Raw genomic sequence first — 55185 nt, 5'->3', positions numbered from 1 at the left:
TTATAGAAGGTATTCCCGCCGACGATACCATCGCTCGAATTATCTCCACTATTGAACCTGAACAGTTTCATGAATGTTTCGTCAATTGGATGTCATCGGTACACACGCTGACAGAAGGTCAAGTGGTAGCTATTGACGGAAAAACGCTTCGTGGATCATACAACCGCGAAGATAGAGCCAGCACCATCCATATGATTAGTGCGTATGCTTCCTCAAATAAATTGGTGCTTGGACAGCTCAAAACCGATCAAAAAAGCAATGAGATAACAGCGATCCCAGAGCTGATAGAAATGCTTGATATCAAAGGAGCTTTAGTCACGATTGATGCAATGGCATGCCAGACCAAAATAGCCAAAGCCATTGTAGACAAAGGTGGAGATTACTTACTTGCAGTAAAAAGTAATCAAGGGAAACTCCGAAAAGCAGTGGAAAATGCCTTTTCAGCTCAGCGGGCTAATATGCCAGAGACAATCTCCTTAGAAAATGGACACGGACGTATTGAATCTCGTCAATGTTATGTCTTTGACAGCAAAGATCTTGGAGGTAATTTCTCACGCTGGAAAGGCCTGAAAAGTATCGTAATGGTTGAGAACTTCCGCCTTGAAAAAGGAAAAGCGGTTGACCTTGAATATCGTTACTACATCAGTTCCAAGGCTCTTAGCGCAGAGCAAGCCTTAGCAGCGGTAAGAGAGCATTGGGGCATAGAGTCCATGCATTGGGTTCTTGATGTCAGTATGGGTGAAGACGCCTGCCAGATATATAAAGATCATGGTGCAGAAAACTTATCTTGTCTGCGTCATATGAGCCTGAATATGCTTCGTGCTGAACCGACAAAGGTGAGCATTGTTGGAAAACAAAAGCGATGCATGATGAATACATCAATGCTGGAAACCGTTTTAAATGCAGGTTTTAGTCAGGTGGCGAAAAGCTGAGCACTCATGCGGTTGCCCTGCTGCATCACGTATCTCTGCATACTTATGATTACTTCATGGCTTGAATATGGGCGAAGCCGCTATATCCAAGTATCTACCGGGCAGAAGCTTTCGTTGGAAAAAGAGCGAGGTTATCTTAAACGTGAAATCAGAAAGCGGTTGGAATTGCAAAAAGAGCTTCAAAAGCAAGCAAATGTAGATGACCTCACTCAACTATACAATCATCGACACTTTTGGTTCACAGCCAATGGAGAAATAGATCGTATTCGCAGCTTTAATTCTACAGCTACGATGGCCATTTTGGATATCGACAGATTCAAAAGCATTAATGATACCTATGGCCACCCATCAGGAGATGAAGTTCTCAAATACTTTGGACAATATTTCAAACAGCACCTGCGAAAATCCGACACTGTGGGACGGATTGGTGGTGAGGAGTTTGCCATATTGCTCCCTTACACGAGTATTGAAGAGGCCAAAAGCATCATGGAAAAACTTCGTCAGCAGATTAGCGATCATCGTTTTACCTTCCAAGAAGATTCGGTTCAGGTCACCGTTAGTGTAGGAATATGCGAGTTTGGACAGGAAACAAACAACATTGAGTGCTTATACGCTCTTGCCGACAAAGCACTATTTGATGCTAAAGAAAACGGGCGAAATCAGGTTCAATGTAGATAGGAAAAATGCATGGCAGATAATTAATGATTCTTCTATGGCAGTGACTAAAGAGTCTGCCCAGACTGCAGAAATGGTATAGGAGTTGCTATGAGTAATTGCTTTTTTATTTGACCAAAGCAGCCTGGTGCCCCATTATTAACTTATTACGCAATTGATATAAAATAACACTCATATGAGACTGCACCATCTTCTCTCCGTAACTGTATTTCTATCCCTGTTCGCTGGAAACTTGCACGCTAGTGAAGAGCTCCAATTCGCCCGCATTAATAACTGCCCCATACAAAACGTAGGAGAGAAAGTGGTAGAAGAAATCTATCGCAAGGCTGGTGTAGGAATAAGCGTTAAGGCTCTCCCTGCAAGACGGGCAACATTTGAAGCGAAAGAAGGTGTGCGTGATGGTGAAATTATGCGGATACTTACTAACCATGGGGCGGAGTCGCAACTCTACCGAATACCATACTCCCTTGGTGATGTTAAAACACAGGTTTATGTACAGGAGTTAAACTCCCAGCTACCAATTAAAAATCTTAGCCTCTATTCGGTCGCTGTTGTCCGGGGGATCCGGCATGCCAACACCTATGTAAAAGACTTCCCTCATGTTATTCAGGTTGATGATGTCGCTATGGCAATTAGGCTACTGTCCATGGGCAGAGTTGATGCTGTTGTAATCAGCCAGCTAAATGGTGAGTATGAGATCAGGGCGCAGAAAGTAAAAGACATTGTGCCACTTTCGGATCCCGTCATTGTTCAGGGACTCTATCACTACATAAACAGGCAGCACCCGGATGTGATTGAGAAAATTGAAAGTACCCTGAAATCAATGCATGAATCCGGTGAGCTTAAGGCCCTGTGGAAAAGATACGCAGAAAAAGAACTTAATGAGGCAGCAGCTAAGTAATACCAATCCCAGTAATTAGCTATTAGCGACTTTGACAAGCAAGGATGAACAGATAATTACTGGGATTGGTATAATATATTAAAATGAAAAGAAGCCCGGCCCACTTTAAATAGTTGGCCGGGCTTTATAATTTAACCCTGATTACAGCTTATTTCTTGTTGTTTTTAGGACATATTCCATCAACAACCATTTGTCCGGCAAGCTTAACAAAGTGCCCCCAGCTCTGATGCACAGAGAACTTGGAAGCGTTGACCAACAGGTGCTCAAATTGCACTTTGTTAGTCAGAGCAAATGTCATCGCAGTAAAGTCATCGATAATGACTGACTTAATAATATTGTTGAAGTTTAAGCCATTACCAAAGTTACCGACACCAGAGACAAAGTTTTCGGCAGTCTCACCACAGCCGCCCCAGGTCAGGTAAGGGTTCAGCCAAATATTTGGCGGAATATTGTTTACTGCAATACCACCGTAATTTAGCTCTTGAACAGCCTGGTGAACACGCTCTTCTTTTTCCTTAAGCGTGTCATTGTCGACTAAGACCATACAGCCCAGAGAGCCAAGCAGCTTAGTATTACAAAACTCTGTGGCTTTAGTCAGGTAGTCGTCAGCATCGTTTTCCGTATCTAACGGTAGTTCACTAAACAATTGGCAGAAAGCTTCGTTTGTAACAGCAAAATCATCCTCACCGATATCCGGAATAAAGATGACGTCTCCAAACGGATTGCTGCCATCTTCAGGTTTTAATATTTCTGCCGTTGGCTGATTTTCCATAAATGCGGCTTTAGTTTTCTCAATGCCCGGATAATAAGTCGTTGCTGCAAAAGTGACTTTTGTAATTGCATTGCGCAGGGCTGCAATAAATTGCTCACGCTGAGGCCAGGATTTAGATGTAATGATGGTCTGCGGACGACCACAAACTGCGCCGCCATTAAGCTTACCGGCTGACACAATTTGCATCGCCCATCTGTCAATTTCCTTTTCAGTCCAAGGCCGAATACCTGGAACGATCAGACACGGATTGTTTCCGCCACACTCGGAAACAAGAGGTGCACTGGCAGCATCCTGAATAGCGTGTGCGACACCGGTAGAACCAGTAAAGTAAATGGAGTGCAGTCCCTCCAGAGCGGACATTGCATGTCCCTGGTCGGAGCCGATAAATACCAGAGCCTTGCGTTCAATTAGCGGAGCAAATATTTTCTCCCAGACTTTATCTGTTGCTTCGTTTAATTGGTGAGGCTTGTGAATAACAGCCTTATTTTCAAGGAAAAGAGCCATAACCATTTCGATTGATGAACTGTAGTTACCAGCGCCAGAGACAGCGATAATACCTGCTGGTTTATCAAGAGGGTGTACCTGCTCAGGTGTTCCTTTGATATGCAGATAGCCTTTCATTTTGGCAGCCATTAGCTTATCTTTTTTATGGACCGGATAAACTTCAACTTCAAAATTATCATCCCCAAGAGGAGTAATGTTGATAGGCTTAGGAAGTTCACCATGAACCAGGCTCTCATAAAGTCGGCGAATACCTAACAGGGTATTTCCCATTGAATTTACAGTTGTCCCGACTCCCTCACCAAATGTAACAGCTCCTTCCGCCGTTAGTTGGCATTTCATATTGGAGTCTACACTGCCAAGCTCGTCCATAAACTTTAAGAGGTTATCCTAAATCTCTTCAATAAGTGATAAACGTTCAACAACCGGGGTCTCTGCCCATTGAGTTGGCTCTAATTGGTTATATGCGTCTTTGGCTAGCATTTGTTATTTCCTTGCTTAGTGGGTACAGGGTAAAAATAGACCTGCTTGAGTGCGATGTCTAAGCAAAGCGCGCCAGCGCACTCGCTATCGGCGCCAAAGTCCAATAGTGAGAAGTAAACACTGGATGAACTGTTTCAGACTGGTTTTGTGACGCGTGTTATAAATTTAACTTTAGACAAAATCAAACCGGAAAATCGATAAGTTTATTATCAAAATATATAAGTTTATGTTGGAGCGCTGTAATAATGTGTACGTTACATGGTCAAAAATGTAATAAAAGGAATAAATATGAAAAAGGCATTACTTGCACTGGCGGCAACGGCGGTATTTTCCGGCTCTGCCCTTTCCGCAGAATATACCTTAACAGTCCCTCACGTTGCTAACCTTGATAACTATAACCACCAGTCGCTGCTGGTGTTTAAAAATTTGGTAGAAAACCGTTCTAATGGCAGAGTGGAAGTTAAAATTTACCCGTCAGCACAGCTTTGCTCAACAACCAAAGAGTGCATGGCTGGTGTACAAGCTGGTATGTTTGATTACTTCCAGAGCACCAGTTATCTCAGAAAATCACCAGGATTATCGTCAATACGCCTATGTCAAAAGAGGCGGCAATTGAACTGCAAACCCGGTACCCCAAAGTAGATTTCTTATTTATCGATGTCCCTAAAGGCACCCCGGTTAACTGCGTCTGCTGTGATAACCATCAGGGGGCGAATCTGGCGATAAAACACCTGACTGAACAAAACAGAAAAAAAGTCTTTATTGTTGCCGGACCGAAAAACTTTAATGTATCTCAACTGAGGCTTGAACCCTGGCTGGAGGCTGCAAAGGAGTCAGGTGTTGATATTGTTGGTATATACGAAGGTAACTGGCTGCCTGAAAGTGGCTTTTTAGCCGTTCAGTCTGTTATCGCTAAGGGCGATTACTTTGATGCCGTTTTGTGTGCAAATGACCAGATGGCTCTGGGGGCAATCCGCGCTTTAAGTGAAGTGAATATTTCAATACCAGGAGAAGTCTCAGTTGTCGGGTTTGATGGAATAGAAGACGCAGCTTACTATTTCCCTCCTTTAACAACAAGTAAGCAAGATTTTATTCTAATGGGGAAAACTGCGGTCGATACTCTTGTTCAAAACGGAGCAACCTCTTCACCTGAAAGGATTGAAACAGCGGTAGAGCTTCTTGTCAGAAAAAGCTCTGTGGCCGCTCACGCAGCCCATGACAGAGCAAAGGTAAGCATGCTGATCAAAAAACTAAACAGCCTGATATAGTGTTCATCGCTCTGCCGATTCTTTAACTAAAAGCCCGGTCTTACGGTTTTTATCTACCACGATAATGTGCATTATCGGGTTGCCGCAATAGGGAATGAGCACGTCTTTATGGGCGTCAGACTGCTCAATGTCCTGGCTGAGCAATGTTCCGAACTGGTTATCATCCGAGGTTATCAGGATGTCAGACCTGATAACCTGCTGCGCATGCTTGAGCTGGAAAGTGGTGCGCTCTAAGGTTAAAAAGTTACCGTCAAGCAGCCGCAGTTCATAATCATCTGCCTGGCACTTTCGGCCCGAAAGTACACAATCAATAACCCGGTAATCCGGAGGAAGCTGTACAAACTCCATCTTTTTCTTCCATTGCAGCAGGTCCGGGGCAAAAAAGCCTGCTGTAAATACCAGTAGAATCAATCCAAACTGAATAAGCTTCATCGTAAAACGAACCTGCTGCTCAGGGTGAGCAGTTTTTCTATAGAGGCAGAAAGCTCAGATATTGACAATTTCTGGTTCTCTGACTTTTCGCTGATTATCCGCGAAGAAGTATTCACACTGGACATATTTTCGTTGATCTGCTCAAGGGCAGTATTCTGCTCTGTCACAGAGGATGCAACGTGATACATTTCATCACTCACTTTGTTGATATTGCCAGATATCTCTTCTGTCACTTCTATAATGGCATCAACTGAGTCGGAAACCTCTCCGGAAAAAGCGATCATGTTGCTGATATTATTTGTTGAGAGTTTGATGTTTTTGTCTAATACGGAAAGCGACTGGCTAATCTCATCCACACTGGCGCTGGTGCGGGTTGCCAGTTGACGTACTTCATCGGCTACTACAGCGAAACCTCGCCCGGCTTCACCGGCTCTTGCCGCTTCGATGGAAGCATTGAGTGCTAACAGATTTGTTTGCTCAGAAATGCCTGTAATTGTCTGTAAAATCTGGTGAATACTTTCAGTATCTTTGACAACATCCGCAACGTTGGTTTGTGTATCGGTAACGATATTTCGCAGCTCTGCCAATGTGCTTTGACACGCAGCAGATCGGGCCAGAGCGTCGTTACTAAGCTGATTCGCGTGTTGAGTGCTATCACTGCATGTCTGACTGGTGTGCGAGATGCTATTAAATGAACTGCCCAGTTCTTCAATTGCGGTTGCAACCATTTCGGTGTTTAGTGAATTTTGTGAGATTTCATTGTCCACCGCTTCCAGGTTAGAGATAAAGTCTGATGATACGGTTTCCAATTCACTGATGGATTGCCGCTGGACGGTTGCCATATTTTGCAGTTGGATAATAATCTGATTGAACCTGTCATAAAACTCATCACCTGACTGAAGCTTGATGTCCAGATTTAGTTTTTCTTCCTGAACCACTTCGCTAACAAGCTCATTAACATAATTCATGCGTTTCAGCCCTTTGTTAAGGGCTAAACATCCGTAAATTGAAGCACTTGCCTGAAAGGCTGCATAGAGGCAGTGCTCAATAACAAGGGTATAACTACTATTCGGGGGGAAAATAAAAACAGGTACACCAGAGACCTGCATCCAGTGGAAAAAGATATGGTGAAGAGCTGCGGCGATCAGGCAATGCAGGACCATTAACCAGTCGTTATATAGTGTCATTAGCCCAAGCAGGATGAACACTTCAAAGTGAAGCATTGTATCACCATAGGCCTGGTGGATATGGAGTGCCACAAAACCGTATAAAAGGTAAGGCAACAAAACACGAAATACCTTTTGATTTAACGCAAACGTCACAGAGGCCAGTATAACGGTAACGATCAAGTCCACCGTTGCGTAGCCATATCGCGCAAAGTAGACAAATGAAAGAATCGTCATCGGAATAGCGATAACATAGGTTTTTTCCTGAAAGGTTAGCTCTCGATCCAGTTTCATAGTAATCGCTCTCTTTGGGTATTTACTAGATTTAGGTATGAATGTTTCTATGGTTATTTTTGTTAGTAATTATTAGCATAGCAGTACACAAAAAAGTTGCTTTCTTTGCTCTAGGTCTCCAATTTCAGTTTTCTGAGTGAATAAAGCCCCGCTCCGATTAGCATCAGCTCTCCGGACAGATAAAAAAGTAAAAAATATCCGGGTAAACCATCAATAAAAATGCTGGTTATGCGCGCAGTAGCCAGGCCGGTTAAAAAGAAAAGTGCAACGACAATAGCTTGCCGGTGCATTTCCGTTTTAAACGAAACATAAAACCAATAGAGTGACATCCCGACATAAAGGCCCATCACTGCCCGGAATATATGGGTCATATCTAATGAGATATTTTCGATATTAAAAAGGGCAGGGATAAGCACATCCGGCTTTATCCCATATATAATCCCAACACAGGCAATGATTGTTGCACAGGCCAGAAGATAATAACGGCTTATCGGCATTTGTGACTCCTGTTTGGTGACTATTTTAGTTCCCTTAGTTTGACGCCAATTTGCTCTTCCAGAACCGGCTGTACTACTGAACGGACATCATACTGAACATCGCCCTGGTAACGCGGCGCATACTTAGCGTAGGCTTTTTCCAGCAGAGCGTGCCGCTCATCAATGCGCTGCATATTGTGGGCGTGTGAAACAACATAAAACTCGCCTGCTTTTAACTGTGGCATCGCGGTCGCGATAAACTCATTCGTTGGCATACCGTGTTTCATATTTTCTTCCGGACCAAGCTCAGAAAAAACGAAACCAGGGCAAATCAGGCTTACGTCAATATAGTCCGGAAGTTCTTCATAAAGGGAGTGAGTCATTGCATAGACGCCATGCTTGGTCGCTACGTAAGCGCCGTTAAGTGGCGTACCATGGAACAGTGAGTTCTCTGAGCCTACATTGTAAATGGCAGCGGGAATGCCCTGTTCAATAAAGCGCTGACCAAATACTTTTGAGCCGTTGATAACACCAAACAGGTTTACATTGAATATATGTTGTATATGCTCCATAGGCATGGTGAGAACCGGAGCGTGGGGTACCATTACACCCGCATTGTTGATGATAACTTCAACACGGCCTTTCCACTGCCAAGCGAAATCAGCCAGGGCAGTAACTTCGTTATAATTAGTAACATCACAGACAAAAGATTTTGCACTACCCCCTGAAGCTTCGATAATTTCTACAGCTTCACGCAGTCGGTCTTGCTGAATACCGGCAATAACAACATACGCGCCTTCAGCTGCGAAGGATTTGGCGAAACCTAATCCAATACCTGTTTCGCCACCAGTAATAACGACGACTTTTTCTTTGAAGTTTTCCATGAGATGCCCCGACAATATCTTTTTAATTAAGGTTGTCTGACATTTTAGGCAGTGATGGAAATAGCTAAAAATCAATCGGCGCCAAGCTATGCGCTAACGACGCCAAACTGAATGATTACTGAAGTGTCTTTATGAGCTTTTGTCTAATGAGCAACCTGTCTTTCATCCAGAATCTGATTTCTTGCCTCAAGCGGCGTCATACCTGCCCAGTTATGAAATGCCCGGCAAAACGAGTTTGGCTCCTGGAATGCCAGAAGAAACGATATCTCATAAACGCTGATATCCGGTTTGGATAAGTAATAAAATGCCAGTTCTCTCCGGGTGCTTTCCAGAATCTGTTTGTAGTTTTTCTCTTCTGCCTGAAGTTTTCTTTGCAAACTGCGTCGGCTCATATGAAGCTGCTCACTCACGGCCTCAACACTTGATACACCCGCTGGTAAAAGATCCATCAAAGCACTTCTCACATGTACGGAAACAGGTTGCTCGCTATCATTCTGAATCAGTTCTTTTTGTAGCTCTCTTTCAAATGATGTCCATAAGCGGGCGTTTTCAGAGATAAGAGGCAACATGGAATCTTGTTTTGATATTTCGATTCGAAGTGCTGAGCTTTGAGTGATAGTACAACCCAGGTACTCTTCATAGGCGGCCCGGTTTGGAGGCAGCTCTTTCATCTCTACCTTCAGTGGCACAATGTGGCTAGTGGTTAAAGAACGACAGCTTTCCATAGTGTAAAGCAGTTCGAACCAGTACATAGAGTCAGGGAAATGGGCATCGGCAGTTGGAGAATCGATGATAAGCGCAACGCTTTCCTGTGTTTCTTCGACCGTAAATCTTATCGGACCCAGCAGTGGCTTAAATACAGAGAAACGCTTTAAGCCTTCCAGTATATTAGGGCTGCAGGAAAAAGCATAAGCGGGAGAGGCAAACGGGGCATGAGCCATCGCCATCGCCAGTTGAAATACACTGCATCGCTCTTTTTCTGTGTATAGCGTGGACTCCCACAGCTCGAAATACTGTTTAGCGCTTATCTTTTTATTTTTCTGATTCAGATAGTCACGGGGAAGGTTTGAGCGCTCCAATGCTTCTGCCGGATCAACCTTCAGAATGCTCGAAACAAGTTTCAGTGAATCCACAAACGAGTACTGTTGCATGTTATAGAGCTCCTTTTTTTTATTCCGGCTCATTATAACTTGGACAGGAAAAGTCATCATTGATTGGCTTAACAAAAAAATTGCCAACTGGTGGGGAACCGGTTGGCTAAGGTAAATTTACCGCATTTAAACGTCATTTGACTTGATGACCTTTGTTTCTACTAAAGGGTCGGAAGTACTATAATACTGACTCGTTACTATGACCCTATCAGGTTGCGCCAAAATCCTATCCTAATGTGTCATTTTTTGAATGAACCTGTATTTAGTTCACATAGTTGAGCGATATTGTCACTATGACATAAAAAGAGAGGACGCTTAGCCATGACGCTAACAAACTTTACTGACGACAATTACGATTTACTTATCCGCTGGATAAACTCAGAAGAGTTGAATTATCTATGGGGAGGGCCGACATTTGAATTTCCGTTAACGAGAGAACAGCTCTCTGAACACTTTGGTAAACCCGAAGTTACCCCCTACATATTTGTTGTTGATGATAAACAGGCAGGCTTTGTAGAGCGGTATAAAGTATCAGAAGATCACTATAGAATATGCCGGGTTTTCATCGCTGATGAGTTCCGGGGACAGAGCTTATCAAGCATAATGCTCCGTGCTCTGATTTCGAATGTAAAAGAGATACCGGGCTGCACCAGGTTAAGCTTGGCGGTCTACGCTCACAATACTGCTGCCATAGCTTGTTACAAGTCATTAGGATTTGAGATAATTGCGACAGAGAGCGGGAGTATTTCCTGTAATGGTGAAACCTGGGACTTGCTTAGAATGGCAATGAAAATACCTTAACTCCTTTTTCGGTAAAGCTCTTTCCTGTATTGATACTAACAAGGAAGCCTAAAATGCTGACTGACGATCAGTTGTATAAATTAAATCTCGAAAACCAAACATTAAAAAGAAAGCTTGCTGATTATCAGCGATTGTTCAACACTTCGGAGGCCGCATCAATCATTATTGACAGCAACGGTACTCCGCTTGATTGTAATAACGCCTATTTTAAGCTTCTTGGTTTTTCTGATCTTTCTCAAGTCACAGAAAGACAGATTATTTGAAGCTATTGAGCAGGTGGACAGCTCAACAACCCGAAAATACGGAGGGACCGGACTTGGTCTTAACATCAGTAAAACTCTGGTTGAGATGATGGGCGGAACACTGTCTGTAACCAGCGTTCCGGGACAGGGTAGCTGCTTTAGTTTTACAGTTTGTTTCGTTAAGAATGTGATCAGAGATACAGAAAAAGGTCACTTTCCGGATTTAAAGCAGTTGCAGGAACAAAGGAATGCCGCACTTAAGGGCGCCCGGGTTCTGTTAGTTGAAGATAATCGAGTCAATCAAATAGTGGCTCAAGCATTGCTTGATAGTCAGGGCATTGAAACCGTTCTGGCTGAAAACGGCAGGGCCGGTCGATATGGTACTCTCGGACAATCGATTTGATGCTGTGTTGATGGATATACAGCTGCCGGAGATGGATGGTTACGCTGTAACTGAATTAATCCGAAAACACATTTACCGCTCTGACTAAGTGGATTTGTGTGCCGGGGACAAATTAAGTGTACAAAATAACGTGTACTAACACTGACTGAGCTTCATCTAAGCCAAGCTGTCTCAGTTTCACATCTTGATACACGAGTAGATATACAAGTGTTTCATGAATGAATTCTCTGACGTTCCTGGAGTCTCTTCGTTTGGTTTGCTTTCAGTTGAAAGCCCTGTATTCCAAACGTCAAAAGCATCAGATTTGGGGTCATAGCCTAAAGCTTTCTTAGTTTCAGATATATCCAATCTCTTAAATCGATTGTTTGAGATACCATGAGCAATAACAAAAGGCTCATCAGCCAGGTCAGATTCGATACTATTGATAAGCAAAGAGCATAGGTCCTGGGGCTCGCTCCATGCGCTTAAGTCTCGGGAGCTTAACTGGCTCCACTCGTGTTGATACTCAAATGCTCCAATTCGAATTGCAATAACTTCAGTGTTTCTTTGATATGCGTAGTATGCACCCAAAGCTTCGCCAAACACTTTACTAACCCCATACAAGTTTTTGGGACGCACAGGCATATGTTCTTTTACTTGAATATCAAGAGGGTAGCCTTCTATCGTTTGGGCGCTACTTGCGTAAATGACTCGCTTTACCCTTGCCTCAGAAGCGGCCTGGAAGATGTTATAGGTTCCAACTATGTTTGCAGGAAGCAGGTGTTCAAAAGGCGTATCGGGAGAAGCGAGCCCAGCCAAATGAACAACAACATCTATATCATTATTTTCAAAAACCGTGCGAGTCGCTGCTAAGTCACTCACGTCTAATTCAATGCCTCTTTTTTCGGTAATGCTTAGATCACCTAAGATCAGATTGTAACCTGAGTAGTTAGCATCAATATATTTGACGAGTGCAGAGCCGATCCTGCCGTTTGCACCTGTAATTAAGATTGTTTTTGACATATCTCATCTCCAATGAACAACACACTTGATTTCTGCATAGCGGACTTCATGCTTCAAAGCTATGTGTTCACATTCTAAGTTTATGCTTTCTAGTTGTGGGAAGAATAACTACAATGGTGATATGAATAAAATGATATAAATTTATACCCATATGAAGAGTGCTAATATCAATGTGATGATGTTAAAGACATTAGATTCCTTGAGAGAAACGGGCAGTATCAGTCGCACAGCACAGCAGCTCCATGTAACACAATCAGCGGTAAGTCATGCTGTTAAAGCTATAGAAAGGACTCTGGAGACTCCTGTTGTAATACGAGAGTCAAGAGGGATATCGCTTACGGCTGCGGGGCTAGCTGCAAGCGAATCGGCAACCATCGCTCTTGAGGCTATAGATAATATCCTACAACTCGCGAGTTCTTCTGTTTCAGGAGCAGTGAGTATTGCAGCGATAAACTGTGTTTCGAGAGTCATTCTTTCCGAGGTCTTGGCAAATATCCGAAAGAGTCACCCTAAAATAGAAATCAATCTGTTTACGGGAACTGATCAAGAAGTTGAGCACTGGGTAAAAAGTGGGATTGCAGATATCGGCATCGCATATAACATGGATGTTTCGTGCAGTGAGCTGCTCTTTGATGATGAATTTTATCTAATCACACCGTATGGACAGTTAAAAACGTCGACCGTCGACTTAAAGAGTTTAGATAGCAAGCCGATTATTGTCTCATCATCTGGATGTGAAATATTTATCCAGGCGCTATTTGACCAACATAAGCACGAGCTATCTATTAAGACAACAGTATCCGATACGGCTGCACTGTTTTCGATAGTGTCATCTGGTTATGGTACTTCATTGATACCAGGCCTGGCTTTTCCAGATGACTGGAAGAAATTAGTCACTCGTCAAACTGTCTCACCAACCTTAACGTGCTCTTTGAGATTAATGTGTGCAAAAGAGCAAGCGTCGAACGATGCGGTTCAGGCTATAATCAACGAAATTCAAGAGGTTGCACAGCTCAAACAAAAACTGATCGGATAGGGCGGAATCCTCCTATTATCTGGAGAACTAAACCCGACAGTTTGTTTTTAGAAAACCTGATTAGAGGTAACGACTTTTTAAGTGAGCTTTAAAGTGTTCAGGGTTTAAAGTCTCACCAGTAGCGGACATGACCAGTTCATTGGTTGTGAGCAAGCGGTCTTTACTTCAGGTATTCTCAGACAACCAGTTAAAGATAGGTGAAAGATCAGCACTGCGAATTGCAGTATCCACATCGACAGTTTTATTCATCGCGGCCATAAACTGAGCGGCATACATTGCGCCTAGTGTGTAGCTTGGGAAGTATCCCAATGCGCCATCTATCCAGCGTAAAATGTCAAATGCATATTAAGGCGTTGATTACTTTGGAGTAAGTGCCTTTAATCGAAGATCAAGATTTGGTAAAACATGTCTGGCAGGGCAGTAGGGGACATTCAATTGACAAAATAATGCGACTGCATTACTGTTATATGAAGCAAACAACAGAGGTGAATTTTATGGAATTGCTGGCAGTAGAATCATCAGTGACAAGTCGTTATCAAACTACTATCCCACAAGAGATTAGAACGGCTCTGGGTCTTGAGAAGAACGATAAGATACACTACGGCTTAAATGAGCGTGGTGAGGTTGTTCTTAGTCGTGTAGCACAGCATGTAGATCCTACTGTTGGTGCGTTTCTATCACTAATTGACCAAGATATTAAAAATGGTAAATCAGTTAGCTCATTGTCTGCACTCAACCCAATGGGTTTAGAGTTGACAGCTGGAATGGATGTGGATTTAGATTCAGAGCTGTTTGACGATGAAGATTAATAGCTGGAATTGCTTTACGCATTCCTGTTTTTCCGAGCAGTACAATGAGCTGGTAGAAAAAGTTAAGTTACTAAAAGAGAAGCACCCAACCACATTTCAGAAAAAATCAGCCACTAAATTACTATTTGCCATTCAGAAGTTAATTTTCGAAGTTATACCAACGAACCCTGCATTACCTTCATACAGGCATGGTGGCACTGCAGGTATTAATCGACATTGGTTTAGAGCAAAATTCTTTAAAGGGCGATTTCGGTTGTTTTTTAGATATGATCACAAAAGCAAAACAATCATCTATGGATGGGTTAATGACGAAAGCACACTGAGAACTTACGGCTCAAAAAGTGATGCGTACTCAGTGTTTAAGAAAATGCTAGTGGATGGAACCCCGCCTGATGCGTGGGATGATTTAAAACGACAATCAGTTGATGTATCCGAACTAATTGAAGACAGAGACTAAATGTATACTAACCTTGTAGGCCGTTAATCCACTGCTTCCCTTAACCAAGATTTGCCCCATTGTAGCTTTTATCCTGCGATAAGGAGTCCCTGTGTATAGTGATGAAAAACTAGCCGAACTGATCTGCCATGAAGAGATGATAGTGAGGTCACTATGAACAAGACACATACAATGTCACAACGTGCAGCAAAAGACTGCCTTGGTAATCCTGATGCATTTAAAGGTGGTTGTGTTGTGACAAAAAATGGTACGGCTGAATTATATATTCAAACAGCGGAAGAAAGAGAACAAGAAGAAAAAATTCTCCATGCAGAGCGACAAGCAAATGCGTTATTAAAACTGGCAATGATGGCTAAAGAAGATGTTGCTATTGGTCGTGTTCATTCAAAAGAGCAGGTGCTAGACCGCCTTCGTGCTGCGAGGAGTTGATTCTTGGAAGTTGTTTTTACTGAAATGGCCGTTAACTGTTGATTGGAAATAGAATCTCTTGCAGTTGAAAATCACTCCGAAGAGCAAGTGGCAACATTTACTGATGGTTTAGTAAATCGCAATTATGATGCGATCTCTGAAAATCCTGAACGTTATCGATATAACGCTACATTGTTAGATTTTGGCATTAAGTTTCAGGAAAGATTAGATAGTTCATATCGATGCTTATATGAAGTAATTGATAGTAAAGCCTATGTCATGCTTATTTTACATACTAAGCAAGATCTAATTAGTGCTTTGTATCGGCATCAGATCATCAAGGACTTTAATTAGATACGAGAACAGTCTATCAGACTGTTCTCGCTGTAGGCTATAAATAACGATTTCTTAAATGATCCTGGAAGAAAGCAGCATTCAACGTCTCACCAGTAGCCGCCTTAACCAATTCATCAGTAGTCAGCAAGCTACCTTTGCTCCAGATGTTTTCAGACAGCCAGTTGAAGATAGGTGAAAGATCACCACTGCGAATTGCAGCATCCACATCAACGGTTTTCTTCATTGCCGCCATAAACTGAGCTGCATACATAGCGCCTAGTGTATAGCTTGGGAAATATCCGAATGCGCCATCCCTCTAGCGAACACTGATCACTGGCTCTTTTCATATTATTCTGCGTATCTCACGGAATCTCAGTCACAAATCAGAAAATACGTTTTCTTTAAAAATGCAGTATTTGCACGGACTTTCAATTGATTGGAGTATGCAAATGGACAGCAAACTACTTGGAGCAGTTCTAACCGTTATATTTCTTGGAGGGTGCTATGATCAGCTACCTCCAGATCCTGGTAAAGAAGGTATGCTTACGCTCGAAGGCATAGATTCTGATGAGGATGGGGTGAGAGATGATGTGCAACGTTACATAGGAGAAAACTATTATCTAGATAAAGAGCTTCATACCGCTTTAACGGGATTAGCAATAGCCTATCAAGACACAATTCTTCAGCATACAAGCAAAGAAGAAACTTTCAAACAATGGAGTGAAACCACTCGTGCTTTACATTGTCTCTATCTCGCAGATCCAGAAGGTGCTTATTCAAAACAACAAGAGCTTAAGAGTGTCACTTTAAATACTCGGGCAAGAATAGAAGCACATTTTGAAGCTCAAAAGCATCTATCGGGAAGAACATTAACCGTTCCTAGCTCTAAGTATGATGAAGAGATTTGCAACGGAACAATGCAGGCTTCTGTTGTGAAGGAGTTACCGTAATGAAGATTATTATCTATATATTTTTGCTATTCCTTCCTCATGTGAGTCTTGCGTCAGATTGTTCAATCGATAAGGTCGGGACTAAGATATTTTATGCAAATGGGATGTTTAATGACGCTAATGACCATTATTTGAGCATCAGAACATTGGAGCAAAAATTGAGAAAAGCTATTCCTGTAAATAACGGTCTAAAACCGCCACTATTTGCCGCAGATCTTTAAAGTCTAAATTTCCCAGAGCCTAAATATCCCCGCAGAGAATGATCTCTGCTCAGGTAAATTTTCAGACTAAAACAGGCAAGATTTTCAGAGTAGAGCTATAACAAGAAGTGCCGTGAGAACGGCATGACGCCATATTTGATTTGGCGATCACCGACGTCATGCCTTACCAGCCCGCGCATGGTGCGCGACCCTCTTAAGTGTTGCTGTAGAAGAGGAATAAATCCAGCCCTCATCGGCCTTTTTTTGCCGATGCCTGATTCCAGCCGACTGTTCAATTGCCAACGCTGCCATAAGCAAGTGATCATCTGTACCCGGTGTGATCGCGGTAACCGCTATTGTTCTGACGGGTGTGCTGAAAAAGCCCGTGCAGACTCCCTCAAAAGAGCGGCGATGAAATACCAGCAAAGTCGTCAGGGAAAGCACAATAACGCCCTGCGTCAAAAGCGCTATCGTGCCCGCCAAAAAGAAAAAGTAACGCATCAGGGTTCCGCCCCTGCTCATAGCCATGTTGTACTGCGTGCAAAGCCGGTTTCTCCGTCAATAAGTCAGTACAAGGGACCGTCAACGGCGATGCTCTGCTGCCACTTCTGTGGATGTGCCTGTCAGCCGTATTTACGCTCCCATTTTCTGACTACGGGACGGTTTCACCGCTCGCGCAGCAGACATGAGTCCGCTGCTGTCAGGGTTTATCACCTCACAGGAGGCCACTCATGACGATAGACCAAGCCCTTGAAGCAAAAATATTGCGTTATTATCACGTCGAGAAATGGCGTGTCGGCACCATTGCCAGTGAACTGAACGTGCATCACAGTGTGGTTGACCGGGTGTTGTCGCAAGCAGGGATACCTAAAGCCCGGCGCACCAGTCGTCCACTGCTGATTGACCCCTATTTACCCTTTATCCTTAAAACTCTCAACGACTTCCCTAAGCTCACCGCTGCACGGTTGTATGAGATGGTTCGTCAGCGTGGTTACCCCGGTAAACCCAGCCAGTTCCGTCATCATATTGCTCAGCTTCGCCCTAAACCGGCCCCCGAAGCCTACCTGCGATTAAGGACCCTGCCAGCTGAGCAGGGTCAGGTTGACTGGGGGCATTTCGGTTACATTGAGGTGGGCAAAGCCAAACGTCCCCTGATGGCGTTCGTGATGGTGCTGAGCTTCTCGCGTGCAATCTTCCTGCGCTTTTACTTAAACCAGCAAATGGAGAGCTTCCTGCGTGGGCATGTCGCAGCCTTCAACACCTGGGGCGGCCTTCCCAGAGTTCTTTTGTATGACAATTTACGCTCAGCGGTATTAGAGCGCCAGGGTAATGCCATTCGATATCACCCTACCTTACTGGCTCTGGCTGCACATTATCACTTCGAACCTCGCCCCGTCGCAGTCGCCAGAGGAAATGAAAAAGGTCGGGTAGAGCGGGCGATCCGCTATATCCGGGATAACTTCTTCGCCGGTCGCCAGTGGCGTGATCTGGAAGACCTAAACGCTCAGGCGGCGCACTGGTGTCAGCACCAAAGCATGGAACGTACATGTCCGGAAAACCGGGACATGACCGTGCTGGAAGCCTTCAACGAAGAGCGGCCACTGCTGCTTCCCTTACCAGATACGCCGTTTAACACGGATGAGCGAAAGGCATTACGCTCTGGCAAAACACCTTACCTGCGCTTCGACCGCAATGACTACTCGATCCCGCATACGTTGGTGCAAAAGCCGTTAACCCTTTATGCCAGTCTGACCCGGGTACGGATCTCCGATGGTGAATGCTGTGTTGCCGAACACCGGCGCAGTTTTAGCCAGGGCGAGCAAATTGAAGATAGCGCTCACATTGACGCTCTGGTGGCACACAAGGCGAAGGCCAGGCAACATCGAGGGCAGCATCGTCTGCGCCAGGCCTGCTCCAATATCGATACCTTACTGGAGCAGGCCGTTAGCCGGGGACATACCCTGAGAGGGACGGTTAAGGCACTTATCGCCTTGCTGGATGACTATGGCTGTGAGGCATTTAATCTGGCGGTCAATATGGCGCTGACTAAACAGGTACCGTACCCGGGTGGGGTTCAGCAAATTCTCGAACAACGCCGGGAGCAGCATCAGTTACCACCGCCTGTTCCCATGAACTTGCCCCTGCAGGCGCAGGGATATCAGATCAAGTTAGCCAGCCTCGCCGATTACGATCAACTCAATACCCGGGAGTCAGACGATGAGCAGTGATAAAGAAATCCTGAAAGTACAGGCTAACATGCTCAGACTCTATGGCCTGCAAGCGCATTGGGCTGAGTTGACAGAAGAGCAACAGCAATGGCTGAGCGTCTGGTTCAACTGGGAGCTTACTGAACGTCAGCAGCGCTCATTAGAGCGTCGGTTGCGAAGCGCCAAACTGGGACACTTCAAACCACTGGCAGAGTTCGACTGGGACTGGCCACAGCACATTGATCAACAGACTATCCATGAACTCATGCAACTGACCTTCTTCGCTGAAGCCAGTAACGTGATCCTAATAGGCAGTAACGGGGTTGGCAAATCCACTATCGCGCAGAATCTGGCCCATCAGGCGGTGATTGAAGGGCATACAGCCCTGTTTATCACAGCGGCTAATATGCTCAGCGACCTGGCAGCACAGGATGGCGATAACGCTTTGCGGCGCAGACTTAAACACTATGCTCAACCCGACCTGTTGGTGATAGATGAAATCGGTTATCTCTCTTACTCAAATCGTCATGCTGACTTACTGTTCGAGATCGTCAACCGCCGTTACGAGCAACGCTCAACGGTGATCACGACCAACCGGGTCTTCAGTGAATGGAACGAAGTCTTCCCCAACTCAGCTTGTGTTGTCTCACTTGTCGATCGGCTCGTACATCACAGCGAGATCCTCACTATCGAAGGCGAGTCCTACCGGATCAAAGAAGCCAAAGAGCAGGCAGAAAAACGTAAACCAACCAGGCGGGGGAAAAACTGATGAGAAGAATAGCGGTGACCATATACTGGTCTGCGGAAGAAGCGGACACCGTTTACCAGTTCCTTGGCGAGCTGAGAGAAGTTATCTGGCAAATCTATGGTCAGGATATAGAGGAAATGTACCGGGAAGCAACATCACAGGAAACGGATAGCTTTAACGATGATCTGACGTTCTAAATCTACAGCGCCAGTGAAGGTCGCGATCTGTCCTCAAAAAACTGCGGCAAATAGTCGCGGTTCTTCACCGGCGTTAACAATTCCAGAGCACAAAATCGATTTCCATTTGTCCCTTAACAGTAATGAAGCATGGTACCCACAACTTGTAGAAGTTTATTATCATAAACGAAGCGATACTTGGGGCAAATTCTTCCATTATTTGAGTGGAATTGAAGTAGCTCCTGACTGGTTTCAAGATGCAGTCAAAGATATCGCAATCAACGCCTATGGAAGCGTTCTGGATAGTGATTTAGCAATACATGTTAAAGAATACCGAAAGTCTATAGATTCATGTAATCGAGTCCTTGTGGTGGCGCACTCACAGGGAAACTTCTATGCAAATTACGCTTGGAGTGAGATATATTCTGGACAATCTTCCAAAGGTTATAAGCAAGAAGATTTTCATTCGTTAGGCATTGTATCTGTTGCCACACCTGCCAGTTATGTTGGGAATTGGATCAAAAAAGTTGATGACCATAAGTTAATTACCGACTATGTTACTTTGACTAACGATAGAATTATGGTTTTGGTTCGGACTGTTTATCCAGCAACACTGCTAGGTAATTACACTAATAGTCATGATGATCCTGATTTTTGGCATCATAACTTTGTAGAGTCTTATTTAAAGGGAAATAGAAGTGGTCCAAGAATTATTTCCTCTGTAAAAAGTATTTTAGATAATTTGGAACCTCTTCCTTTAGCCAGAGAAGAAATTCAGTCGTCTTCGATCAAGTCAGTCGGGTACCTGAAAGAATCTGAAATACTGGAAGTCGAATTTTTAAGTAATGAAAGTGTTTATCGCTATTATCAGGTACCAGAGGCGGTGTACAAAGAGCTGATGTTCGCTGATTCAATTGGTGGTTACTTATATTCGAAAATACGGAACAAATATAAATATAAGAAAATAATTGAAGGTGTTTAACTATTTTCTTCTCCAAGATGAACTGCAAATTGCTGCTCATCTTGGAGCTACGGATTATAGATAACGATTTCTCAAATGAGCCTGGAAGTACTCAGCATTCAAAGTCTCACCTGTCGCCGCTTTAACTAACTCATCTGTAGTCAGCAAACTACCTTTACTCCAGATATTCTCAGACAGCCAGTTAAAGATAGGTGAAAGATCACCACTGCGAATTGTAGCATCCACATCAACGGTTTTCTTCATTGCGGCCATAAACTGTGCAGCATACATCGCGCCTAACGTATAGCTCTGGAAATAGCCGAATGCGCCATCCCTCTGGTGAACAATGGTCACTATTATCTCGATTCACAGTTGAATGAAAGAACTGGGAGGTTCTGTTCATGACAATCTAGAAGCCATGAACAGTTACTTCAGTTAACAGGAATGCTTATTGTACCAGTCAAGCATCTGCTCAGGGTTTTCAGAAAAATAGGTATAGCCACGGAACCGTTGAGTGGTTCCCTCAATCCAGAACAGTTCTTTTCCCGTTACCGGAATTGCTTCATAGATCTTCTGCACATCATCGGAGTAGGTAAAAGAGTCATCCTTAACTTGCGCTACGAAAGTTGGTACTTTTACAAACGGCGCATCTAAGATGGGTGATGAATCAGAAATGCTGAAGCCCCAGATTTCACGGTATTTTTCTTCAAAAACCTTGTAGCCACGTTTGGTCATACGCATGTTTTTACATAGACGCCTTACCAGCGCATCCCCGGAAATCGGCTGAATCAGCATCATGGATTTTACGCCCTCAAAGACTTCCGGCTGCTTTCTCATAGCAACCAAGGTTGCGTTTCCACCCAGACACATACTGTGCAAGTGAATTTCCATGTCTTTGGTTTCTTTTCGGCTACGTACATAGTTCAGTGAACCAATAACATCTTTGTATTCGAAAAATTTTGGATTGTACGCACCATTCTGAGCAGGAGCACTAAAGCCATGGTTACGCAGATCATAAGCCAGAATATTGTATCCCGCTTCATGAAGAGCCTTATATTTAGGAAGAAAATTCACCTCAAATCCACCGGCTTTATGCCATGGTTTAATATGGCCAGCGTAACCGTAACGGTTGCCCGGAGAGAAGTGATTACAGATAACAATCTTATCGGATTTCTCTTTTGCCGGGATATACCAGCCCTCAAGAACAATACCATCAGAAGCAGGAAATGATACGTCTTCGTAATCCATACCATATTCATCCGGACGCCTTAAAATCGGGGTTCTTGGTACCTGAGCTATCATCTTTACTACTTTGGTCATCATAAATTCGGTAATCATTTTCGGCCTCGTAATTTTGTTGTAAGCAAGTTGTTTGCTTTCCTACAGATTAACTAAGCCGAAGAAATCCCACGTATATATATCCCCGCAATACTTATACATATTCAAAGAACACGGAATCTCAATATGTATACATCTTTCCGGAATATGTATACGTTGGGCGCAGCTCTTCCTCTATACAATGGCTTCACTAACCAAGTGATTGACATTTAGTTACGAACCAAAATATCTATAAATTTAAGAGGTGAAACATGAGCAATAAAACTGTACTTATCACAGGATGCAGTTCCGGGTTTGGTCGTTTAGCGGTTAAGACTTTTCAGAGCAATGGCTGGAATGTTATTGCGACCATGCGCTCACCAGAAAAAGAGACAGAACTCAATGAGCTGGAGAATGTACTGGTGACAAAACTTGATGTAACCAGTCAGGAAACTATAGATGCAGCGCTAGCCAAAGGTATCGATACCTTCGGAAGCATTGATGTCCTGGTAAATAACGCAGGCTTTGGCGGACATGCTATGTTTGAGCAGTTCACTGAAGAGCAGATTCAATCTATGTTTGATACCAATGTTTATGGCCCGATGCGAACTGCCAGAACGGTGTTGCCATACTTCAGAAAACAGAAATCCGGTTGTATTATCAATGTGACCTCTATGGCCGGTGAAATTGGTTTGCCATGCACAACCACCTATTCAGCCAGCAAGTTCGCCATGCAGGGCTGGTCTGAAGGCCTGGCTATGGAACTGGCTCCGTTTAATATCAAAGTACATACCATAGCACCTGGCGCGTTCGGTACAAACTTCAACGCTGCTACCGATAACAACATAGCGGCTGGTGATGAAGAGCTTCAGGCGCAGGCTCAAAAAGTGGCTGCACATTTCGCTGAGCTGGCCGCACAGATGCAGCGTCATAGTGGCAAAGATGCCGATCCTCAGGATGTGGCTGATGCGATCTATCAGTGCGCAACTCAAGATATGCCTATTCATAATGAAGTCGGTTCAGATGCCAGTATGCTGCTTGGTATGAAGCTGTCTATGCCGCGAGAAGAGTTCTTGCAGAAAATGCAGGAAATGCTGCTACCCCAGTAACAAATTAGCCCAAAGGTGGTTTACAGCGGTAAACCACCTATATTTTAACCTCCCGGAGAGCCTCTGAATGCCACTACTATCAACCACACTTATCACCGCTACCGCATCACTTAGTGCCATGTTGGGGGCAAAATCTGTTCATACTGAAATCGACATTCCCGCATCACCAAGTAAAGTCTGGCAGGTATTGACTGACGTTGAGCGTTATCCGGAATGGAACCCGGTGTTTACCGTGCTGGACGGCAAACTGGAGCAGGGAGAGAAAATTACGTATCAGGTGCAGGAATCAGAAGAGAAGTCAGCCAAAATTGCGGCAAAGGTAAAATCTTATATTCCTCACAAATTGTTGAATCAGTCCGGTGGCTACTGGGGTATTCTTACCTTTGATCATACCTATCTGCTTGAGCCGGTGGAAAATGGTACACGCGTTATTATTCATGAAGACTACACCGGGGCCTGGGTTAACTTCTGGGATCCTTCCGGTGTGGAGAAACAATACAAAAAGCTGGCTGTTTCACTGAAAAATCGTGTGGCTGAGATAAACTAATATGCATAAGCTGACTAAAACACAGGCTGCTATGAAAGAAATCATCCATATTTCCAGTATTTCTCAGATCCACGATGCGCTTGGTTTGCCTGCACCGAGGCACCCGCTTGTATCTCTGATTCAGATTGATAAATCAGTAACAGATTATGATTATGGTGATCATACCTATGTTTATGATTTTTATCAGGTAGCACTCAAATCTGGAATAAAGGGCGATATTATCTATGGCCGGAATCACTATGATTTCCATCAGGGTAGTATGATATTTACCAAGCCCGGTCAGGCTCAGCAATACTCAAATACCCGTGAACTGGAAGGTGAATCTGGCTGGACACTGCTTTTTCATCCGGATCTCATCCGCCGCTCTGGTTTGGCTAAACATATCGAAGAGTATTCGTACTTCTCATACGATACCCACGAAGCCCTGCATATTTCAGATCGTGAACAGAGGATCCTGACCGATTTAGTCAATCAGATAGAAGAAGAGTACAACCAGAATATTGATAAGCATACGCAAAAGCTTATTGTTTCTAATATTGAGCTGATACTGGATTATTGTACCCGTTTCTATGACCGGCAGTTTTACGTTCGCAGTAACCACAACCTTGATCTGATCAGCAAATTGGATGCTTTACTGAAGGATTACTTTGACACCGAAAAGACTCTTGAGCTGGGGCTGCCTTCCGTAAAGTACTTTAGTGAAGCCATGCATATGTCAGGCTCGTATCTCAGTGACATGCTGAAAAACGCCACAGGCAGAAATGCTCAGCAATATATTCAGGACTACCTGATTGAAAGAGCTAAGAATCACCTTCTGGCAACCGATGAGCAGGTAAGTCAAATCGCTTATGGTCTTGGATTCGAGTACCCACAGCATTTCAGCAAGCTGTTTAAAGCTAAAACCGGCATGAGCCCGCTGGAGTATAGAAAGCTCAACTGATCCCCGATATTAAAGAAACCAGGGGGATTTTAGGAAAAACAGCCAGAACTACTTTTCCACCGAATACAGAGCCAGAAACATGGTCACCGTATCGCTGACTAATTTATCTTTCTCTGCTTCATTCAAAATTGGCATATGTTGTACCAACTGGGGCCAGAAGGCGCTGCCGCTTAACATGTTATTTAACTGAGTATAAGCATATTGTATGTCATCTATGTTTAGCTTCTGGTCGTTTGATGCTTCTGTTAACCATTGCAGAAGTGGTGTTTGCTGCTCAGATAACCTTTGTCTTTGCGACAAAAGCACTTCCGGATGGAATAAGAAGTGCCCCGCAGCAACACGAGCCAGATTGATAAACGATGGATCACTTGTGGTATTTACGTCCGCCATCAGCAACTGATATAGCTGCCCATCCAAAGGCTTATCTCTGTCGTAGCACACTTCAACCTGACTTACGGCACTGCTCCAGAGATCGGAAAGCAGGTACATAATCAGCTCTTCTTTTGATTCGAAGTGGTTGTAGATGGTGCGTTTTGATACCTGAGCAAGCTGCGCAATTTTATTCATGCTGGTTGCTTCAACGCCAAACTCCTGAAATGCAGACATTGCTGCGAAAATGATGGCCTCACGCTTTAACTCGGTACACTTTTTTCTTTTCTCTGCCATTGGATTACAACCTGACTTTGGATACGACTAAATCAAACTAACGCAAAAAATACACCACTGGGTTTACATTTTCAAACTTTATCGATATATTGCACCGACTGGTTTACATTTTGGTGTGACCCAAACAAGCCATACCCAAGCCTACTGTTATGTAGGAAAGCATCTTCAGAAGGTGCGTGAATGGTCGAGTGTTTAATTAGATTTAGTTCAATAAAGCAGGATACAGAATATGTTAGGCAGAATTTTAGCGGATACCATGATCAAACCTTCTAAGTCACCGGTATTTGATACCCCGGCAAACTGGGGAATGGATTACGAAGATGTCAATTTTAAAGCCGCTGACGGCGTAACGATTTCGGCATGGTTGATCAAAGGAAGTAAAAACAAGGTCATTATCCAGTCTCATTTTGGTATCCAGTGCTGCCGCTCTGGCTACACCCGAAAAGACAAAGGCATGATAAAAGGCTACCCAACGGATATCGAGTTTCTGAATCAGGCGAAATACCTGGTGGACGAAGGTTACTCTGTCCTGATGTATGACATGAGAAACCATGGTGACAGTGAGAAAGGCACTATGCCGTGGATAACCTGGGGTAAAGAGGAAGCAAAAGATCTGATCGCGGCCGTTGACTACATCAATGCTCACCCGGACTACCAGGACAGCGAAATTGGCCTGTTTAGCATCTGTATGGGTAGCAGCGCCTCAATCTACGGTTTTGCAATGGAAAACGGTCTTAGTAAGTATACTAATATTAAAGCCATGGTTTCTATTCAGCCGGTGGATTACCCGACATTTGTTTCCGCTATGGGTATTCCGGGTTTCTTGCAGAAAAGTACCAACAAAGTGATAAAAAAACGCACCGGCATTGATTTTATGGACAGTACCTATCTTGAGGATGCGAAGAGCATCAAGGTACCAACTATGATTATTCAAAACAAAAACGACCCGTTCTCTAAGATGGATTTTGTCCAGAATATCTATGACAACCTTGCCGTGGAAAAAGAGATGCTATGGCTTGATATTCCGAAGCTTAAGTCTGCTGCACACAACAGAGCCGCAGCCTATGACTGGATAGGAAAAAATCCTGCACCGATTGTGGGATGGTTTAATAAATATATTGGTTAAACCCAGGGTTTCAGGAAACGAGTTTAGTCAAAATGGTTAATGAGGCTGGAGTCAGCCTCCCTTTCAGAGGGAAATCAGTATGAAAAAATCGATTATAAGTTTGCTTACTTTAGGTTTAGTCGGCTGTGCATCAGTGAATAACGAAACCGTGATTGAAGCTTCACCTCAAGAGGTATGGGCGGTACTTACCGACACAGCATCCTACCCAGAGTGGAACCCTGTCATTCTTTCTGCCGAGGGAAAACTTGAGGAAGGTGAAAAGGTCGTTATGCAGTTCAGAGAACCTGGTGGCAAGCAATATGAAATCAAGGCGAAGGTGAAGCAGGTTATCCCTGAGAAACTGCTGAACCAATACGGTGGCACATGGGGAATCATTACCTTTGATCACACCTATGCGCTTGAGCCGGTACCTGAGGGAACCAAAGTCACTATCCATGAAGACTACAAGGGAGCATATGTTCTCTTCTGGGATCATACCCCAATGGAAGTGAGTTATGCCGAAGTCAATAAAGCGCTGAAACAGCGGGTAATGGACTTAAAGAGTCAGTCAAAATAGAAAACAAGCGATCTGAAAATGTATACATTTTTCCGTGAAATGTATAAGTGGATGCTGCTTGGAGCTGGTTATAATACGTTCAATAAGAAAAATCTGTTCGCGGATGAGCAGCTGTACTAAAAGAGACATTCAGTTAGCTTTATATTTGAATGACCCAGGAGAGATAAGATGACAAGGCATATTGCCGCACGAGCCATTTTCACTATTGCTCTGGCAGCGACTCCTTTTGCATATGGACAGAGTGAGTCCAGCCTGCAAGGAGAGATTAAGCACTTAATGCACTTTGTTGAGAGTTCAGAGTGCCAGTTTATACGTAATGGGAAAGCGTACAACGGTCAAGACGCTGTAGCGCATATCCAACGTAAATATGACTATTTCAAGAAACGTATCAAAGACACGGAAACCTTTATTGAGTTAAGTGCTACGAAGAGTACCTATAGCAATAAGCCCTATACGATTCAGTGCCCTGGCGAAGCCGTAAAGACTTCTGGTGATTGGTTAACTGCTGAGTTGCAGGCCTACCGTCAGGTAAGTGTTGCCTCGAACTAAGCCGAATATTTTCATATTCACTGAACACAACAGGTATTCAAAGGTTATGACTTCACATATTAAAAGTTTCAAATCTTCAGCAAAGCTAGCGATATCCGGCGGCTTCATTTTGGCTGCAACGCTTTCCGGGTGCGTTAGTAGTGAAGCCAAGGATTACAGTCATCTGGATTATTATCATGACGGGAAGTTCCATAACGAGAAAAAGATGGATGAAGTGAGTTTCACTAAGTTCTTTCGCGGTGGTTGGGCAATACTGTTTGATAGTGATCCTGAGGCCGAGCCGGATGTTGAAATACCGGTAACGATGATGACAAAAGAAGGTCTGGAGTATGATATCGAGAGCGAAAACCTTGTTCTCTACCGGTTAGGCCATTCCACCATTCTTATGGCGCTTGAAGGCCGTTTTTGGTTGTTTGATCCGGTATTTTCAGAAAGAGTTTCGCCTTATCAGTGGATCGGACCTAAACGCTTCCATCAGCCACCCATTGATATAAAGTCGCTACCGCCGTTAGACGGTGTGATCATCTCTCACAATCATTTTGATCACCTTGATGAAGCTAGTATCAGGGAGTTGGCTGACAAAACCGCACACTTTTATCTTCCGCTGGGTAATGCAGGGTTTCTGAAAGGTTGGGATGTACCTGAAGGTAAAATAACAGAGTTAGGATGGTGGAGCGTGGCTTCTAACGCTGGCACTGAGATCATTTCTACACCGGCTCAGCATTTTTCCGGACGCTCGCTAACAGACAGAAATGAAGCGCTATGGTCGTCATGGGTAGTTCGCACAGAAAACCATTCTGTTTTTTTTAACGGCGACAGCGGCTATTTTTCTGGCTTTAAGCAAATTGGTGACAAGTACGGTCCTTTTGACATCACAATGATGGAAAATGGCGCTTATAACCTGCTTTGGCCGGATGTTCATATGAGACCGAAAGAGACCGTTATGGCTCACCTGGACCTGAAAGGACAAGTGATGCTTCCGATCCACAACAGTACTTTCAGCCTGAGCACACACTCATGGAAAGATCCTCTTACCAAAATACGAATGTATTCGGAAGAGATGGGGGTCGAGCTGGCAACTCCGGTTATAGGTGAGCGGGTAGTGATTAATAAAGGTCAGGCATTAAAAGGAAAGTACAATAACTCCTGGTGGGACAAAATTTTAGATTTAGCTAACAATTAGATTTAGTGAATAAGACTGGTTGTAGTGAGATAAACCAATAACTCCCGGGATGAGGAACATATATGAGCATGGCACTATTTATCGCACTTAATATAGTGATTCTACTGGCTATTATTGCCGGCACTCTCTATACGCCTCATAAGCTGGGAAAAATGCTGGGGCTAACAAAAACCCGTTGGCTCATCATCGCTTTTAGCACTCTAACGTTTATCGGGATCTGGGGAACAGGTGCTGCTGCGCAGGAGACAAATCCGGTTATGCTATCGCTGTTTAAGCTTGGCAACGTGTGGCTTGGATTTATGTTCTTTGTTGTGTTGCTGTTGATTGTTTATCTGGCTACGAGCAAGCTGTTGCCAATTACTTCAAAGGTAGCGGCGACGGCAATTATTGTGCTCTCTCTGGTGATATCTTTTTATGGTTATATCCATGCCCGGAGTTATGAAAACATTGAGTTAGACATTGAAATTGCAGGGCTAAAACAACCCGTTACTTTATATCATATCCCGGATATTCACCTCGGCCCCTTTGGTGATAAGTCCAGGTTGGAAAGCCTTGTCGACGATATTAACCGGCTGAAACCAGACGCGGTGCTAATCAATGGTGATCTTATAGACGGTATGGAAGGACTGGCTCCAGATATCTTAGACCCTCTCTCTATCTCAGTGAGTCCTGTCTATTTTACCACTGGCAATCATGATAACTATGTCGCTATCAGGGAACTTCAAAATAAACTCAAGGCGCTGGGTGTGCATGTACTGGAGAACGATATTGTTGAACTGAAAGGAATCCAGTTGGTTGGCCTCGATTACCTTAACGCTGATGAAGACACACTCGATCTCCATGCCTCAGATAAAGAGGAAACAATCAAAAGTGTAATGCCCACGTTGAGCCTCGATAAAGAGCGTCCTATTGTAGTCATGCACCATAGTCCGGTTGGAATTAAGTATATGAACATGGCTGGAGCGGATCTTGTGGTCAGTGGGCATACTCACGCAGGTCAGATTTTCCCTGCTACGCTCTTTGCACAGTTTCAGTTTGAATACGTGAAAGGATTATATCAATACCAGGGTACTCAGGTTTATGTCGGCCAGGGAGTGGGTACCTTTGGCCCTCCGATGCGAATCAGCACAACAGGAGAAGCAACCCTTATTAATCTTATCCCTAAATCTTAAAAGGTCTGCAATGAAAGTATTATTAACCGGTGCAACAGGAATGATTGGCGGATTGGTTCTGGAAATGAGCCTGAACGACTCGCGTGTATCACAGGTCGTTTCTTTGGTCAGACGGAAGTCAGGCATAAGTCATAAGAAGTTGCATGAAATCGTAATTGAGGATTTTTTCAGCCTGGAACAAGTTGAGGAGTATCTGACAGATACGGATGTGGTTTTCTACTGTCTTGGTGTTTATACAGGGCAAGTAGACAGACAAACTTTCCACGATATTACGGTAGGTTATCCGCATGCTCTGTCGCAAAAACTGGTTAGTTTAGGTAAAGAAGTTCGCTTCTGCCTGCTAAGTGGTGCTGGAGCTGATCGTTCAGAATCGTCAAAAATGATGTTTGCAAAAGATAAAGGTGAGATCGAAAACATCTTAAACAAGGCTCACCCTGAGTTTTATACATTTAGACCAGGATACATCTATCCGGTTACACCAAGAAATGAGCCAAACATCTGGTATCGTTTATACAGGATTCTATACCCGCTGATCTCTCGTTTGGGTTCAAGCTATAGCGTTAAATCGACAACGCTGGCAAACGCTATTTTTGAAGTGGGAATGCATGGAGCCAGGCAACAGGTTCTGGAGAATAAAGATATTATAAACCGGGCATTTTAAAAGGAAAGCCTGCCCTGGAGCGGATGGCTGAGCGAGTAATAAAATCTTTGGTTATCGGTCAAAAAAATATACAACTTCAATATGTATACATCTTTCCGGAATATGTATACGTGAATAATCTTTCTCCTTTTTATACTGAATCCATCTTATAGCGATACTGTATTTTCAGGAGACTGCCATGCTAACCAAATACCTTACAGACATGATGACCAAAAGTGGTCAATCCCCCGTATTCGAAACGCCAGATCAGTATGGTTTGAAATATGAAGATGTGACGTTCAAAGCGCAAGACGGGGTAACGCTTTCAGGATGGCTGATAAATGGCGGCTCTGACAAGATAATTATTCAGTCTCACTTTGGTGTACAGTGCAGCCGGGCCGGATACACACCGGAAGGAAAAGGCATGGTTAAGCTGATGAAGAAAAATATCTCATTTCTTCGTCAGGCAAAGCACTTTGTTGAGCAGGGTTATTCAGTTTTAATGTATGACTTACGTAATCACGGCAATAGCGGCACGGGTACCAGTGAATACATTGCCTGGGGTTGTGAAGAGGCTAAAGACGTTGTTGCTGCCGTTGATTACATTTCTAACCACCCGCAATACAAAGAAAGCAGCATCGGTCTTTTGAGCATCTGCATGGGCACAAGCTCTACGTCTTTTGCTTACGGCCTGGAAAACGGTCTGCAAAGCTACCCTAACATTAAGGCTCTGATTTCTGTTCAGCCACTACGTTACCTCGATTATATGAAAGCGATGGGGATTCCAAATTTTCTGACGAACCGCGTCAATAAATACAACATGAAACGTGGCGGTGCGGATCTGTCGGATTCTTTCTTCAAATATGTCAGCGAAATCAAAGTTCCGACTCTGGTTGTCCAGAATGAAAATGACCCGTGGACTAACCTGGATGCCGTTCATGAGTACTACAATCTGCTTGGTGGAGAGAAGGAGTTGTTGATGCTGGATTTAGAGAAAAATCGCGCCGCAGCGTATGACTGGCTTGGCACTTCGCCAGAGCGTCTGACAGTCTTTTTTAACAAATATATGTAGAAGGAGAGAGTTATGTCTAAACAAACGGTGTTAATTACGGGTGCTAGTACCGGTATTGGTCGCGCCACGGCGCTGTATTTTCATGAGAAAGGTTGGAACGTCATAGCTACAATGCGTAACCCCGAGAATGAAGTTGAGCTCTATGACCTTGAGGATGTGTTAGTAACCTACCTTGATGTGACTGAGCTTGAGTCTATTGCCAGAGCGGTGAAAGTTGGGATTGAGGCTTTTGATAAAATCGATGTAGTGGTTAACAATGCCGGTTACGGCGCGTATGGGCCACTTGAAACTTTCCCGAGGGAAAATATTGTCCGCCAGTTCAACACCAATGTTATTGGCTTACTTGATGTGACAAAGGCTATTCTGCCGCACTTCAGGCAGAACAAAAATGGCACTCTGATCAATATTTCATCTGTTGGGGGCAAAGTAACTTTCCCATATGGCGCTCTGTACCACGGTACCAAATTCGCAGTAGAAGGTATCACTGAGTCGCTTGCATTTGAGATGGAGTTGATTGGCTGTAAGGCAAAAATTGTTGAACCAGGAACCATTGTTACTGATTTTGCTGGTCGCTCTTTTGATTTCCAAATTGATGCGACTATTCCGGAATATCAGGGAATGGCAAACGCAATGATGGCTGCTCTAGGGGATATTACTACCGATGAATCCCGAGCAGCTCCACCAATTGAAGTGGCTAAAGTCATTTATCAGGCTGCGACAGATGGAACTGACACACTAAGGTACACCGCAGGCTATGATGCTCAGGCATTTCTTGATGCTAAGGCATCACAGAGTGACGAGGATTACATCAGATCTGTAAAGCAGATGTTTGGTCTATAGCACTCTGATACCGAGGAGGACAGGTGCATTACCGCCTAAGAAATAGTAATGCACCGTTACTCAACAAGCTGAATTCTGCGTTTAAGGTTGTCGGGTATTTTTATTTTCCAACGGCTCAGTTCACTCTCACTAAACAGGTATATTCCATTTTTAGGAAGTGAAACATAGGGCGCTTTCCCCCTTTCTAAGATAATATTTACGGCATCTGCAGCACCGGCACCCTGATCGTAACCACTAATTACTATCCCTCCGATTGCTTTGTTTTTACCTACGCCATTTGTTGTAAAAGAAAAAATTGGTTTCTGGCTGTGGGTATTTGTCCACTGGGATATAACAGAATCTGGAACGTGGGCATTGCTCTCATCAACAAGGTTGGCATAGCTGCCAACGATCAGAGCGTCAAAATGTCCGCTCGAAAGCTGTTCAACTTTATTTTTCCACTTTTCAAAGGTATTGGTTGTCCAGAGCTCAACAACTATATCACCCATATGAAATTCGTTTTGGCCACCAAAGAGCGTATTGGCAACTGCTTGAGTCGTTACGCCATTATCCATCATCACGAGGATCCTTTTGTGCTTCTTCGGTAGCAGCTGATAGATAGTATTTACATTCGCTCTGAGGAGAGGGCGCTCAACCACCCCCGTGACATTTAACGGAAGAAAGTCGTCGTTAAAATACTCAGTGGGTTCGTTGTTAACTCCCATAAATACCAAAGATATCCCCGCATCGGATATTCGTTGCCCTAACAACCGCAGCGCGTTGTCATCCATAGTGACCACTATATCAGGGGACTGTTCGACAATTTTGTCCCAGGCTTTATCGGCCTGTTGCTCATGCTTATCCCTATGAACGCGTTTTGTATCTAATTCGTGAAAGGTAACGTTGAATTTAGGATCTATGTTTTCTAAAAAACCTTTACGGCATTCCATCGTCCAGGGAAAAGTTGCATGATAACTGTCGATAACAAGGACATTCGATCCGAACGCCTGGTACATGTACTGTTCAATCAGACCTTCTTGCTTCATTTCGGTAATGGCCCGGGCCAGAGCCGGGATCAGCATTTTGTGCTTTGCATCCAGGTAAGGATAAAAATCGGTACTTTCCATCAGGCCGGCTTGTACGATGTCATTGACAAATTCTGGCGAGGATATAAATGGCCAGGCTGATAAATCCGAGGCGATGAACACGTCAGTACGTCCGGCTTTTAGCTTACGAAAGCCTTGCTCAATGGTGGTTACAGTGGTTATGTTGTTAGCAGGAATGAGCGAACTTACGTGCTTCTTAGGCAGAGAGGCACCCCGCATATATTCCACCTTCAGTGATTTACCGGCAAGGCTCTCCCAACCATCAAGGCTTTGGTTCGTTGAAGAGCGATGTACATACGCTCTCAGATTGAGGGAATACAGCGGAACGGGGACCCGGAGTTGATTAGTGGTACCGTTGTAGCTTGCTGCACGTCCTGCCTGTCCATCCAATGCGCCTGATTGTGCCAGTGAGGTTGACCTTGCTGCCGGAACATATTTCAGCTTTGCATTTATCCCAACTCTGGAAAAAAGTTCGGAATACACGCGAGATAACCCGCGAAAAGAGGGGGTTCCCTCCGGCTGGTGGACCGAAAATACTAACGACTCAGAAGTGTTGGAAGTCTGCGCTTGCACACCGGTAATGGAGAATAACAACAAAGCGGTAACGAAGAGTAGGGAAAAGTGAGTCAACTGTTTTAGAAAGAAGACCATGGGGTACTGCCTGGTTGATGATGAACTACACTTAAAGTGTACGATATATCGCCAGTGTCTTCCCGCATTTTTTATTCTCTTCGACACTGCAAAATTAAAGGACGATAACCCTTATTAATCTTATAAGGTCTACAATGAAAGCGTTATTAACCGGTAGTTTTTCGGCTGGCATTAGGAATGTAGGGGAAAAATTAGCGAGATTTATCGGACATAAATCTCGCTGGGATATACGTGAAAAGCCCCGGGTAGAGCTAATCCTTCAAGCGCATTAGTAAAATCGCTTATAGCAGCTAAAGAGCTATATCCGGCTCCTATTTCTACCCAAGATAACGATTTTCAAGATGAGCTCTAAAATGAGCAGAGTTGAGCTGTTCTCCAGTCGCTTGCTTAACAAGTTCGCCAGTTGTTAACAAACTACCTTTGCTCCAGATATTCTCAGATAGCCAGTTAAAGATAGGTGAAAGATCACCACTGCGAATAGCAGCATCCACATCAACAGTTTGCCTCATAGCAGCCATAAACTGCGCAGCGTACATAGCACCTAAGGTGTATGAAGGGAAGTACCCGAAGGCCGAATCCGTCCAGTGAATATCTTGCATACAACCATTCTGGTAATTGCCTTTAGTTGACAGTCCCAGGTAGGCTTTCATTTTTTCATCCCACAAGTCCGGCACATCTTTGTAGCTGATTTTGCCGTTGATAAGATCGCGTTCGATCTCGTAACGCAGGATGACGTGCGCAGGGTAGGTGAGCTCATCGGCATCTACGCGGATAAAATCTTTTTTAACCCGCGTGTAGAGTTTCTGGAAGTTATCCAGGCTAAACAGTTCCGGGTTATTTGACGAGAAGTGCGCTCCGGCTTTTTTAGCAAGGTGCTCAATAAAGGCATCGCTTCGGCCAACCTGCATCTCGAAGAAAAGAGATTGTGACTCATGAATGCCCATGGATCTTGCTTCGCCGGCCGGCTGTCCTGCCAGCGCCTTTGGCAAGCCCTGTTCATAGCGCGCATGACCGGTTTCATGAACAATGCCCATCAGGGATTGTACAAACTCATCTTCGTCATAACGGGTAGTCAGGCGAACATCTGACGGTACACCACCACAGAAAGGGTGCACACTTTCATCAAGGCGGCCATGATTGAAGTCGAACTGAAGCAGTTGCATCATTTCCAGACCAAGTGCTTTTTGCTCTGTGTGAGGGAATTTGCCCTCAGGAGCAATATAAGATTCGGTGTTTTGTTTTTCGATAACCTGATCAATCAGCCCCGGCAGCCAGCTTTTTACATCAGAGAAAAGCTTGTTCAGCGACTCGGTATTGGCTCCTGGTTCATAGAGATCCAGCATTGCGTCATAGGGAGTAAGACCGGTAGCTTCAGCCCGGATCTGCGCTTCTTCCTGAGACAGTTTTACCACCTCTTCCCAGTTTTTAGCAAAGCCTTCCCAGTCGTTTTCTTTGCGTTGTGTGCGCCATGCGTGTTCACACTTAGATCCGGCAAGAGATTTTGCTTCAACCAGCTTTTCAGGAACAACCGTTGCCTGTTGCCACTGTCTCTTCATTTCTCGCAGGCTGGCACGCTCTTGCTCACCCAGGGTTTCGCTTTCTGCGTTTGAAAACAGATCTGTCAGTTTTGGGTCGGTATTCATCTGATGAACAAGCACATGCAGTTCGGCCATCGCTTCTGAGCGGGCCTGTGCTCCCCCAGAAGGCATCATGGCAGCCTGATCCCAGCCACAAATCGCTGACAAGTGATTAAAATTCGAGATTTTTTTAAAGTGCTCTTTTAGTTTTATATATGAGCTCATCTTATATATTCCGTGACTAAATAGTAGGTGGACGCAGTTTACCAATAGAAACTGCTTATACCAAGTAGCTTAGATATTTGATATAACTGAATAACGTTTGATTTAAACCACCACCAACCCATGCATATACTGAACTTTGAAGCCTTTCTTATCGCCATTACCATTCTTACATTAACTCCGGGCCTGGATACTGCTCTGGTAATAAAAAACACCAGCAGAGCTGGGGGCAGAGATGGCGTGGTAACCAGTTTGGGTATCTGCCTTGGGTTGTTTGTGCACGCCAGTTTTTCCGCTATTGGGATCTCTGCCATATTACTTCAGTCGGCAGAGCTGTTTCAGTTTGTGAAATGGATTGGTGCCTCTTATCTGATCTGGCTTGGTATCAGCGGCTTAAGAGGGATGCTAAAAGGCGGTGAAGGACTGAAGATTGAATCACAAAAAGTTCGGGAATTTAGTGCATCGCGTTCACTTCGCGAAGGCTTTCTGTCTAATGTTCTGAACCCTAAAACGGCGGTTTTCTATCTTGCTTTTCTGCCTCAGTTTATTGACCCCGAGTATTCCCCATTTGCTCAGTCTATGCTGTTGGCGGGAATCCATTTTGTTATCGCCATGGTTTGGCAGTGCATGATTGCAGGCGCGATCAATTCAGCAAAGCAGCTGATTTCAAACTCCTCTTTTATTAGGTGGATGGAAGGGGTTACTGCCGGAGTTTTGGTGATCCTCGGTGTCAAGTTGATTCTGGAAGAACCTCAGGTGAAGTTTCATTAATGAGACATTTTTACTTTCCGTCTACATAAAGCTGGGCTACTATTAGAATCGTCATTAAATAATAAGAAGTTGTTGTGATGGTTTATGTAGCGCTGATAGCGGCTATTTTTCTTCTAAGCTATATTTTTTGGCATATTCGCCAGCATAAGATTTTAAAAATTGCGAGAGCTGTAGCCTTTTTGAAGCGGTATGAATACGCCGGGGCAGAGGAGCTGACCGATGCTGAAGTTGATGAATTGAACCAGCAGGTAACACAAGACTGGAAAGATCCGGTAAAGAAAGCTGAGATGCTCAGGCAAGCCAGTGTTTATGCCAACAAAGATGCCGGTTTTTTAATGCAGATTGCCGCTGTTTCGGGTTATAAACAAGAATAAAAAAAGGTGCCCACATGAAGGCACCTTTTCGTTTATACAAAGTTAATTAGTTCTGAGCAGCCAGTTCATGCTCATCACTGTTATATCCGCTGAAGAACTGCTTAGTTTCTTCTATCACAACCTGGCGAAGTGCAATCAAACCAATCAGGTTTGGAATTGCCATCAGGCCGTTCACAATATCCGCGATAATCCAGATCATATCCAGGTGCAGGAATGCGCCCGAAGCAACTAGTACAAGGAAAATTACCTTGTATGGCAGAACGGCTTTTGTACCCAGAAGGAAAACAACACAACGCTCACCGTAGTAGTTCCAGCCAAGAATTGTGGTAAACGCGAAAAACATCAGACCGATTGTTACCAGCATCGGACCAAAGGTTTCTGAGTTAAGGCCAACCTGAAATGCGTGAGTGGTCATTGCAGCACCGGCGAAATCGCTCTGCCATGCGCCGGTCAGGATAAGAGCCAGACCCGTCATAGTACAGATGATGATAGTATCGAAGAAGGTACCCGTCATAGAGATCAGGCCCTGACGCACACATGAGTCCGTTTTAGCTGCAGCAGCTGCCATCGGCGCGCTACCAAGACCAGATTCATTTGAGAATACGCCACGAGCGATACCAGATTGAATCGCAAGCATAATGCTCGCACCCAGGAAGCCACCTGTTGCTGCTGTAGAAGTAAATGCAGATACAACAACCAGTTCAATTGCAGCAAGCAGCTGGTCAGCGTTTGAAATAAGTACGCTTGCACAAGCCAGTACATAAAATACCGCCATTGCAGGAACCACTTTACCCGCTACTTTTGCGATAGACTGAATACCACCGATAGTTACGAAAGCAACCAGAAGAGTAAGGATCACTGCCGAAGTATTGCGTGAAACGCCAAATGAAAGCTCGGAAGCATCAAGAATTGCGTTAACCTGCGGGAAAGTACCGATACCAAAACACGCTACACCAAGAGCAAAAATAGCGAACATGATCGCAAGCGCTCTGGAACCAACACCATACTGAAGGTAGTACATCGGGCCGCCAACCATCTGGCCTTTGTCATCAACTTTACGGTATTTAACCGCCAGCAGACACTCAGCGTATTTGGTTGCCATGCCGAACAGAGCAGCAAGCCACATCCAAAACAGCGCGCCCGGACCACCAAGCTTAATTGCTGTTGCAACGCCAACAATGTTACCAGTACCTATGGTTGCAGACAGTGCAGTACAAAGCGCAGCAAAGCTTGATACATCACCCTGAGTTTTGCCGTTGGACGACTTGGTAAATACAAACTTCAGCGCGGTTGGCAGGTGACGAAACTGTAGTAGCCCAAGGCTGAAAGTGAAATATACACCCGTACCAACAAGCAGAATAAGAAGTGGTGGACCCCAGACAAAGCTGTCGATGGTTTGAAGTAAAGATTGAATATCGTTCATGATTTCCCCTTAAAAAAATAACAAATAAGGAGAAGAGGGAAAGGGCGGTCAATTGAAGAAAAATGACCACAAAACGCGAAAGATCGCGCAAAGCTATGTCAGAGAAACATAGGGTATGCTTTCCACTCCTCTGTCCTTTTGCCTGAGAGTTTCACCCGGTTTATCACCGGACTTGCTCCTTCGGCGGCCGATTTAACGGCTCTCTCCAGAGGCTTCTCCAACTACAGTCCTCACGATAATCCTTAAAATTACCGAACCTGAAAGATTTACTTCTTCGGCGATATTTTGTCTTTCGTTCTGGTTAAGAACTAAGCGCAAAACACCTTCTCCTGTAGTCTTCATCGAAAGAATTAACTGAAAGTAAGTTACTTACAGCTATTTCGTAGCGCGAATCCTACATAAAATCTTACGCTTTGTCACCCCTGTTTTTATCTTGTGAGCAAATAATGAACTGATGAGGAAATATTTGCTGATTACTGCGCGTAACTTTCGGATTTAAATGCTATAAATAGGGTAACAAGGAGGAACCATGAATCGATTGATAACGATAATAGGGTTAATAGCACTTGCGGTATTTATGTTTAAATACGGCACAAATGAAAAAGTGCAACGGCTTGTTGTTATCACAGCTATTGTCGGTTTGAGTATTTATACCGCAATCGTTGTTGTGAGTGAGTTACTTCGTTAAAGCAGTTACCTGGAGTGATACGTGAGTAAAGAGAATAAGTCTCTGAATAGTGATGATGATGATGTTGTCGTTATTGAAGAGCGCGATAAGCACACACTTTTATACATCGGGCTTTCGGCCATACTGGGCTTAGCCATTGGCGGGCTGGCCGGTTCAGTGTTGACTAAAGCAAAGTGGGAAACGGCTTATGGGCATCTGGAAGCGCATATCTTGCAGATGGAAAAGGATAAGACTCAGGTTATTGTCAAAGTAGAAGAGAAAGAAGCTGAGATTGATAAAGAAGTTGAAGAACGCCTGCAGCAGGAAATTCTCGACCTCAAAGCAACCCATGAAGAAGAATTAGCCAAATCCAGATCCATGGTAGAAATACTGGAAAAGGTGAACTTAGACCTTGATAGCCAGGTCAGTGAGCTCAAAGCTTTGCTAAAGGAAAAAGAAGGTGATGAGGCAAGGTTAGCTAAACAAAATGATATGCAGACTCTGGTTATCGAACGCTCCCGGGAGCTGTTCCAGAAAGAGTATAAGGTAAAACAGGAGCTGCAAAAGCTCAGAGAAGAGAGGGAAAAGCTGGCACCTAAACTGGAGCGCTTTAAAAAAGAGTGTGATATCTATCTGGACGGAAAATCTTGGGACGCTTCAGCAGACGCTTGTGATAAGCAGGATGAGACTAATTCCCGCCTTTCCCAAATCGATCAGATGATTGAAGTGCATAAAATGGATCTCAGAGAGATTCAGCAAATTGCGGATTCGGTAGGTTTGTGACAATGTAAAAACTATTGCTTCAAAAGGCACATCCTTGTATGTGCCTTTTTCTATGTCTAAAAAAATAAATTGCTACGACGCTATTCAACTGGCTCAATCTGGTTTTGGGTGCGGCTGTAGCAAAGCAGGGCAATACCTCCCCAGACAACCAGTTGACCAAGCATGAGTTTTATCTGAGGGGTAATTTCGCTCATTTCTGCTCCCATCTGATTCACCATCAGGAAGCTTTGAATGGCGGGCGTACACGGAAACAGGTTAGAAAGATAAACCATCGCCACTGGCAGACTTTCTACCGGCCAAATAAATCCGGCAGAGAAAATCAGCGGCATGGAACTTACCAGAACAACGACAGTAACCAGCTCTCTTCTTGGCAGTATTGCGCCAAGGGTAACGCCGATAAGCGAACTGGTAAGCAAAAATGGCGCAAGAAGTAGTAACACATCCTGAGGTTTAGCTAAGCGGGAGATGTTATAAAAGTCGAAGCTCATTCCCATGTAATACATAGACATTACGTAATAGATGGCAACAAAAATAAGACTTCTCACCAGTACCAGTTTCAGCGAGGAGATGTTTCGCCAGTATCCGAGGCCATATTTCTGAGTTCCTCCAAGCAGTCCCACGCCCATAATTAAGGTTTGTTGCAGGATAAGAACAAACACGGCCGGCACGACATAATCAACATAACCGACGGTTGGGTTAAAGGTCGGCTTAAGATTGCTGGAAACCGGATTGTAGTGTTTGGATGCGGCTGAGATTGGCTCTCCCTCCATCACTAAACGGCTAACCCGCGCCTGAGCTGAAAGCGTGCCGGTTGCGGTTGCCAGCCCTTCAACAATGGTGCCGTACACCAAAAAGAAAGAGGCGTCACCGGCATAGGAGACAGTCGGGGCCCGGCCAAGTAACAGATCTTTATAAAAGTGGCGCGGGATGACGAAGATTCCTTTTACTTCTCCGTTTAAAAAGCGATCTTTGGCTTCTTCGATTGAGTAACTGCGGTTAACGATTTTTACCTGAGGTGTCGCATCTACCATGCGCTCCAGTTGCCTGCTTACCTGGCTGTTATCCAAATTAACCACGGTCACTTCCTGCTCCCTTGGCGTCTGATGAGAATAGGGAAGCGGGTAGAGCAGTGAGTAAAAAATCACGCCGGCAAAAATAGTCAGAAGAATAACCGGGTTGCTAAAAATGGATTTCAGTTCGTTTGCGACTAGTTTAACTAACGACATATCAGGCCTCCTGCTTTGCCAGGTGCTTCTTAGCCAGAACAGGCAGAAGCAGGAAAGGGATAAAGTAATAAAGTACCGGTGACAGCGACTCTATTGTTGACCAGTTAGTTACCCCGTAACTAGATTGCGCAATCTGAGCTTCGATATAGTGGCTGACAGGCAGAAGGCTGCGCCACCACTGCGCCAGTGCTCCCATATCAGAAACCGGGAAGGTCACACCCATAAAAGCAAAACTTGGCGCGGTAAACGCACCGGCAAAGCTCATCGCTCTGGCGGCATCAAGTGTTAGCAGGTAGAAAAACGCGCCCATGACCAGACAGGCAAAAACGGTGACCAGTTGAGCAAAGAGCAGTGCCTGATAACTACCGTGCATCGGCCAGCCCAGCACATGATAAAACAGAAACAGAAAGCCCGCGCCCTGAAGCATAAACAGCGGCAGGTAAAATGAGCCAATGCTTAGCATTGATCTCACCGTACCGGCACTGAGCATACCTTTTAATCCATACACTCTGTGGTTGGCAGCAAGGATTAATACGGCGGATACCACCATCATAATCTGCCAGATGGCCGGAATAATAGCACCAACCAGAAACTGGCTGTAGTTGGTATTACGGTTAAACAGCGGCGTAATCTGATTCCGGATGGTCACCGAGCGGGCAAGGGCACTCTGCATGGTCCGGTTTCCGGAAGAGAGATTGCTGACTGCTCCAACCTGAGCATTAAAGGTGCCAATGGTAGAAGAGACCGCCGAGCTTATCAGGCGGCCAACAAGAATATACTGGCTGTTATAAAAGACAGAAATATCCGGCTGTTTGCCCAGATAGATGTCTTTTTCAAACCGGTAGGGTATCACGGCATATCCGTAAATCTCGTTACGACGTAACGCTTCTTTTGCCTGCTCTTTGCTCTGAAAAGAATAATCAACCGACAGCGTTGAGGTCGCATCCAGCTCTCTGACCAGCATACGTGACAGGCGGCTGTCTGATTCAGCGACGACACCAAAGGGCAGATCCCTGACGATGCTCTGGGAAAAAATCCACCATATCATCAGAGTTAACAGCAAAGGGATCACTGTCAGACAAGCGATCAGCCATTTGTCATGTCTGAGCACATGCAGTTGAGATAACTTAGTGTTACTCATGGCTTACAGCTCTAAAGATACGCTCATGCCCACACGCAGGACATCGTTATTGTTTACCGGTCTGGCTTCCACTTCAAAGGTTCTTAAATCAAAACCTTGTGTCGCGTCGGTAGAACGCCATGTGGCAAAGTTACCCATTACCGAGATATGACTGACTTTAAAGGTAATATCCTTATCCAGTGCCGGTACGAATGCCTGGAACTCCTGACCTTTCTGGAAGTGTTTCAGGTGATCTTCTCTCACATTAAATACAGCCCATGAATCATCAAGGTCGACAACGGTTACAACAGGGAAGCCCTGTGGTGCTAACTCACCGCCGTTCAGCAGAACCTGTGAAACTTCACCGTCAAACCAGCTTGTGATTCGGGAATCTTCAGCAATGGCTTCCACTTCAGCAACCGTACCGGCTGCTGCTTTCACTCTTTGTTCAGCTGCTTTAACTTTTTCTGAACGGGCACCTTCTTTTGCCATTTCATACATCTGATAAGCGGCACTTTCGGTATGCTTAGCGGCCTGCCACTGGGTCAGTGCTTCATCGCGTCTTTGCTCTGCAACCACACCGTCTTTAAACAGCGCATTAACCCTTTTATAGGTTTTTTCTGCCAGTTGTGTTGCCGCATGCGCGGTTTGCCACTGGTCTTTTGCTGCGCGGATCTGCTGCGGCCTTGCGCCGTTTTCTGCTTCTTCTGCCAGTGCAGAAGCCGCTTCCTTACCTGCGATAGCCTGGTCAAGCTTGGCTTCCAGTTCCGGGCTATAAATGGTGAAGACAAGATCACCCTTGGAAATGGCGTCCCCTTTTTTAACCAGCACCTGATCAATACGACCAGCGACTTTAGAGGAAATACTGTACTGCTGAGCTTCAATCTGACCCTGAAGTCTTACAGGTTGTGGCTGATAGGCTTCAACGTAGCTGTATCCGACCCAACTGATGATCCCAATCCCGGCAATGGCAAATAAAGAAGTTTTTACAGCGCTCATAGTGTTTCCTCATTGGTCTTGTTCTGATCGGCAGAGAGCTCATATTGATTAAAGGTTTGTATTTCATTCGCCAGTGCAAGCAAAGTATTTAGCGAAATCAGATAGTTATATTTGGCCGCCAGTTGTTGGGTGCGGATGCTGGCCAGGTAAAGCTCAGCATCAACCACATCCACCGACGTAGACAAGCCCTGTTTAAAGGCCTTGTTTCTTAGATTAAGGTTCTCTTTTGCAAGCTTAAGGCTGGATTCAAGCCCCTGAGCTTCTTCCATAGCCTTTTCTGCTTCGTAATAGGTTTTCTTTACCAGTACAGTAAGATCCTGCTCTGCCTGGGCCTTTAAGTGGTTAACCTGAAGCAGTGCAGATTTGGCAGATTTAACGTTTTCACTCCGGCCAGAGTTATCAATCAGCGGAATGCTGACGCCAACACCCACTAGCCAGTCAGGCGTCAGCGAACTGGCAAGGCTCTCTTCCTCGTAAACCGTGTAGTTACCGTATAGATAAACTTCCGGATGATAGGTGCCTTTCTCTGCCTTAATTAACTGGTTTGCCTGTTTCTCTTTCGCTCTTAGCACATCCAGCCCTGGGTAAGTATTCAGGGTCTGCTCGGTAAAAGCCGCTAATGGTGGCAGTGAGTCATTGATAAACAGCGTGGTTTCAGGAACAACAGGGCTGTCCTGATTAAGAATTTCGGTCAGAGCCGAAATCGCAATTTCCAAATCTTTTTCTGAGGACTTCCTGTCAACAACTGCGTGATCCAGTGACGCTTCAGCCTGAAGCCGCTCAACTTTAGCAATCTGACCTTGCTCTTGAAGTTTGATGGCATTGTTGCGGTGTTTTGTCAGTCCGGCTTCAACGGTTTTTCTGGTTTCAACAACCTCTCTGGCAAGCACAACACTGAAGTAATAGCGGGCAAGATCCTGATAGCGTTTTTTCGCTTCAATAGCCAGATTGGCCTCAGCTTCATCCGTCTGGCTTTCAGCTACTTTTTGGGCAGCAGTAATTCTTCCGCCTGTGTAGATGGGCCAGACAGCGGTAATGGATGAATGGAGGATTTCTCTTTCGGTAATGGTTGAATAACTTTCCGCTAACCCAGACAGAGTTAATGCGCCCCCGGATAAAGCAGGTAAAAGTGTAGACAGAGTTGATACTGTATTGGAATCAAGGCTGTCTATTAAATCTTCACCGGTTAATTTAACGTCCTGATCTAATATTGTGTAATTTGCACCCAATGAAACAGAAGGGTAGTTAAGCGCTTTTGAAGCTTCTTCCTGTTGTTTATACCGTTCTACATTCGCTCTTTGCGCAGCAATGGAGTTGTTTTTAGTTTGTAGTACCTGCCAGGCTTCAGCAAATCTCATCTGCTGGGCGCTTGCCGAGAATATCGAGCAGGCGAGCAGTGAAACTACGAGTCTTGAGCTGTTTTTACCTTTTATCATCTGCAACATCGTCAATTAACAAAATAGATTAGAGTATAAACTCTAATTTTGAGTAAAAAAATACCCGGCATAATTATTCTGCCGGAAATGTGCTATTTGGTGAGATTCATCATCATAGCAAAGCCCGGTAATTCTATAAGTCCGGAGTCAGCGAAACTTTGAGGTAAACGCATATTTTTCTCATTAATAACAATCTATACTCTAAAAACAATATTGTTATTTAAAAGATTTTTGCTGTGACTAAGATAACTATCCGCCATGCCCAATATGATGATCTTGATGAATTAAATGCCCTTATGTATGAGCTTCATGCCTGGCATCATCAAAGTCAGCCTGAACATTTCAAAACTCCGGAAGCGATCCAGCAGGAAAAAAGCATTACCACCTATTTAGATGAACCTGAATGTATGGCTTTTGTAGCGACCGACTCTGAAAAGGTGGTTGGCTTTATTACGGGGCACTTTTGCGAGTTGATTTCTACGGTGAGTAAGCCGGTACAAATGGGCAGTATCGATGAGCTTTATGTATTGCCCGAGTACAGAAAACAGGGCATAGCTGAGCAGTTATTCCACCGCCTTGAACACAGACTTGAGGATTATGGTGTTAAGCAGATTTTTGTCGAGGTGTGGGATTTTAACCAGGCCGCACTGAAGTTTTACGATAAGGTGAAGTTTAACCACCATATTCACTGGATGCGGAAACCGGTAACCAAGTGAAACCTGGCGAGAAAATCTCGTTCCCATGCTCCAGCGTGGGAACGAGGGGTAGGCCCTCACCTTCGCAGAAGGAAGCGAGGGAGGTCGCTTTAAATCAGGACTTTAGAACAAACTCTTCAATAACAGCAGCAACACCTGAATCATCGTTGCTGTCGGTAATATGATCCGCCAGGGCTTTGGTAGCTTCGGTTGCATTTGCCATTGCCACACCAAGGCCTGCGTATTTAATCATATGGTGATCGTTCTCTGCATCGCCCATACAAATGATCTGATCTTTAGTGATATTTAAAAGCTCGGCCACGGATTGAACACCAACGCCTTTGTTGCTGTCCGGGTTCAGAAACTCAAGGAAGATATCAGCGCTTCTGACAACGGTATAATCCGATTTCAGTGTCTGCGGAAGGTTAGTTGTTGCCTTGTCCAGATTATCTTTATCGGCCACCAGCATAACCTTGATGATATCTTCATCGTCAGTCAGGCCCGCAAAGTCAAACTCTACAATATCAACACCGTTAATCACGGCTTCATGCTCAGTGTACGGATTGTTTTCAGGGGTGATCAGGCCGCGCTCCGGACTGAATGCATGAATATAAACATTCTGCTCGCTGGCGATTTTAGCCAGAGCTTTCGCATCTTTGCCGCTAAGAATGTTCTGCCTTACGGTTTCGCCAGTTGAAACTTTCTTAACCAGAGAGCCGTTGTAACAGATCACAAAGTCGTTATCAGAGGTAAGATCAAGCTCTTTTAGCTGAGATGTCATGCCTTCCAGCGGACGGCCGGAAGCAAGAACAACGGTAGCTCCGTTACGCTTTGCATCTGCGATTGCCTGCTTATTTCTTTCTGAAATTGTCTTATCACTACTTAGTAGTGTCCCGTCCATATCTAGCGCAACTAGCTTATACATGACTCACCCAATAAATAATTTAAAAGAATACCGCGGAAGGATATTCAAAAGAGAGGGGAATTAACAGTGAAAATTTGATGTCGCGCTAAATGCGGTAGCTAAGACTTAATCAGTTGACCAATGCTTTACTCTGTTTTACTGTCTGGTCAAATTTGAAATCACGGGATTAAAAAATGCGCAAAGCAGTCGTTGTATTTAGTGGCGGTCAGGATTCTACAACTTGTCTGGTTCAGGCAATGAAAGAGTTTGACGAAGTTCATGCCATCACGTTCGACTATGGCCAGAGACATAAGCTGGAAATTGAAGTGGCTCAGCAGGTAACTCAGTCGCTGGGCATCAAAAACCATAAAGTGATGGATGTTGGTCTGCTCAATGAGCTGGCTATCAGCTCCCTGACGCGCGATGATATTGAAGTATCCCATGAATTACAGGATAACGGTCTGCCAAACTCCTTTGTTCCCGGCCGGAATATCCTGTTTTTAACGCTTGCCGGTATCTACGCCTATCAGATTGGTGCTTCGGCTGTTATCACAGGTGTTTGTGAAACTGACTTCTCCGGCTATCCGGATTGCCGCAATGATTTTATCAAGGCGATGAACAGCGCACTGGTACAGGGTATGGACAGAGAGCTTGAAATTATTACGCCTCTGATGTGGCTGAATAAAGCAGAGACCTGGGCGCTGGCGGATCAGCTTGGCGCTCTGGATATGGTCAGAAACAACACATTAACTTGTTACAACGGGAAGATTGGTGATGGGTGCGGTGAATGTCCGTCGTGTGTTCTGCGTAAAGCGGGTCTGGATGACTATCTGAATAATAAAGAGCAGGTGATGCAGTCGCTGGTAGCTAAGCAAGCTTAAATACCAGACACAAAACGTAAATTGGTCATTCCTGCGAAGGCAGGAATCTACTTGTAACTACAACACTCTGATAGTAGATCCCCGCCTTCGCGGGGATGACACACATTGAGCTGTGTCAGACACATTAAGCCCGTTGGTTATCTTATGTATCCTGAATAATTACAGATACATTTTCGCCAGCTCTGAAGGCTCAACCTCTTTACCTTCCAGCTCTGCATTCCAGTTAGTACCAACTAAAACACCGTCTTCACCAAGGGTGATTAGCCAGTCTTCTACAAAGATATCTAATGGGATTTCTACAACGGTAAAGTCAGCCCACTCTTCCACGTTATGGATTTCTGCATCTTCTTTTGCTGACCAGAACGGCATTACTTCGCTCTCTTCGAACTCAGCAGAATCACATGCCAGCCAACCTTCTTCTTCGTTTCTCAGACCCCACACAAGGTTATTTTCTTTTGTCTCTTTTACAAATAACTCAAGGTTTGCCTGAATATCGCCCGTTAGTTTTGTCATGATTATAATCTCATAGGAAAAGTCGGCCGTAGAATACCACTTGTCACTGCTCCCTGAAAGGTTGTGTCAGCATTCTGCCGATTGTTTGTTCCTCCGGAGAGCGAAATTGCGTCAGGCCGATTCTGCATCCGAGCTGGCCTTGCTCAGGTTGAGCCCGATAGGTTTTAAACCATTGGTCCCACACAGATAAAAAGAAACCAAAGTTGGAATGTGTCTCTTTAGGAATATCTGAATGATGCACTCTGTGCATATCGGGAGTCACAATAACTTTGCGCAGTCGCCTGTCCAGCCAGTCAGGCAACGTGGCATTACTGTGATTAAACATAGCGCTGACGTTTAATACGATTTCAAATATCACCACAGAAAGCGGCGAAGCACCAAGCGCCATCACACATCCTATTTTTATCAGCATGGAAAGCAGGATTTCGATAGGATGAAAACGGGCGGCAGTGGTGACATCAATATCCTGATCAGAATGGTGCATTCTGTGCAACTTCCAAAGCAGGGGAATTCTGTGGAATATAAGGTGCTGCAGATAGATAAAGAGATCCAGAAGAAGAACACAAATCAGAACTTCAACGACAAACGGAACTGAAACCTGATTAAAAAGACCTAGCTGACGTTCATCTGCAACATAAGCGGCCTGAAAGGCGACAATGGGTAAAAACAGCAGGACAAAATTATTAAGCACAATCAGCCCGAGGTTGTTTATCCAGCGGGTACTTTTGTCCTGTGTCAGCATGCGTCGTGGACGTAGATATTCCCATACGGCGCACAGAGCAAAGCCCAGAAAAAAACAGAGTAACCGGAGAAGGGAAGGATCATCCATAAAACTACCTTTCAGAAAATCGATATGATTATTCTTACTTTAAGTACAATCGGCGAAAATGTCTGTAACCAGAACCTAATAAACGTCAGGAAGTGATTATTCCTTGCGCAAACTACCAAAATCTAAAGCGTTATTTGCATTGCATCACGGACTCTGCTGCTCTGGATATGGATAATAGCTTTTTATTTTTTGGTTCCGGATTGGAACTTTTTTATGGAGAGAAATTAATATGTATTACGGTTTTGACGTTGGTGGCACAAAAATCGAGTTTGGCGCGTTTAACGATAAACTTGAGCGTGTTGCAACTGAACGTGTACCTACACCAGGTGACGACTACCAGAAACTGATCGACACACTGGCTGGTCTGGTTGAGAAATACGATGCTGAGTTAGGGGTAGAAGGCAAGATCGGTATCGGCCTTCCTGGGATGGAAGCGGCTGATGACGGTACTGTGCTGACAGTTAATGTACCAGCGGCGAAAGGTAAGCCATTGCGTAAAGATCTTGAAGCGAAAATTGGACGCAGCGTTAAAATTGAAAACGATGCAAACTGTTTTGCACTTTCTGAAGCATGGGATGAAGAACTGCAAAACGAAAAATCCGTTGCCGGCCTTATTCTTGGCACCGGTTTCGGTGGTGGTTTCGTTTTTGAAGGTAAGGTTTTTTCAGGCCGCAATAACGTAGCGGGTGAAGTTGGTCATATGCGTCTGCCTATTGATGCCTGGTTCCACCTGGGTGAAAACGCTCCTCTGTTTGAGTGTGGCTGTGATAAGAAAGGCTGCCTGGACAACTACCTGTCAGGCCGTGGTTTCGAACAGCTGTATGAACACTACTATGGCGAGAAAAAGAAAGCTATCGACATCATCAAAGCTCAGGCTGAAGGTGAAGAGAAAGCAGTAGAGCACGTTGAGCGCTTTATGGAACTTCTGGCTATCTGCTTTGCAAACCTGTTTACCGCACTTGACCCACACGTTGTCGCATTGGGCGGCGGTCTGTCTAACTACGATCTGATTTACGAAGAGATGCCTAAGCGAATTCCTAAGTATCTTCTGTCTGTGTCCAAGTGTCCGAAGATCATCAAGGCGAAACATGGTGATTCGGGCGGTGTGCGCGGCGCGGCGTTCCTGAATATTAAATAAAAGGCTATAGGGTTCTAGGCTATGGGCTCTGGGAAAGTGGTCGCTGAACCTCTTTCCCAGAATCTGAAACTTAAGTACAAGCCTTAATAGTGGGAAAGACGCACAACAAGCACTTTCCCATAGCCCACAGGACGAAGTCCGTCCCCATAGCCCCAAACCCTAAAAAACCTACTTCTTCTTCCCCACACCCAGATTTTCCTTCTGAGCCAACGTTATCTTCCCAAACCCAAGTTTCTTAAAATAATTATCCCGGTAATCGCGTACCGCTTTTGTATCTGATACCGCTTCGATTTGCTGTTCCATCTTCAGGTACTCGGTTAAGTCGATGCCTTCCGCTTCCGCCACTGCTTCGTGGATGGTGCGGTATTTCTCATAGGAAAAGGTCAGTGTTTTTTCCTGCTTTTTATATGTGTAAATAATCGTGCGAGCCATGTTCTCAGCCTTTATAGTTCTTTACATAATCAACGACAAATTTGGCAATGCCTTCAATGTCATTGATGTCCATTTGTGGTAATTCACTCTCTACTTTTGTATCGGCAGCAATGGCGATAATGTCTGTATCGTCCTGATACAGCCAGGGTTTGCCTACTGCTTCACGGTGAAGCTCAATTTTAGGGAAAGAGAGGTTTTTGCAGCCTTCAACCAGGATCAGATCCAACTTTGAGTGATCAAACATATTCAGAAGATATTCAAAGCTGGCTTCTTCTTCGGGAGTTTCTGTCATCAGTACATGTCTTTTCCCTGAAGCGATCAACATTTGGTCAGCGCCTGCTTTTCTCAGGCGGTAACTGTCTTTGCCCGGCTTATCCACATCAAAATCGTGGTGAGCGTGTTTTAGTACCGCAAGGCGGATTCCCTCTTTTCTGATCAGAGGGAGTATTGCTTCAAGCAGAGTCGTTTTACCGGTTCCGCTGTAGGCAGCAAAACCTAACAGAGGAAGAGCAGGGAAGTTAGTTGTCATTATTATGTCCTAATTTGCTAAGGTCTTCGGGATTGTTCAGGTTAATAAAGCAATCGGGTTGATCGCTGAAGTCGATATGTCTGGTATTTATCTGCTCAAAAAGCAGCATGATTTTTCTGTCGCCGTTTTCAAGATAGCGGGTCAGGGTTGGGAGCACCTTTTTATTCCATACACTAAAAACAGGTTGCACTTTATTGTTCACAACAGCTACATAAACATCGGTCTCGTCATCTAATGATTCAGTCAGCCTAGAAACCAGATCGCCTGGCAGGTTAGGGCTGTCGCAGGGAACAAAACCTACCCAGTCTGATGCTGCGCTTTGTAAACTCATTTCAATACCCGCAAGCGGCCCCTGAAAGCCGGTGCGATGATCTGAAAAAACTTTTGCATAGCGGGAGTAACTATCGTGATTACGGTTAGCGTTTATGGTAACTGACGGGACTTGTTGCTCCAGTTTATGGATAACATGCTCCACCAAAGGCTTTCCGTCCAGCATTACAAGGCCCTTATCATGGCCTCCCATTCTTCGTGCCTGACCTCCGGCCAGTATTATCCATTCGATATTTTGTTTGTTATTGTTCAAAACTTCTCAACCAGGTTAACTGCTTATCGGTTGCTTTATCGCCAATTATGCTAAAAAAATATATATTCAATCTAACACATAACAAAATGCTAGAGCAGAGCGCAACTTTTTGCTAAGGTTAGCTCTGTGTGAAATAAATAGATGTGCAATTCATTGCACATATTAAGGAAAATAATTCCAACCACAGATGCTATGAGTGATTCACCAAATTTTATTTCTTTCGGCGAGCAAATGACAGCAAATATTCGTTATGAAGGCTTGTCTGTGTTAATAGTCGACAAAGACCCAGAAGTTCGTAAGAGTTTATCTGGAGTCCTACACATGTTTTTTACGCAAGTGTCTTCCGCTTCAGGTTTAGAGCAGGCTGAATTACTCTGCGAACAGACTCATTACGACATTGTTCTGCTTGATATTGATTTTCCTGAACGTTCTGGCATTGAGTGGTACGAAACTCTGAAAAACCGCGATAACAGTGTCGATACCTGCATTATTTTTATGGCCAGCTACGGAGAGCTGACTACCGCCATAGATGCAATGAAGGTTGGAGCCTGTGATTTTATCATCAAGCCATTCAGTATAGAAAAGATAATCAATGCCGTTCAATCCTGTGCTGCTAAGATTATGGCCCAGAAAATCCGTTTTGCTCTGGCGAAGCAAACAGCATCTATTCCAAGCAAACAACCAATTCATAATAGTGCAGAGTTCACTCAGGCTCATTCCGTAAATCCATCGCATAACACTACGCCTGACTTGTCGGTTTCCATTCCGGATCTTTACGAGAAATCAAACACAAAAGGCTACCCCAATGAGTGGACATTAAAAGAAGTTGAAAAGGCTCATATCATTCAGGTTGTGAACCACCATGACGGTAATAAATCGGCGGCTGCAAAAATGCTTGGTGTGGCCAGAAAAACGCTGGAAAGAAAGTTTAAGGAGTGGGATAAGTAACCAATTGGGCACTTCTGGTGCCTAAATGCCCACCCATACTTGTGCAAAAACGCACTATCATGGTGCGTTTGCCCAGTATTTATCACTGCCCTCAAGCAACACCTTCCTATTTGCCAGATCTATTTTTTTACTTAATATCATTAAGTTAGTCGATATTTTTTAATCATTTTTCCTTCATCTCTGTTTTGGTACGCATATTGCTCAATAGCGTTTTATAAATTTAATTGACCAATTTTGGTTAGAAAAATGATTAGAACGCACTAACGCAGTGCGCCTAAACGGAGTAGCAAACAGAATGAGTAACAATCTTGAACAAGTCCACGGTGCGGTTCAGACTTTGACCCAAAGTTCGGACACACTATTTCTTCTACTTGGTGCAATCATGGTTTTTTTGATGCACGCCGGTTTCGCCTTTCTTGAAGTTGGTACCGTTCGTAAAAAGAATCAGGTTAACGCATTAGTTAAGATTCTTGCCGATTTTGGCGTATCTGCCATTGCTTATTTCTTTATTGGCTACTGGGTCGCGTACGACGCCACCTTCTTTGCAAGTGCAGAAACCCTTTCTGCCGGCAACGGCTATGAGCTGGTTAAGTTCTTCTTCTTACTTACTTTTGCAGCGGCTATCCCGGCTATCGTTTCCGGTGGTATTGCGGAGCGCGCGCGCTTCTACCCAATCCTTATCGCCACATTCTTCACTGTAGGCCTGGTATATCCTTTCTTCGAAGGCATTATCTGGAACGGTAACTTTGGTGTTCAGTCCTGGTTTGAAAGCAGCTTTGGTGTTGGTTTCCATGACTTTGCCGGTTCTGTTGTGGTTCACGGTGTTGGTGGCTGGATTGCACTGGTTGCTGTTATCTTCCTGGGTATGCGTCGTGGTCGTATCCGTGCTGGAAAACACACTAACTTTGCGCCATCTAACATTCCTTTCCTTGCGTTGGGCGCATGGATCCTGTGTGTAGGCTGGTTCGGCTTTAACGTGATGTCTGCTCAGACTCTTAACGGCATTAGCGGCCTGGTTGCTATGAACTCTCTGATGGCGATGGTCGGCGGTATCCTGGCTGCGCTTATTGCAGGCAAGAATGACCCGGGCTTTATTCATAACGGACCGTTAGCAGGCCTGGTTGCTGTTTGTGCTGGTTCTGACCTTATGCACCCACTTGGTGCGCTCGTTACCGGCGCAGTGGCAGGCGTACTCTTTGTCTGGCTGTTTACCTTTATGCAAAACAGAACCAAGATTGATGACGTACTGGGTGTTTGGCCTCTGCACGGCGTTTGTGGTGCATGGGGTGGTATCGCGGCAGGTATCTTTGGTCAGAGCGCGCTTGGCGGTCTGGGCGGTGTTAGCCTTACGGTTCAGATCCTGGGTACAGTGATGGGCATTGCCGTTGCACTGATTGGTGCAGCTGCGGTATACGGCGCACTGAACACAATTACGGGGCTGAGACTTTCTGACGAAGATGAGTATAACGGTGCTGACCTGGCTATCCACAAGATCAGCTCTGTTAACGAAGAGTAAACCTCTTACTTATTATTTTCTAAAACGGCCTGAGGGCCGTTTTTTTTTCGACTATGGTCTAAATCCTTACAACTGTTACAGATTTTTCCTAAGTGATAGACTTTAATGAAGTTATGTCATTCTATAAGGAAATAATCATGTCATTTCCGTATCAAAACATCGTCATACTCACAGGTGCAGGTATATCGGCAGAGTCGGGCATTCAGACCTTCCGTGCGAGCGACGGTCTTTGGGAAGATCACCGGATTGAAGAAGTTGCCACTCCTGAAGGTTTTTATGCCAACCCGGAGCTGGTGCAAAACTTCTACAACCAACGACGTAAAAAACTGCAAAGCGAAGAGATCAGACCAAATGCCGCCCATATCGCCTTAGGTAAGCTCGAAGCTGAACTGGATGGCTCTGTCACTGTTATCACCCAGAACATAGATAATCTGCATGAGCGCGGCGGCACTAAAAATATTATCCATATGCATGGCGAACTTTTAAAAGTACGCTGCTCCGAATCCGGTCAGGTGGTAGATCACACTGAAGATCTGCTAACCGGAGATCTTTGCCACTGCTGCCAAATCCCCGCACAAATGCGTCCTCATATCGTCTGGTTTGGTGAAATGCCACTAAAAATGGGCGACATTTATCAAGCCATAGAAAAAGCCGATCTGTTTATCTCCATCGGCACATCCGGAGTGGTATACCCGGCAGCAGGCTTCGTACACGATGCTCGTATGCATGGCGCTCATACTATTGAAATCAACATTGAGCCGAGTGCGGTTGAGTCTGAGTTTGAGGAAAAACGTTATGGGAAGGCGAGTGTGGAAGTGCCGAAGCTGGTGGAGGAGTTGCTTGGGTAAGGGCTAGGGGGACGGACTTCGTCCTGGGGGGCTATGGGGAAGGAGGCTGACTCTTATACACAAGTTTAAGAAGCCAAAGAATGCTCCTCCCCTTAGCCTCGAAAGGCCGGATTTTCGAAGAAGTAACATCGAAGGGGAGGCTGGGAGGGGTTGTTTCTCATGGGCTTAAGTTTTGGTGGTTTAACCATGCATGGCATAACCAACCCCCTCTAACTCCCCCTTCTATTAGCTTTATCAACCAGTTAGGCTTTTTCACTCAAGGGGGAGAACCGTTCTCTGGTCACTTTAATATTTGTGTATAAGAGTCAGCCCCAGTACCTTCCCTTACTGATCCACCTTCAGCTTCTGAAAATACTCCTCATAAAGCACCGCAGCTTCACCCACTTCATCCTGCCAGAAGCCGGAGTTCATTACTTTCTGAGGAGGGAAGATGCTTTCGTCTTCTGCAAATTCTTTCGGCAGCAGGGCGTAAGCAGATTTAACCGGAGTAGGGTAACCAATCTCTACTGCGATTTTGGCAGCGTTTTCCGGGCGAAGGAGGAAATCAATCATCTTATGTGCCGCTTCTGTGTTTACCGCACCTGATGGAATTGACAGGCTGTCCATCCAGAAAATAGTGCCTTTTTCCGGCCAGATGATTTCGATAT

63 protein-coding genes, 4 pseudogenes and 1 riboswitch (2 of these 68 cut by a window edge) are annotated in these 55185 nt (G+C 44.6%); of the genes and pseudogenes, 40 read left to right on the top strand and 27 right to left on the bottom strand.

All coding sequences use genetic code 11. The features are described from left to right. The 3 genes from L3Q72_RS07690 to L3Q72_RS07680 form a co-directional block, all read left to right on the top strand. Positions 1-932, top strand: the 3' portion of a protein-coding gene (locus L3Q72_RS07690; RefSeq protein WP_275132085.1) for an ISAs1 family transposase. 190 nt of this gene lie to the left of the window's left edge; only the last 932 of its 1122 coding nucleotides appear in the window; its start codon lies beyond the left edge, outside the window; the stop codon is at positions 930-932. 45 nt (positions 933-977) lie between these two features. Next, entirely contained in the window at positions 978-1610 is a 633-nt protein-coding gene (locus L3Q72_RS07685) for a GGDEF domain-containing protein (RefSeq protein ID WP_275129374.1), read from the top strand. Between the two features lie 298 nt (positions 1611-1908). Beyond that, positions 1909-2508, top strand: a complete 600-nt coding sequence (locus L3Q72_RS07680; RefSeq protein WP_275129373.1) for a transporter substrate-binding domain-containing protein — start codon at positions 1909-1911, stop codon at positions 2506-2508. A gap of 148 nt (positions 2509-2656) precedes the next feature. On the opposite strand, the gene L3Q72_RS07675 is transcribed toward L3Q72_RS07680, so the two are convergent. Continuing rightward, positions 2657-4123 carry an aldehyde dehydrogenase family protein gene (locus L3Q72_RS07675; protein WP_275129372.1) on the bottom strand — a complete coding sequence of 489 codons (1467 nt, stop codon included), beginning with the start codon at positions 4121-4123 and terminating at the stop codon, positions 2657-2659. Between the two features lie 429 nt (positions 4124-4552). Between L3Q72_RS07675 and L3Q72_RS07670 the strand changes: the two genes are divergently transcribed. Together L3Q72_RS07670 and L3Q72_RS07665 are read left to right on the top strand one after the other, a co-directional pair. Then, a complete protein-coding gene (locus L3Q72_RS07670) occupies positions 4553-4906 on the top strand; it encodes a hypothetical protein (RefSeq protein ID WP_275129371.1) in 354 nt (117 codons plus the stop codon). Next, the gene (locus L3Q72_RS07665) at positions 4858-5532 is read left to right on the top strand and encodes a substrate-binding domain-containing protein (RefSeq protein WP_275129370.1); all 675 of its coding nucleotides are present in this window, start codon (positions 4858-4860) and stop codon (positions 5530-5532) included. Before L3Q72_RS07670 ends, L3Q72_RS07665 begins: the two co-directional genes overlap by 49 nt. A 3-nt stretch (positions 5533-5535) precedes the next feature. Here L3Q72_RS07665 and L3Q72_RS07660 read toward each other — a convergent pair whose 3' ends face one another. The 5 genes from L3Q72_RS07660 to L3Q72_RS07640 form a co-directional block, all read right to left on the bottom strand. After that, entirely contained in the window at positions 5536-5964 is a 429-nt protein-coding gene (locus tag L3Q72_RS07660; RefSeq protein ID WP_275129369.1) for a hypothetical protein, read from the bottom strand. Then, positions 5961-7424 carry a methyl-accepting chemotaxis protein gene (locus L3Q72_RS07655; protein WP_275129368.1) on the bottom strand — a complete coding sequence of 488 codons (1464 nt, stop codon included), beginning with the start codon at positions 7422-7424 and terminating at the stop codon, positions 5961-5963. Before L3Q72_RS07655 ends, L3Q72_RS07660 begins: the two co-directional genes overlap by 4 nt. A 110-nt stretch (positions 7425-7534) precedes the next feature. Next, a complete protein-coding gene (locus L3Q72_RS07650) occupies positions 7535-7921 on the bottom strand; it encodes a DUF4345 domain-containing protein (protein WP_275129367.1) in 387 nt (128 codons plus the stop codon). 20 nt (positions 7922-7941) lie between these two features. Beyond that, complete coding sequence (locus L3Q72_RS07645) at positions 7942-8784, bottom strand: SDR family oxidoreductase (RefSeq protein ID WP_275129366.1); 843 nt, start codon at positions 8782-8784, stop codon at positions 7942-7944. A gap of 143 nt (positions 8785-8927) precedes the next feature. Beyond that, entirely contained in the window at positions 8928-9935 is a 1008-nt protein-coding gene (locus L3Q72_RS07640) for an AraC family transcriptional regulator (RefSeq protein WP_275132048.1), read from the bottom strand. A 321-nt stretch (positions 9936-10256) separates the two neighbouring features. On the opposite strand from L3Q72_RS07640, the gene L3Q72_RS07635 reads away from it, so the two are divergent. Genes L3Q72_RS07635 through L3Q72_RS07625 form a run of 3 tightly spaced genes read left to right on the top strand, consistent with a single transcriptional unit; the run spans position 10257 to position 11381 of the window. Further along, positions 10257-10736: a GNAT family protein gene (locus tag L3Q72_RS07635; RefSeq protein WP_275132047.1), complete on the top strand. Its 480-nt coding sequence runs from the start codon at positions 10257-10259 to the stop codon at positions 10734-10736. A gap of 53 nt (positions 10737-10789) precedes the next feature. Next, on the top strand, positions 10790-10999 hold the full coding sequence (locus L3Q72_RS07630; RefSeq protein ID WP_275132046.1) for a PAS domain-containing protein: 210 nt from the start codon (positions 10790-10792) through the stop codon (positions 10997-10999). Between the two features lie 13 nt (positions 11000-11012). Continuing rightward, positions 11013-11381, top strand: a complete 369-nt coding sequence (locus L3Q72_RS07625) for an ATP-binding protein (protein ID WP_275132045.1) — start codon at positions 11013-11015, stop codon at positions 11379-11381. Positions 11382-11558: 177 nt separating this feature from the next. Here the strand turns inward: L3Q72_RS07625 and L3Q72_RS07620 are convergent, their stop codons facing one another. Beyond that, positions 11559-12383, bottom strand: coding sequence for an NAD(P)-dependent oxidoreductase (locus tag L3Q72_RS07620; RefSeq protein WP_275132044.1), 825 nt, complete (start codon positions 12381-12383; stop codon positions 11559-11561). A gap of 151 nt (positions 12384-12534) precedes the next feature. Here L3Q72_RS07620 and L3Q72_RS07615 point away from each other — a divergent pair, with 151 nt between their 5' ends. Further along, entirely contained in the window at positions 12535-13419 is an 885-nt protein-coding gene (locus L3Q72_RS07615) for a LysR family transcriptional regulator (protein WP_275132043.1), read from the top strand. A 60-nt stretch (positions 13420-13479) separates the two neighbouring features. On the opposite strand, the pseudogene L3Q72_RS07610 reads toward L3Q72_RS07615, so the two are convergent. After that, positions 13480-13830 (bottom strand): annotated as a pseudogene (locus tag L3Q72_RS07610) (hypothetical protein); the annotation flags it as partial. Positions 13831-13913: 83 nt separating this feature from the next. On the opposite strand from L3Q72_RS07610, the gene L3Q72_RS07605 reads away from it, so the two are divergent. The 4 genes from L3Q72_RS07605 to L3Q72_RS07590 all read left to right on the top strand — a co-directional run bounded on the left by L3Q72_RS07605 (position 13914) and on the right by L3Q72_RS07590 (position 15447). Next, a complete protein-coding gene (locus L3Q72_RS07605; RefSeq protein ID WP_275132042.1) occupies positions 13914-14228 on the top strand; it encodes a type II toxin-antitoxin system PrlF family antitoxin in 315 nt (104 codons plus the stop codon). Beyond that, the gene (locus tag L3Q72_RS07600) at positions 14218-14685 is read left to right on the top strand and encodes a type II toxin-antitoxin system YhaV family toxin (protein WP_275132041.1); all 468 of its coding nucleotides are present in this window, start codon (positions 14218-14220) and stop codon (positions 14683-14685) included. The genes L3Q72_RS07605 and L3Q72_RS07600 overlap by 11 nt, the downstream gene beginning before the upstream one ends. A 153-nt stretch (positions 14686-14838) precedes the next feature. Beyond that, the gene (locus L3Q72_RS07595) at positions 14839-15114 is read left to right on the top strand and encodes a hypothetical protein (protein ID WP_275132040.1); all 276 of its coding nucleotides are present in this window, start codon (positions 14839-14841) and stop codon (positions 15112-15114) included. Positions 15115-15156: 42 nt separating this feature from the next. Continuing rightward, positions 15157-15447: a type II toxin-antitoxin system RelE/ParE family toxin gene (locus tag L3Q72_RS07590; protein ID WP_275132039.1), complete on the top strand. Its 291-nt coding sequence runs from the start codon at positions 15157-15159 to the stop codon at positions 15445-15447. A 37-nt stretch (positions 15448-15484) separates the two neighbouring features. Here the strand turns inward: L3Q72_RS07590 and L3Q72_RS07585 are convergent. Next, a pseudogene (locus tag L3Q72_RS07585) lies at positions 15485-15742 on the bottom strand (carboxypeptidase M32); the annotation flags it as partial. 136 nt (positions 15743-15878) lie between these two features. Here L3Q72_RS07585 and L3Q72_RS07580 point away from each other — a divergent pair. Together L3Q72_RS07580 and L3Q72_RS07575 are read left to right on the top strand one after the other, a co-directional pair. Continuing rightward, positions 15879-16379, top strand: coding sequence for a hypothetical protein (locus L3Q72_RS07580; protein WP_275132038.1), 501 nt, complete (start codon positions 15879-15881; stop codon positions 16377-16379). After that, complete coding sequence (locus L3Q72_RS07575) at positions 16379-16600, top strand: hypothetical protein (RefSeq protein ID WP_275132037.1); 222 nt, start codon at positions 16379-16381, stop codon at positions 16598-16600. The genes L3Q72_RS07580 and L3Q72_RS07575 overlap by 1 nt, the downstream gene beginning before the upstream one ends. Positions 16601-16756: 156 nt before the next feature. Here L3Q72_RS07575 and L3Q72_RS07570 read toward each other — a convergent pair whose 3' ends face one another. Then, positions 16757-17107: a hypothetical protein gene (locus L3Q72_RS07570; protein WP_275130849.1), complete on the bottom strand. Its 351-nt coding sequence runs from the start codon at positions 17105-17107 to the stop codon at positions 16757-16759. Positions 17108-17310: 203 nt separating this feature from the next. Between L3Q72_RS07570 and istA the strand changes: the two genes are divergently transcribed. Genes istA through L3Q72_RS07550 form a run of 4 tightly spaced genes read left to right on the top strand, consistent with a single transcriptional unit; the run spans position 17311 to position 20692 of the window. Beyond that, on the top strand, positions 17311-18807 hold the full coding sequence (gene istA, locus L3Q72_RS07565) for an IS21 family transposase (protein WP_275130850.1): 1497 nt from the start codon (positions 17311-17313) through the stop codon (positions 18805-18807). After that, a complete protein-coding gene (gene istB / locus L3Q72_RS07560; RefSeq protein WP_275130851.1) occupies positions 18797-19555 on the top strand; it encodes an IS21-like element helper ATPase IstB in 759 nt (252 codons plus the stop codon). The genes istA and istB overlap by 11 nt, the downstream gene beginning before the upstream one ends. Continuing rightward, positions 19555-19731: a hypothetical protein gene (locus L3Q72_RS07555; RefSeq protein WP_275130852.1), complete on the top strand. Its 177-nt coding sequence runs from the start codon at positions 19555-19557 to the stop codon at positions 19729-19731. The genes istB and L3Q72_RS07555 overlap by 1 nt, the downstream gene beginning before the upstream one ends. Before the next feature lie 13 nt (positions 19732-19744). Next, positions 19745-20692 carry a KTSC domain-containing protein gene (locus tag L3Q72_RS07550; RefSeq protein WP_275132036.1) on the top strand — a complete coding sequence of 316 codons (948 nt, stop codon included), beginning with the start codon at positions 19745-19747 and terminating at the stop codon, positions 20690-20692. A 54-nt stretch (positions 20693-20746) separates the two neighbouring features. Here the strand turns inward: L3Q72_RS07550 and L3Q72_RS07545 are convergent. Both L3Q72_RS07545 and L3Q72_RS07540 read right to left on the bottom strand, forming a co-directional pair. Next, positions 20747-21004 (bottom strand): annotated as a pseudogene (locus tag L3Q72_RS07545) (carboxypeptidase M32); the annotation flags it as partial. 102 nt (positions 21005-21106) lie between these two features. Next, on the bottom strand, positions 21107-22009 hold the full coding sequence (locus L3Q72_RS07540; RefSeq protein WP_275132035.1) for an alpha/beta hydrolase: 903 nt from the start codon (positions 22007-22009) through the stop codon (positions 21107-21109). A gap of 251 nt (positions 22010-22260) precedes the next feature. On the opposite strand from L3Q72_RS07540, the gene L3Q72_RS07535 reads away from it, so the two are divergent. The 3 genes from L3Q72_RS07535 to L3Q72_RS07525 all read left to right on the top strand — a co-directional run bounded on the left by L3Q72_RS07535 (position 22261) and on the right by L3Q72_RS07525 (position 24584). After that, entirely contained in the window at positions 22261-23097 is an 837-nt protein-coding gene (locus L3Q72_RS07535) for an SDR family oxidoreductase (RefSeq protein ID WP_275132034.1), read from the top strand. A gap of 67 nt (positions 23098-23164) precedes the next feature. Next, a complete protein-coding gene (locus L3Q72_RS07530) occupies positions 23165-23644 on the top strand; it encodes an SRPBCC domain-containing protein (RefSeq protein WP_275132033.1) in 480 nt (159 codons plus the stop codon). Between the two features lies 1 nt (position 23645). Beyond that, on the top strand, positions 23646-24584 hold the full coding sequence (locus L3Q72_RS07525) for a helix-turn-helix domain-containing protein (protein ID WP_275132032.1): 939 nt from the start codon (positions 23646-23648) through the stop codon (positions 24582-24584). Between the two features lie 48 nt (positions 24585-24632). On the opposite strand, the gene L3Q72_RS07520 is transcribed toward L3Q72_RS07525, so the two are convergent. After that, positions 24633-25250, bottom strand: a complete 618-nt coding sequence (locus L3Q72_RS07520; protein WP_275132031.1) for a TetR/AcrR family transcriptional regulator — start codon at positions 25248-25250, stop codon at positions 24633-24635. Positions 25251-25479: 229 nt separating this feature from the next. On the opposite strand from L3Q72_RS07520, the gene L3Q72_RS07515 reads away from it, so the two are divergent. The 8 genes from L3Q72_RS07515 (at position 25480) to L3Q72_RS07480 (ending at position 32388) form a co-directional block, all read left to right on the top strand. Next, entirely contained in the window at positions 25480-26376 is an 897-nt protein-coding gene (locus L3Q72_RS07515; protein ID WP_275132030.1) for an alpha/beta hydrolase, read from the top strand. Between the two features lie 79 nt (positions 26377-26455). After that, positions 26456-26932 carry an SRPBCC domain-containing protein gene (locus L3Q72_RS07510; protein ID WP_275132029.1) on the top strand — a complete coding sequence of 159 codons (477 nt, stop codon included), beginning with the start codon at positions 26456-26458 and terminating at the stop codon, positions 26930-26932. A gap of 168 nt (positions 26933-27100) precedes the next feature. Then, positions 27101-27481 (top strand): DUF5329 domain-containing protein, encoded by a 381-nt coding sequence (locus tag L3Q72_RS07505; protein ID WP_275132028.1) that lies wholly within the window; start codon positions 27101-27103, stop codon positions 27479-27481. A gap of 46 nt (positions 27482-27527) precedes the next feature. Beyond that, complete coding sequence (locus L3Q72_RS07500; protein ID WP_275132027.1) at positions 27528-28664, top strand: MBL fold metallo-hydrolase; 1137 nt, start codon at positions 27528-27530, stop codon at positions 28662-28664. Between the two features lie 62 nt (positions 28665-28726). Then, on the top strand, positions 28727-29836 hold the full coding sequence (locus tag L3Q72_RS07495) for a metallophosphoesterase (RefSeq protein ID WP_275132026.1): 1110 nt from the start codon (positions 28727-28729) through the stop codon (positions 29834-29836). A gap of 10 nt (positions 29837-29846) precedes the next feature. Then, positions 29847-30497, top strand: a complete 651-nt coding sequence (locus L3Q72_RS07490) for an NAD(P)H-binding protein (protein WP_275132025.1) — start codon at positions 29847-29849, stop codon at positions 30495-30497. 178 nt (positions 30498-30675) lie between these two features. Then, entirely contained in the window at positions 30676-31548 is an 873-nt protein-coding gene (locus L3Q72_RS07485) for an alpha/beta hydrolase (RefSeq protein ID WP_275132024.1), read from the top strand. Positions 31549-31560: 12 nt separating this feature from the next. Beyond that, positions 31561-32388: an SDR family oxidoreductase gene (locus L3Q72_RS07480; RefSeq protein WP_275132023.1), complete on the top strand. Its 828-nt coding sequence runs from the start codon at positions 31561-31563 to the stop codon at positions 32386-32388. 56 nt (positions 32389-32444) lie between these two features. Here L3Q72_RS07480 and L3Q72_RS07475 read toward each other — a convergent pair whose 3' ends face one another. Then, positions 32445-34124: a transporter substrate-binding domain-containing protein gene (locus L3Q72_RS07475; RefSeq protein ID WP_275132022.1), complete on the bottom strand. Its 1680-nt coding sequence runs from the start codon at positions 34122-34124 to the stop codon at positions 32445-32447. 317 nt (positions 34125-34441) lie between these two features. Further along, positions 34442-35926, bottom strand: coding sequence for a carboxypeptidase M32 (locus L3Q72_RS07470; RefSeq protein ID WP_275132021.1), 1485 nt, complete (start codon positions 35924-35926; stop codon positions 34442-34444). A gap of 120 nt (positions 35927-36046) precedes the next feature. On the opposite strand from L3Q72_RS07470, the gene L3Q72_RS07465 reads away from it, so the two are divergent. Further along, positions 36047-36694 (top strand): LysE family translocator, encoded by a 648-nt coding sequence (locus L3Q72_RS07465; RefSeq protein WP_275132020.1) that lies wholly within the window; start codon positions 36047-36049, stop codon positions 36692-36694. A gap of 74 nt (positions 36695-36768) precedes the next feature. Next, complete coding sequence (locus L3Q72_RS07460; protein ID WP_275132019.1) at positions 36769-37068, top strand: hypothetical protein; 300 nt, start codon at positions 36769-36771, stop codon at positions 37066-37068. Between the two features lie 46 nt (positions 37069-37114). On the opposite strand, the gene L3Q72_RS07455 is transcribed toward L3Q72_RS07460, so the two are convergent. Then, the gene (locus tag L3Q72_RS07455; protein ID WP_275132018.1) at positions 37115-38491 is read right to left on the bottom strand and encodes a sodium:alanine symporter family protein; all 1377 of its coding nucleotides are present in this window, start codon (positions 38489-38491) and stop codon (positions 37115-37117) included. 120 nt (positions 38492-38611) lie between these two features. Beyond that, positions 38612-38710, bottom strand: a riboswitch (glycine riboswitch). 310 nt (positions 38711-39020) lie between these two features. Here L3Q72_RS07455 and L3Q72_RS07450 point away from each other — a divergent pair. Together L3Q72_RS07450 and L3Q72_RS07445 are read left to right on the top strand one after the other, a co-directional pair. Then, entirely contained in the window at positions 39021-39179 is a 159-nt protein-coding gene (locus L3Q72_RS07450; protein WP_275132017.1) for a hypothetical protein, read from the top strand. A gap of 21 nt (positions 39180-39200) precedes the next feature. Then, a complete protein-coding gene (locus L3Q72_RS07445; protein ID WP_275132016.1) occupies positions 39201-39941 on the top strand; it encodes a chromosome partitioning protein ParA in 741 nt (246 codons plus the stop codon). 80 nt (positions 39942-40021) lie between these two features. Here the strand turns inward: L3Q72_RS07445 and L3Q72_RS07440 are convergent, their stop codons facing one another. From L3Q72_RS07440 to L3Q72_RS07425, 4 genes are read right to left on the bottom strand one after another with little or no spacing between them, the layout of a single operon-like run. Then, positions 40022-41167: an ABC transporter permease gene (locus L3Q72_RS07440; RefSeq protein ID WP_275132015.1), complete on the bottom strand. Its 1146-nt coding sequence runs from the start codon at positions 41165-41167 to the stop codon at positions 40022-40024. Position 41168: 1 nt separating this feature from the next. Continuing rightward, positions 41169-42308 (bottom strand): ABC transporter permease, encoded by a 1140-nt coding sequence (locus tag L3Q72_RS07435; RefSeq protein WP_275132014.1) that lies wholly within the window; start codon positions 42306-42308, stop codon positions 41169-41171. A 3-nt stretch (positions 42309-42311) separates the two neighbouring features. Further along, positions 42312-43286: an efflux RND transporter periplasmic adaptor subunit gene (locus L3Q72_RS07430; protein WP_275132013.1), complete on the bottom strand. Its 975-nt coding sequence runs from the start codon at positions 43284-43286 to the stop codon at positions 42312-42314. Then, positions 43283-44719: a TolC family protein gene (locus L3Q72_RS07425; protein WP_275132084.1), complete on the bottom strand. Its 1437-nt coding sequence runs from the start codon at positions 44717-44719 to the stop codon at positions 43283-43285. The genes L3Q72_RS07430 and L3Q72_RS07425 overlap by 4 nt, the downstream gene beginning before the upstream one ends. A 239-nt stretch (positions 44720-44958) precedes the next feature. Between L3Q72_RS07425 and L3Q72_RS07420 the strand changes: the two genes are divergently transcribed. Beyond that, on the top strand, positions 44959-45438 hold the full coding sequence (locus L3Q72_RS07420; RefSeq protein ID WP_275132012.1) for a GNAT family N-acetyltransferase: 480 nt from the start codon (positions 44959-44961) through the stop codon (positions 45436-45438). A gap of 94 nt (positions 45439-45532) precedes the next feature. Here the strand turns inward: L3Q72_RS07420 and L3Q72_RS07415 are convergent, their stop codons facing one another. Further along, on the bottom strand, positions 45533-46342 hold the full coding sequence (locus L3Q72_RS07415; RefSeq protein WP_275132011.1) for a Cof-type HAD-IIB family hydrolase: 810 nt from the start codon (positions 46340-46342) through the stop codon (positions 45533-45535). A 173-nt stretch (positions 46343-46515) separates the two neighbouring features. Here L3Q72_RS07415 and queC point away from each other — a divergent pair, with 173 nt between their 5' ends. Further along, positions 46516-47202 (top strand): 7-cyano-7-deazaguanine synthase QueC, encoded by a 687-nt coding sequence (queC, locus tag L3Q72_RS07410; protein WP_275132010.1) that lies wholly within the window; start codon positions 46516-46518, stop codon positions 47200-47202. A gap of 159 nt (positions 47203-47361) precedes the next feature. Here the strand turns inward: queC and L3Q72_RS07405 are convergent, their stop codons facing one another. Further along, on the bottom strand, positions 47362-47715 hold the full coding sequence (locus L3Q72_RS07405) for a DUF2750 domain-containing protein (RefSeq protein ID WP_275132009.1): 354 nt from the start codon (positions 47713-47715) through the stop codon (positions 47362-47364). 43 nt (positions 47716-47758) lie between these two features. Further along, the gene (locus tag L3Q72_RS07400; protein WP_275132008.1) at positions 47759-48544 is read right to left on the bottom strand and encodes a sterol desaturase family protein; all 786 of its coding nucleotides are present in this window, start codon (positions 48542-48544) and stop codon (positions 47759-47761) included. A gap of 229 nt (positions 48545-48773) precedes the next feature. On the opposite strand from L3Q72_RS07400, the gene nagK reads away from it, so the two are divergent. Continuing rightward, positions 48774-49682, top strand: a complete 909-nt coding sequence (gene nagK, locus L3Q72_RS07395) for an N-acetylglucosamine kinase (protein ID WP_275132007.1) — start codon at positions 48774-48776, stop codon at positions 49680-49682. 168 nt (positions 49683-49850) lie between these two features. On the opposite strand, the gene L3Q72_RS07390 is transcribed toward nagK, so the two are convergent. From L3Q72_RS07390 to mobA, 3 genes and pseudogenes are all read right to left on the bottom strand, one after another. After that, positions 49851-50114 carry a DUF2960 domain-containing protein gene (locus L3Q72_RS07390; protein WP_275132006.1) on the bottom strand — a complete coding sequence of 88 codons (264 nt, stop codon included), beginning with the start codon at positions 50112-50114 and terminating at the stop codon, positions 49851-49853. A 13-nt stretch (positions 50115-50127) separates the two neighbouring features. After that, positions 50128-50643, bottom strand: a pseudogene (gene mobB, locus L3Q72_RS07385) (molybdopterin-guanine dinucleotide biosynthesis protein MobB); the annotation flags it as partial. Next, entirely contained in the window at positions 50633-51226 is a 594-nt protein-coding gene (mobA, locus tag L3Q72_RS07380) for a molybdenum cofactor guanylyltransferase MobA (RefSeq protein WP_275132005.1), read from the bottom strand. The pseudogene mobB and the gene mobA, both read right to left, overlap by 11 nt. Before the next feature lie 192 nt (positions 51227-51418). Here mobA and L3Q72_RS07375 point away from each other — a divergent pair, with 192 nt between their 5' ends. The 3 genes from L3Q72_RS07375 to cobB all read left to right on the top strand — a co-directional run bounded on the left by L3Q72_RS07375 (position 51419) and on the right by cobB (position 54538). Then, entirely contained in the window at positions 51419-52174 is a 756-nt protein-coding gene (locus L3Q72_RS07375; RefSeq protein WP_342752167.1) for a DNA-binding response regulator, read from the top strand. Between the two features lie 295 nt (positions 52175-52469). Further along, positions 52470-53690, top strand: coding sequence for an ammonium transporter (locus L3Q72_RS07370; protein ID WP_275132003.1), 1221 nt, complete (start codon positions 52470-52472; stop codon positions 53688-53690). A 137-nt stretch (positions 53691-53827) separates the two neighbouring features. After that, entirely contained in the window at positions 53828-54538 is a 711-nt protein-coding gene (gene cobB / locus L3Q72_RS07365) for a Sir2 family NAD+-dependent deacetylase (RefSeq protein ID WP_275132002.1), read from the top strand. A gap of 324 nt (positions 54539-54862) precedes the next feature. Here the strand turns inward: cobB and L3Q72_RS07360 are convergent, their stop codons facing one another. Continuing rightward, positions 54863-55185, bottom strand: partial view of an extracellular solute-binding protein gene (locus L3Q72_RS07360; RefSeq protein WP_275132001.1) — the 3' end only. Its footprint extends 733 nt past the window's final position; only the last 323 of its 1056 coding nucleotides appear in the window; its start codon lies off the right edge, out of view; its stop codon occupies positions 54863-54865.

Source organism: Vibrio sp. JC009, from assembly GCF_029016485.1.
Lineage (GTDB): Bacteria > Pseudomonadota > Gammaproteobacteria > Enterobacterales > Vibrionaceae > Vibrio.
The sequence above is the reverse complement of the archived record's forward strand: the minus strand, read 5'-3'. Positions and strand labels throughout refer to the sequence as shown.

Excerpts from the sequence above, each read along its gene's own strand:
- L3Q72_RS07685 (WP_275129374.1), top strand. The coding sequence starts at position 978 with ATGATTACTTCATGGCTTGAATATGGGCGAAGCCGCTATATCCAAGTA.
- L3Q72_RS07675 (WP_275129372.1), bottom strand. The coding sequence starts at position 4,123 with ATGAAATGCCAACTAACGGCGGAAGGAGCTGTTACATTTGGTGAGGGA.
- L3Q72_RS07670 (WP_275129371.1), top strand. The coding sequence starts at position 4,553 with ATGAAAAAGGCATTACTTGCACTGGCGGCAACGGCGGTATTTTCCGGC.
- L3Q72_RS07665 (WP_275129370.1), top strand. The coding sequence starts at position 4,858 with ATGTCAAAAGAGGCGGCAATTGAACTGCAAACCCGGTACCCCAAAGTA.
- L3Q72_RS07660 (WP_275129369.1), bottom strand. The coding sequence starts at position 5,964 with ATGAAGCTTATTCAGTTTGGATTGATTCTACTGGTATTTACAGCAGGC.
- L3Q72_RS07655 (WP_275129368.1), bottom strand. The coding sequence starts at position 7,424 with ATGAAACTGGATCGAGAGCTAACCTTTCAGGAAAAAACCTATGTTATC.
- L3Q72_RS07650 (WP_275129367.1), bottom strand. The coding sequence starts at position 7,921 with ATGCCGATAAGCCGTTATTATCTTCTGGCCTGTGCAACAATCATTGCC.
- L3Q72_RS07645 (WP_275129366.1), bottom strand. The coding sequence starts at position 8,784 with ATGGAAAACTTCAAAGAAAAAGTCGTCGTTATTACTGGTGGCGAAACA.
- L3Q72_RS07640 (WP_275132048.1), bottom strand. The coding sequence starts at position 9,935 with ATGCAACAGTACTCGTTTGTGGATTCACTGAAACTTGTTTCGAGCATT.
- L3Q72_RS07635 (WP_275132047.1), top strand. The coding sequence starts at position 10,257 with ATGACGCTAACAAACTTTACTGACGACAATTACGATTTACTTATCCGC.
- L3Q72_RS07630 (WP_275132046.1), top strand. The coding sequence starts at position 10,790 with ATGCTGACTGACGATCAGTTGTATAAATTAAATCTCGAAAACCAAACA.
- L3Q72_RS07620 (WP_275132044.1), bottom strand. The coding sequence starts at position 12,383 with ATGTCAAAAACAATCTTAATTACAGGTGCAAACGGCAGGATCGGCTCT.
- L3Q72_RS07615 (WP_275132043.1), top strand. The coding sequence starts at position 12,535 with ATGAAGAGTGCTAATATCAATGTGATGATGTTAAAGACATTAGATTCC.
- L3Q72_RS07605 (WP_275132042.1), top strand. The coding sequence starts at position 13,914 with ATGGAATTGCTGGCAGTAGAATCATCAGTGACAAGTCGTTATCAAACT.
- L3Q72_RS07600 (WP_275132041.1), top strand. The coding sequence starts at position 14,218 with ATGAAGATTAATAGCTGGAATTGCTTTACGCATTCCTGTTTTTCCGAG.
- L3Q72_RS07595 (WP_275132040.1), top strand. The coding sequence starts at position 14,839 with ATGAACAAGACACATACAATGTCACAACGTGCAGCAAAAGACTGCCTT.
- L3Q72_RS07580 (WP_275132038.1), top strand. The coding sequence starts at position 15,879 with ATGGACAGCAAACTACTTGGAGCAGTTCTAACCGTTATATTTCTTGGA.
- L3Q72_RS07575 (WP_275132037.1), top strand. The coding sequence starts at position 16,379 with ATGAAGATTATTATCTATATATTTTTGCTATTCCTTCCTCATGTGAGT.
- L3Q72_RS07570 (WP_275130849.1), bottom strand. The coding sequence starts at position 17,107 with ATGGCTATGAGCAGGGGCGGAACCCTGATGCGTTACTTTTTCTTTTTG.
- istA (WP_275130850.1), top strand. The coding sequence starts at position 17,311 with ATGACGATAGACCAAGCCCTTGAAGCAAAAATATTGCGTTATTATCAC.
- istB (WP_275130851.1), top strand. The coding sequence starts at position 18,797 with ATGAGCAGTGATAAAGAAATCCTGAAAGTACAGGCTAACATGCTCAGA.
- L3Q72_RS07555 (WP_275130852.1), top strand. The coding sequence starts at position 19,555 with ATGAGAAGAATAGCGGTGACCATATACTGGTCTGCGGAAGAAGCGGAC.
- L3Q72_RS07540 (WP_275132035.1), bottom strand. The coding sequence starts at position 22,009 with ATGATTACCGAATTTATGATGACCAAAGTAGTAAAGATGATAGCTCAG.
- L3Q72_RS07535 (WP_275132034.1), top strand. The coding sequence starts at position 22,261 with ATGAGCAATAAAACTGTACTTATCACAGGATGCAGTTCCGGGTTTGGT.
- L3Q72_RS07530 (WP_275132033.1), top strand. The coding sequence starts at position 23,165 with ATGCCACTACTATCAACCACACTTATCACCGCTACCGCATCACTTAGT.
- L3Q72_RS07525 (WP_275132032.1), top strand. The coding sequence starts at position 23,646 with ATGCATAAGCTGACTAAAACACAGGCTGCTATGAAAGAAATCATCCAT.
- L3Q72_RS07520 (WP_275132031.1), bottom strand. The coding sequence starts at position 25,250 with ATGGCAGAGAAAAGAAAAAAGTGTACCGAGTTAAAGCGTGAGGCCATC.
- L3Q72_RS07515 (WP_275132030.1), top strand. The coding sequence starts at position 25,480 with ATGTTAGGCAGAATTTTAGCGGATACCATGATCAAACCTTCTAAGTCA.
- L3Q72_RS07510 (WP_275132029.1), top strand. The coding sequence starts at position 26,456 with ATGAAAAAATCGATTATAAGTTTGCTTACTTTAGGTTTAGTCGGCTGT.
- L3Q72_RS07505 (WP_275132028.1), top strand. The coding sequence starts at position 27,101 with ATGACAAGGCATATTGCCGCACGAGCCATTTTCACTATTGCTCTGGCA.
- L3Q72_RS07500 (WP_275132027.1), top strand. The coding sequence starts at position 27,528 with ATGACTTCACATATTAAAAGTTTCAAATCTTCAGCAAAGCTAGCGATA.
- L3Q72_RS07495 (WP_275132026.1), top strand. The coding sequence starts at position 28,727 with ATGAGCATGGCACTATTTATCGCACTTAATATAGTGATTCTACTGGCT.
- L3Q72_RS07490 (WP_275132025.1), top strand. The coding sequence starts at position 29,847 with ATGAAAGTATTATTAACCGGTGCAACAGGAATGATTGGCGGATTGGTT.
- L3Q72_RS07485 (WP_275132024.1), top strand. The coding sequence starts at position 30,676 with ATGCTAACCAAATACCTTACAGACATGATGACCAAAAGTGGTCAATCC.
- L3Q72_RS07480 (WP_275132023.1), top strand. The coding sequence starts at position 31,561 with ATGTCTAAACAAACGGTGTTAATTACGGGTGCTAGTACCGGTATTGGT.
- L3Q72_RS07475 (WP_275132022.1), bottom strand. The coding sequence starts at position 34,124 with ATGGTCTTCTTTCTAAAACAGTTGACTCACTTTTCCCTACTCTTCGTT.
- L3Q72_RS07470 (WP_275132021.1), bottom strand. The coding sequence starts at position 35,926 with ATGAGCTCATATATAAAACTAAAAGAGCACTTTAAAAAAATCTCGAAT.
- L3Q72_RS07465 (WP_275132020.1), top strand. The coding sequence starts at position 36,047 with ATGCATATACTGAACTTTGAAGCCTTTCTTATCGCCATTACCATTCTT.
- L3Q72_RS07455 (WP_275132018.1), bottom strand. The coding sequence starts at position 38,491 with ATGAACGATATTCAATCTTTACTTCAAACCATCGACAGCTTTGTCTGG.
- L3Q72_RS07450 (WP_275132017.1), top strand. The coding sequence starts at position 39,021 with ATGAATCGATTGATAACGATAATAGGGTTAATAGCACTTGCGGTATTT.
- L3Q72_RS07440 (WP_275132015.1), bottom strand. The coding sequence starts at position 41,167 with ATGTCGTTAGTTAAACTAGTCGCAAACGAACTGAAATCCATTTTTAGC.
- L3Q72_RS07435 (WP_275132014.1), bottom strand. The coding sequence starts at position 42,308 with ATGAGTAACACTAAGTTATCTCAACTGCATGTGCTCAGACATGACAAA.
- L3Q72_RS07430 (WP_275132013.1), bottom strand. The coding sequence starts at position 43,286 with ATGAGCGCTGTAAAAACTTCTTTATTTGCCATTGCCGGGATTGGGATC.
- L3Q72_RS07415 (WP_275132011.1), bottom strand. The coding sequence starts at position 46,342 with ATGTATAAGCTAGTTGCGCTAGATATGGACGGGACACTACTAAGTAGT.
- queC (WP_275132010.1), top strand. The coding sequence starts at position 46,516 with ATGCGCAAAGCAGTCGTTGTATTTAGTGGCGGTCAGGATTCTACAACT.
- L3Q72_RS07405 (WP_275132009.1), bottom strand. The coding sequence starts at position 47,715 with ATGACAAAACTAACGGGCGATATTCAGGCAAACCTTGAGTTATTTGTA.
- L3Q72_RS07400 (WP_275132008.1), bottom strand. The coding sequence starts at position 48,544 with ATGGATGATCCTTCCCTTCTCCGGTTACTCTGTTTTTTTCTGGGCTTT.
- nagK (WP_275132007.1), top strand. The coding sequence starts at position 48,774 with ATGTATTACGGTTTTGACGTTGGTGGCACAAAAATCGAGTTTGGCGCG.
- L3Q72_RS07390 (WP_275132006.1), bottom strand. The coding sequence starts at position 50,114 with ATGGCTCGCACGATTATTTACACATATAAAAAGCAGGAAAAAACACTG.
- L3Q72_RS07375 (WP_342752167.1), top strand. The coding sequence starts at position 51,419 with ATGAGTGATTCACCAAATTTTATTTCTTTCGGCGAGCAAATGACAGCA.
- L3Q72_RS07370 (WP_275132003.1), top strand. The coding sequence starts at position 52,470 with ATGAGTAACAATCTTGAACAAGTCCACGGTGCGGTTCAGACTTTGACC.
- cobB (WP_275132002.1), top strand. The coding sequence starts at position 53,828 with ATGTCATTTCCGTATCAAAACATCGTCATACTCACAGGTGCAGGTATA.